General features: G+C 72.0%; 52 protein-coding genes and 1 riboswitch (2 of these 53 only partly in view). Of the genes, 34 read left to right on the top strand and 18 right to left on the bottom strand.

Annotated features, from left to right (window positions below; genetic code table 11):
* Positions 1-117 carry the start of a phosphotransferase gene (locus ACI2K4_RS27035; RefSeq protein ID WP_404515322.1) on the bottom strand. Its footprint begins 870 nt before the window's first position, so 117 of the gene's 987 nt are visible here — the first part of the coding sequence; its start codon is at positions 115-117; its stop codon lies beyond the left edge, outside the window.
* 89 nt (positions 118-206) lie between these two features.
* Between ACI2K4_RS27035 and ACI2K4_RS27030 the strand changes: the two genes are divergently transcribed.
* From ACI2K4_RS27030 to ACI2K4_RS27005, 6 genes are all read left to right on the top strand, one after another.
* Positions 207-740: a DUF4240 domain-containing protein gene (locus ACI2K4_RS27030; RefSeq protein WP_404515320.1), complete on the top strand. Its 534-nt coding sequence runs from the start codon at positions 207-209 to the stop codon at positions 738-740.
* A 16-nt stretch (positions 741-756) separates the two neighbouring features.
* Positions 757-1,371, top strand: a complete 615-nt coding sequence (locus tag ACI2K4_RS27025; protein ID WP_404515318.1) for a DUF4240 domain-containing protein — start codon at positions 757-759, stop codon at positions 1,369-1,371.
* Positions 1,372-1,545: 174 nt separating this feature from the next.
* Complete coding sequence (gene lepA / locus ACI2K4_RS27020; protein WP_404515316.1) at positions 1,546-3,438, top strand: translation elongation factor 4; 1,893 nt, start codon at positions 1,546-1,548, stop codon at positions 3,436-3,438.
* Positions 3,435-3,965 carry an NUDIX domain-containing protein gene (locus ACI2K4_RS27015; protein WP_404515314.1) on the top strand — a complete coding sequence of 177 codons (531 nt, stop codon included), beginning with the start codon at positions 3,435-3,437 and terminating at the stop codon, positions 3,963-3,965. The genes lepA and ACI2K4_RS27015 overlap by 4 nt, the downstream gene beginning before the upstream one ends.
* 81 nt (positions 3,966-4,046) lie before the next feature.
* Positions 4,047-4,328: a GlsB/YeaQ/YmgE family stress response membrane protein gene (locus tag ACI2K4_RS27010; RefSeq protein WP_396816120.1), complete on the top strand. Its 282-nt coding sequence runs from the start codon at positions 4,047-4,049 to the stop codon at positions 4,326-4,328.
* A 186-nt stretch (positions 4,329-4,514) separates the two neighbouring features.
* The gene (locus tag ACI2K4_RS27005; protein ID WP_404515311.1) at positions 4,515-5,159 is read left to right on the top strand and encodes an MOSC domain-containing protein; all 645 of its coding nucleotides are present in this window, start codon (positions 4,515-4,517) and stop codon (positions 5,157-5,159) included.
* A gap of 39 nt (positions 5,160-5,198) precedes the next feature.
* On the opposite strand, the gene ACI2K4_RS27000 is transcribed toward ACI2K4_RS27005, so the two are convergent.
* Together ACI2K4_RS27000 and ACI2K4_RS26995 are read right to left on the bottom strand one after the other, a co-directional pair.
* Positions 5,199-6,062 carry a hypothetical protein gene (locus ACI2K4_RS27000; RefSeq protein WP_404515399.1) on the bottom strand — a complete coding sequence of 288 codons (864 nt, stop codon included), beginning with the start codon at positions 6,060-6,062 and terminating at the stop codon, positions 5,199-5,201.
* A 192-nt stretch (positions 6,063-6,254) separates the two neighbouring features.
* Positions 6,255-7,040 carry an enoyl-CoA hydratase-related protein gene (locus tag ACI2K4_RS26995; RefSeq protein WP_404515309.1) on the bottom strand — a complete coding sequence of 262 codons (786 nt, stop codon included), beginning with the start codon at positions 7,038-7,040 and terminating at the stop codon, positions 6,255-6,257.
* Positions 7,041-7,057: 17 nt separating this feature from the next.
* Between ACI2K4_RS26995 and hemW the strand changes: the two genes are divergently transcribed.
* Positions 7,058-8,281: a radical SAM family heme chaperone HemW gene (gene hemW, locus ACI2K4_RS26990; protein WP_404515307.1), complete on the top strand. Its 1,224-nt coding sequence runs from the start codon at positions 7,058-7,060 to the stop codon at positions 8,279-8,281.
* Between the two features lie 102 nt (positions 8,282-8,383).
* On the opposite strand, the gene ACI2K4_RS26985 is transcribed toward hemW, so the two are convergent.
* Positions 8,384-9,064 carry a DUF4870 domain-containing protein gene (locus tag ACI2K4_RS26985; protein WP_404515305.1) on the bottom strand — a complete coding sequence of 227 codons (681 nt, stop codon included), beginning with the start codon at positions 9,062-9,064 and terminating at the stop codon, positions 8,384-8,386.
* A gap of 254 nt (positions 9,065-9,318) precedes the next feature.
* Between ACI2K4_RS26985 and hrcA the strand changes: the two genes are divergently transcribed.
* Entirely contained in the window at positions 9,319-10,341 is a 1,023-nt protein-coding gene (hrcA, locus tag ACI2K4_RS26980) for a heat-inducible transcriptional repressor HrcA (protein ID WP_404515303.1), read from the top strand.
* Positions 10,342-10,474: 133 nt separating this feature from the next.
* Positions 10,475-11,605: a molecular chaperone DnaJ gene (dnaJ, locus tag ACI2K4_RS26975; protein ID WP_404515398.1), complete on the top strand. Its 1,131-nt coding sequence runs from the start codon at positions 10,475-10,477 to the stop codon at positions 11,603-11,605.
* Between the two features lie 127 nt (positions 11,606-11,732).
* Here dnaJ and ACI2K4_RS26970 read toward each other — a convergent pair whose 3' ends face one another.
* Positions 11,733-14,498 (bottom strand): DUF6493 family protein, encoded by a 2,766-nt coding sequence (locus tag ACI2K4_RS26970; protein WP_404515301.1) that lies wholly within the window; start codon positions 14,496-14,498, stop codon positions 11,733-11,735.
* A gap of 57 nt (positions 14,499-14,555) precedes the next feature.
* On the opposite strand from ACI2K4_RS26970, the gene ACI2K4_RS26965 reads away from it, so the two are divergent.
* Positions 14,556-15,290 (top strand): 16S rRNA (uracil(1498)-N(3))-methyltransferase, encoded by a 735-nt coding sequence (locus ACI2K4_RS26965; RefSeq protein ID WP_404515299.1) that lies wholly within the window; start codon positions 14,556-14,558, stop codon positions 15,288-15,290.
* Positions 15,291-15,351: 61 nt separating this feature from the next.
* Here ACI2K4_RS26965 and ACI2K4_RS26960 read toward each other — a convergent pair whose 3' ends face one another.
* On the bottom strand, positions 15,352-17,802 hold the full coding sequence (locus tag ACI2K4_RS26960) for a beta-glucosidase (RefSeq protein ID WP_404515297.1): 2,451 nt from the start codon (positions 17,800-17,802) through the stop codon (positions 15,352-15,354).
* 162 nt (positions 17,803-17,964) lie between these two features.
* Complete coding sequence (locus ACI2K4_RS26955) at positions 17,965-18,717, bottom strand: SDR family NAD(P)-dependent oxidoreductase (protein WP_404515295.1); 753 nt, start codon at positions 18,715-18,717, stop codon at positions 17,965-17,967.
* 36 nt (positions 18,718-18,753) lie between these two features.
* Here ACI2K4_RS26955 and ACI2K4_RS26950 point away from each other — a divergent pair, with 36 nt between their 5' ends.
* On the top strand, positions 18,754-19,104 hold the full coding sequence (locus ACI2K4_RS26950; protein ID WP_404515293.1) for a histidine triad nucleotide-binding protein: 351 nt from the start codon (positions 18,754-18,756) through the stop codon (positions 19,102-19,104).
* 33 nt (positions 19,105-19,137) lie between these two features.
* Here the strand turns inward: ACI2K4_RS26950 and ACI2K4_RS26945 are convergent, their stop codons facing one another.
* On the bottom strand, positions 19,138-20,004 hold the full coding sequence (locus tag ACI2K4_RS26945) for an alpha/beta fold hydrolase (protein WP_404515291.1): 867 nt from the start codon (positions 20,002-20,004) through the stop codon (positions 19,138-19,140).
* A 70-nt stretch (positions 20,005-20,074) separates the two neighbouring features.
* Complete coding sequence (locus ACI2K4_RS26940) at positions 20,075-21,055, bottom strand: RNA polymerase sigma factor (RefSeq protein ID WP_404515289.1); 981 nt, start codon at positions 21,053-21,055, stop codon at positions 20,075-20,077.
* A 204-nt stretch (positions 21,056-21,259) separates the two neighbouring features.
* Between ACI2K4_RS26940 and ACI2K4_RS26935 the strand changes: the two genes are divergently transcribed.
* The 7 genes from ACI2K4_RS26935 (at position 21,260) to ACI2K4_RS26905 (ending at position 28,381) form a co-directional block, all read left to right on the top strand.
* Positions 21,260-22,651: a serine hydrolase domain-containing protein gene (locus ACI2K4_RS26935; protein WP_404515287.1), complete on the top strand. Its 1,392-nt coding sequence runs from the start codon at positions 21,260-21,262 to the stop codon at positions 22,649-22,651.
* 123 nt (positions 22,652-22,774) lie between these two features.
* Positions 22,775-23,833 (top strand): PhoH family protein, encoded by a 1,059-nt coding sequence (locus ACI2K4_RS26930; protein ID WP_404515285.1) that lies wholly within the window; start codon positions 22,775-22,777, stop codon positions 23,831-23,833.
* Positions 23,834-23,866: 33 nt separating this feature from the next.
* Positions 23,867-24,334, top strand: a complete 468-nt coding sequence (ybeY, locus tag ACI2K4_RS26925; protein WP_404515283.1) for an rRNA maturation RNase YbeY — start codon at positions 23,867-23,869, stop codon at positions 24,332-24,334.
* Positions 24,334-25,797: a hemolysin family protein gene (locus ACI2K4_RS26920; protein WP_404515281.1), complete on the top strand. Its 1,464-nt coding sequence runs from the start codon at positions 24,334-24,336 to the stop codon at positions 25,795-25,797. Before ybeY ends, ACI2K4_RS26920 begins: the two co-directional genes overlap by 1 nt.
* The gene (locus ACI2K4_RS26915; protein ID WP_404515279.1) at positions 25,790-26,182 is read left to right on the top strand and encodes a cytidine deaminase; all 393 of its coding nucleotides are present in this window, start codon (positions 25,790-25,792) and stop codon (positions 26,180-26,182) included. Before ACI2K4_RS26920 ends, ACI2K4_RS26915 begins: the two co-directional genes overlap by 8 nt.
* Complete coding sequence (gene era, locus ACI2K4_RS26910) at positions 26,179-27,111, top strand: GTPase Era (RefSeq protein ID WP_404515277.1); 933 nt, start codon at positions 26,179-26,181, stop codon at positions 27,109-27,111. Before ACI2K4_RS26915 ends, era begins: the two co-directional genes overlap by 4 nt.
* A 166-nt stretch (positions 27,112-27,277) precedes the next feature.
* Positions 27,278-28,381, top strand: coding sequence for an acyltransferase (locus ACI2K4_RS26905; protein ID WP_404515276.1), 1,104 nt, complete (start codon positions 27,278-27,280; stop codon positions 28,379-28,381).
* Here the strand turns inward: ACI2K4_RS26905 and ACI2K4_RS26900 are convergent.
* A complete protein-coding gene (locus ACI2K4_RS26900; RefSeq protein WP_404515274.1) occupies positions 28,353-29,150 on the bottom strand; it encodes a DUF4097 family beta strand repeat-containing protein in 798 nt (265 codons plus the stop codon). The two genes, ACI2K4_RS26905 and ACI2K4_RS26900, sit on opposite strands and share 29 nt — an antisense overlap.
* Before the next feature lie 112 nt (positions 29,151-29,262).
* Between ACI2K4_RS26900 and recO the strand changes: the two genes are divergently transcribed.
* Both recO and ACI2K4_RS26890 read left to right on the top strand, forming a co-directional pair.
* Positions 29,263-30,114: a DNA repair protein RecO gene (recO, locus tag ACI2K4_RS26895; protein WP_404515272.1), complete on the top strand. Its 852-nt coding sequence runs from the start codon at positions 29,263-29,265 to the stop codon at positions 30,112-30,114.
* An 8-nt stretch (positions 30,115-30,122) separates the two neighbouring features.
* Positions 30,123-30,923, top strand: coding sequence for an isoprenyl transferase (locus ACI2K4_RS26890; protein WP_404515397.1), 801 nt, complete (start codon positions 30,123-30,125; stop codon positions 30,921-30,923).
* A 66-nt stretch (positions 30,924-30,989) separates the two neighbouring features.
* On the opposite strand, the gene ACI2K4_RS26885 is transcribed toward ACI2K4_RS26890, so the two are convergent.
* A complete protein-coding gene (locus tag ACI2K4_RS26885) occupies positions 30,990-31,769 on the bottom strand; it encodes an HAD family hydrolase (RefSeq protein WP_404515270.1) in 780 nt (259 codons plus the stop codon).
* Positions 31,766-32,062, bottom strand: a complete 297-nt coding sequence (locus ACI2K4_RS26880; RefSeq protein ID WP_404515268.1) for an MTH1187 family thiamine-binding protein — start codon at positions 32,060-32,062, stop codon at positions 31,766-31,768. Before ACI2K4_RS26880 ends, ACI2K4_RS26885 begins: the two co-directional genes overlap by 4 nt.
* A 371-nt stretch (positions 32,063-32,433) precedes the next feature.
* Between ACI2K4_RS26880 and ACI2K4_RS26875 the strand changes: the two genes are divergently transcribed.
* Complete coding sequence (locus tag ACI2K4_RS26875; protein ID WP_404515266.1) at positions 32,434-32,706, top strand: hypothetical protein; 273 nt, start codon at positions 32,434-32,436, stop codon at positions 32,704-32,706.
* Between the two features lie 78 nt (positions 32,707-32,784).
* Here ACI2K4_RS26875 and ACI2K4_RS26870 read toward each other — a convergent pair whose 3' ends face one another.
* Together ACI2K4_RS26870 and ACI2K4_RS26865 are read right to left on the bottom strand one after the other, a co-directional pair.
* Positions 32,785-33,315, bottom strand: coding sequence for a hypothetical protein (locus ACI2K4_RS26870; RefSeq protein ID WP_404515264.1), 531 nt, complete (start codon positions 33,313-33,315; stop codon positions 32,785-32,787).
* Positions 33,312-35,027 carry a PHP domain-containing protein gene (locus ACI2K4_RS26865; RefSeq protein ID WP_404515262.1) on the bottom strand — a complete coding sequence of 572 codons (1,716 nt, stop codon included), beginning with the start codon at positions 35,025-35,027 and terminating at the stop codon, positions 33,312-33,314. Before ACI2K4_RS26865 ends, ACI2K4_RS26870 begins: the two co-directional genes overlap by 4 nt.
* A 362-nt stretch (positions 35,028-35,389) precedes the next feature.
* On the opposite strand from ACI2K4_RS26865, the gene ACI2K4_RS26860 reads away from it, so the two are divergent.
* Positions 35,390-35,914 carry a hypothetical protein gene (locus ACI2K4_RS26860; RefSeq protein WP_404515260.1) on the top strand — a complete coding sequence of 175 codons (525 nt, stop codon included), beginning with the start codon at positions 35,390-35,392 and terminating at the stop codon, positions 35,912-35,914.
* A 93-nt stretch (positions 35,915-36,007) separates the two neighbouring features.
* Here the strand turns inward: ACI2K4_RS26860 and ACI2K4_RS26855 are convergent, their stop codons facing one another.
* A complete protein-coding gene (locus tag ACI2K4_RS26855; protein ID WP_404515258.1) occupies positions 36,008-36,634 on the bottom strand; it encodes a hypothetical protein in 627 nt (208 codons plus the stop codon).
* 260 nt (positions 36,635-36,894) lie between these two features.
* Here ACI2K4_RS26855 and ACI2K4_RS26850 point away from each other — a divergent pair, with 260 nt between their 5' ends.
* From ACI2K4_RS26850 to ACI2K4_RS26820, 7 genes are all read left to right on the top strand, one after another.
* Complete coding sequence (locus tag ACI2K4_RS26850) at positions 36,895-38,226, top strand: efflux RND transporter periplasmic adaptor subunit (protein ID WP_404515256.1); 1,332 nt, start codon at positions 36,895-36,897, stop codon at positions 38,224-38,226.
* A gap of 108 nt (positions 38,227-38,334) precedes the next feature.
* The gene (locus ACI2K4_RS26845; protein WP_404515254.1) at positions 38,335-39,063 is read left to right on the top strand and encodes a response regulator transcription factor; all 729 of its coding nucleotides are present in this window, start codon (positions 38,335-38,337) and stop codon (positions 39,061-39,063) included.
* Positions 39,064-39,119: 56 nt separating this feature from the next.
* The gene (locus ACI2K4_RS26840; protein WP_404515252.1) at positions 39,120-40,778 is read left to right on the top strand and encodes a sensor histidine kinase; all 1,659 of its coding nucleotides are present in this window, start codon (positions 39,120-39,122) and stop codon (positions 40,776-40,778) included.
* A 41-nt stretch (positions 40,779-40,819) separates the two neighbouring features.
* Positions 40,820-42,136 carry an efflux RND transporter periplasmic adaptor subunit gene (locus ACI2K4_RS26835; protein ID WP_404515249.1) on the top strand — a complete coding sequence of 439 codons (1,317 nt, stop codon included), beginning with the start codon at positions 40,820-40,822 and terminating at the stop codon, positions 42,134-42,136.
* The gene (locus tag ACI2K4_RS26830; RefSeq protein WP_404515247.1) at positions 42,133-42,840 is read left to right on the top strand and encodes an ABC transporter ATP-binding protein; all 708 of its coding nucleotides are present in this window, start codon (positions 42,133-42,135) and stop codon (positions 42,838-42,840) included. The genes ACI2K4_RS26835 and ACI2K4_RS26830 overlap by 4 nt, the downstream gene beginning before the upstream one ends.
* Positions 42,837-44,054, top strand: a complete 1,218-nt coding sequence (locus ACI2K4_RS26825; protein ID WP_404515245.1) for an ABC transporter permease — start codon at positions 42,837-42,839, stop codon at positions 44,052-44,054. Before ACI2K4_RS26830 ends, ACI2K4_RS26825 begins: the two co-directional genes overlap by 4 nt.
* A 16-nt stretch (positions 44,055-44,070) precedes the next feature.
* Positions 44,071-44,754: a hypothetical protein gene (locus ACI2K4_RS26820; RefSeq protein WP_404515243.1), complete on the top strand. Its 684-nt coding sequence runs from the start codon at positions 44,071-44,073 to the stop codon at positions 44,752-44,754.
* 71 nt (positions 44,755-44,825) lie between these two features.
* Here the strand turns inward: ACI2K4_RS26820 and ACI2K4_RS26815 are convergent, their stop codons facing one another.
* Genes ACI2K4_RS26815 through ACI2K4_RS26805 form a run of 3 tightly spaced genes read right to left on the bottom strand, consistent with a single transcriptional unit; the run spans position 44,826 to position 47,726 of the window.
* Positions 44,826-45,626: an energy-coupling factor transporter transmembrane component T family protein gene (locus ACI2K4_RS26815; RefSeq protein ID WP_404515241.1), complete on the bottom strand. Its 801-nt coding sequence runs from the start codon at positions 45,624-45,626 to the stop codon at positions 44,826-44,828.
* The gene (locus ACI2K4_RS26810; RefSeq protein WP_404515239.1) at positions 45,623-47,086 is read right to left on the bottom strand and encodes an ABC transporter ATP-binding protein; all 1,464 of its coding nucleotides are present in this window, start codon (positions 47,084-47,086) and stop codon (positions 45,623-45,625) included. Before ACI2K4_RS26810 ends, ACI2K4_RS26815 begins: the two co-directional genes overlap by 4 nt.
* A gap of 55 nt (positions 47,087-47,141) precedes the next feature.
* Entirely contained in the window at positions 47,142-47,726 is a 585-nt protein-coding gene (locus ACI2K4_RS26805) for an ECF transporter S component (protein ID WP_404515237.1), read from the bottom strand.
* A gap of 76 nt (positions 47,727-47,802) precedes the next feature.
* Positions 47,803-47,909, bottom strand: a riboswitch (TPP riboswitch).
* 337 nt (positions 47,910-48,246) lie between these two features.
* Between ACI2K4_RS26805 and ACI2K4_RS26800 the strand changes: the two genes are divergently transcribed.
* The 5 genes from ACI2K4_RS26800 to ACI2K4_RS26780 form a co-directional block, all read left to right on the top strand.
* Positions 48,247-49,203, top strand: coding sequence for a permease (locus tag ACI2K4_RS26800; protein WP_404515396.1), 957 nt, complete (start codon positions 48,247-48,249; stop codon positions 49,201-49,203).
* A complete protein-coding gene (locus ACI2K4_RS26795) occupies positions 49,203-50,075 on the top strand; it encodes a TIGR03943 family putative permease subunit (protein WP_404515235.1) in 873 nt (290 codons plus the stop codon). The genes ACI2K4_RS26800 and ACI2K4_RS26795 overlap by 1 nt, the downstream gene beginning before the upstream one ends.
* A gap of 58 nt (positions 50,076-50,133) precedes the next feature.
* Positions 50,134-50,883: a sugar isomerase domain-containing protein gene (locus tag ACI2K4_RS26790; protein WP_404515233.1), complete on the top strand. Its 750-nt coding sequence runs from the start codon at positions 50,134-50,136 to the stop codon at positions 50,881-50,883.
* 175 nt (positions 50,884-51,058) lie between these two features.
* The gene (locus ACI2K4_RS26785; protein ID WP_404515231.1) at positions 51,059-51,559 is read left to right on the top strand and encodes a VOC family protein; all 501 of its coding nucleotides are present in this window, start codon (positions 51,059-51,061) and stop codon (positions 51,557-51,559) included.
* 277 nt (positions 51,560-51,836) lie between these two features.
* Positions 51,837-56,852, top strand: partial view of a polymorphic toxin-type HINT domain-containing protein gene (locus tag ACI2K4_RS26780; protein WP_404515229.1) — the 5' portion only. Its footprint extends 1,506 nt past the window's final position; 5,016 of the gene's 6,522 nt are visible here — the first part of the coding sequence; its start codon is at positions 51,837-51,839; its stop codon lies beyond the right edge, outside the window.

The raw sequence follows: 56,852 nt of genomic DNA, 5'->3' as shown, positions 1-56,852 counted from the left end.
CACCCTGGCGCCCAACCGGGCGGCGATCGCCGCCCGCAGTTCCGCCGGCAGGTCGGCCCAGTCCGGTCGGACGGCGGTCGCACCGTACGGCACCAGCGGCAACGGGCTCGCGGACATGCCTCCATCCTGCCTCAGCCGGCCGTCCGGACGCCGTACCGGCGACGGTGCGACCCGGTTGTCACAGTGGTCTGCCAGACTGCCGGGACATGAGGACCGACGAGTTCTGGGCGTTGATCGACGAGGCCCGCACGGGTGCCGACGGCGAGACCGAGGCGATCATCGCGCGGGCGGTGGCCCTGCTGGCGGAGCGGGACGTGGTCGAGATCGTCGGCTTCGACCAGCACCTCTGGCGGGTGTTGGCGGCCTCCTACCGGGCGGACCTCTGGGGCGCGGCCTACCTGATCAACGGTGGCTGCTCCGACGACGGCTTCGAGTACTTCCGCTGCTGGCTCCTCCTCCAGGGGCGGGCGACCTTCGCCCAGGCGGTCAAGGACCCGGACTCACTGGCCGCGCTGCCGGCGGTGCGGCAGGCGGCGGTGACCGGTCAGGAGTTCGAGGCCGAGGAGGTGCTGCACCTCGCCCGGAACGCCCACCTGAAGGCGACCGCCGCCGAGATGCCGGCCCAACCGCACGCGACCTACCCGGAGCTGGGCGAGTTCTGGGACTTCGACGACGAGGACTCGGCCCGCCAACAGTTGCCCCGGCTCGCGGCGCTCTTCGTCGAGCCGCCCGCCGAGTGACCGGCGCCTGCGCCGAATGGACACCGACGGGTTCTGGGAGTTGATCGAGCGCTCGGCGTTGCGGGCCGACACGCCCGACGACCGGCTGCGGTGGCTCACCGACCGGCTCGCCGAGCTGCCGGCCGCCGAGATCATGGACTTCACGCTCCGGCTGGACGAGCTGCGCCGCCGGGCCGACAGCCACCTGCTGTGGGGTGCGGCGTACCGGATTTGTGGTGGTCTCTGCTCCGACGACGGGTTCCACTACTTCCAGGCGTGGCTGGTCGGACTCGGGCGGGACGGGTTCGAACGGGTGGTACGCGACCCGGACGAACTGGCCGAGCTGCCCGCGGTTCAGCGGCTGGCCGGGCGGGCGTTGCGCGACTGGGCCGAAGACGAGTGGCCGAGTTGGGAGGAGCTCGACTACGTGGCGGACGAGGCGTACGAGCGGATCACCGACGGGTCCGAGGAGCTGGACGTGGTGCTGGAGCGGCACGGTCACGACGTGCAACTCACGCCGGAGCCGTCCGACGAGCGCTGGAACCCGCGCGATCCGGCCGAGGTGGTCGCCCGATTCCCCCGACTGGCCCGGATGTTCCCGGTCCCGCCGGTCGAGACCCCGCCGGCCGGCTGGGCGTTCCGCTCGGCGTGACCCGACCGGCTGCTCCGGGGCTTCCGGCGGGCATGGGATCATAGAGAGTGGTCGGCGCCGTGCCGACCGTCGCGTACCGGTCCGGCCCGAGCGGCCGTCGCGTACCGCCGACCAGCCCGACCAGCGCAGCTTGCCAGCCCGACCCGCTTGCCAGCCCGACTAGAACGGACCGCCGTGCCACCGACGCCCGACCCCGGCGCGAACACTCCTGGTGCCACCGACCCCGGCCGGATCAGGAACTTCGGCATCATCGCCCACATCGACCACGGGAAGTCGACCCTGGCCGACCGGATGTTGCAGCTCACCGGCGTGGTCGACCCGCGGCAGATGCGGGCGCAGTACCTGGACCGGATGGACATCGAGCGCGAGCGTGGCATCACCATCAAGAGCCAGGCGGTCCGGATGCCCTGGACCGTGCGCGAGGGTGAGCAGCAGGGCGAGCAGGCCGTGCTCAACATGATCGACACCCCGGGCCACGTGGACTTCACCTACGAGGTGTCCCGGTCGCTGGCCGCCTGTGAGGGCGCGGTGCTGCTGGTCGACGCGGCGCAGGGGATCGAGGCGCAGACGCTGGCGAACCTCTACCTGGCGATGGAGAACAACCTCACCATCATCCCGGTGCTGAACAAGATCGACCTGCCGGCCGCCCAGCCGGAGAAGTACGCCGAGGAACTGGCGCACCTGATCGGATGCGAGCCGAGCGACTGCATCAAGGTCTCCGGCAAGACCGGCGAGGGCGTGCCGTACCTGCTCGACGAGATCGTCCGTCAGTTCAAGCCGCCGGTCGGCAACGCCGACGCGCCGGCCCGCGCGATGATCTTCGACTCGGTCTACGACGTCTACCGGGGCGTGGTCACCTACGTCCGGGTCATCGACGGCCGGATCGAGGCCCGCGAGCGGATCAAGATGATGTCCACCGGCGCGGTGCACGAGCTGCTGGAGATCGGCGTCATCTCACCCGAGATGGAGAAGCACGGCGCGCTCGGCGTCGGCGAGGTGGGCTACCTGATCACGGGTGTGAAGGACGTACGCCAGTCGCGGGTCGGTGACACGGTCACCCTCAACACGCGGCCGGCGAGCGAGCCGCTCGGCGGTTACAAGGACCCGAAGCCGATGGTCTACTCCGGCCTCTACCCGATCGACGGGTCCGACTACCCCAACCTGCGCGACGCGCTGGACAAGCTCAAGCTCAACGACGCCGCGCTCGACTACGAGCCGGAGACCTCGGGTGCGCTCGGTTTCGGCTTCCGCTGCGGCTTCCTCGGCCTGCTGCACCTGGAGATCATCCGGGAGCGGCTGGAGCGGGAGTACAACCTGGACCTGATCTCCACCGCGCCGAACGTGGTCTACCGGGCGAAGCTGGAAGACGGCAACGAGATCACCGTCACTAACCCCAGCGAGTACCCGAGCGGCAAGGTCGCCGAGGTGTACGAGCCGGTGGTGCGGGCGACCGTACTCACCCCGAACGACTACGTCGGCGCGGTGATGGAGCTCTGCCAGGGCCGGCGGGGCACCCTGCTCGGCATGGACTACCTCTCCGCCGACCGGGTGGAGCTGCGCTACACGCTGCCCCTAGCAGAGATCATCTTCGACTTCTTCGACCAGCTCAAGAGCCGTACCAAGGGCTACGCCTCGCTCGACTACGAGCCCTCCGGCGAGCAGCAGTCCGACCTGGTCAAGGTGGACATCCTGCTGCACGGCGAGCCGGTCGACGCGTTCAGCGCGATCGTGCACAAGGACAAGGCGTACAACTACGGCGTCAGCATCGCGTCCAAGCTGCAGAAGCTGATTCCCCGGCAGCAGTTCGAGGTGCCGATCCAGGCCGCGATCGGCAACCGGGTGATCGCCCGCGAGACCATCCGGGCGATCCGCAAGGACGTGCTCGCCAAGTGCTACGGCGGTGACATCACCCGTAAGCGCAAGCTGCTGGAGAAGCAGAAGGAAGGCAAGAAGCGGATGAAGATGGTCGGCCGGGTCGAGGTGCCGCAGGAGGCGTTCATCGCCGCGCTCTCCTCGGACGACTCCGGTGGCGACGGCAAGGGCGGCAAGGCGGCCGGCAAGAAGTGACGCCGCGAACGTACGGGCCGGACGCCGCCTTCTGCCCGCGCTGCGCCGCGCCGCTGCCCTCTGCCCCGCCGACGGCCTGCGGCGCGTGCGGCTACGCGCTCTTTGTCAACGCCCGCCCGACCGCCAGCCTCGTCCTGCTCGACGGTGACCCGGTCGCGCCCCGGTTCCTGGCGCTGCGCCGGGCGTCCGAGCCCAGGTCCGGGCTCTGGGAGACCCCGGGCGGCTTCTGCGACGGGTGGGAACACCCGGAGGCGGCGGCGATCCGCGAGGGGCGGGAGGAACTCGGCGTCGAGGTGATCCTCGGCGACTTCGTCGGCATGTACGTCGGCAGTTACGACTACCAGCGCGAGACCCTTCCGGTGCTCGACATCTTCTACCTGGCGACTCTTCCAGTCGGTGCCGAGATCAGGATCGATCCGACGGAGTCGTCCGAGATGACCTGGTTCCCCCTGGCGGATCCGCCCACTTTGGCCTTCGAGACGATGGATGCGGCCGTTCGGGCGGCGGCGCGACAACTCATGATCTGAGTCGGTTTGGAATCTCCGGCGGTCGGGCACTATGCGGTCACCACACGACAAGGTGTGACCGATCCGAGTAGGAGACGACCGATGACTGTTCTCGGTATCATCACCGCCCTCATTGTTGGCCTCATCGTCGGTGCGCTCGGCCGCCTGGTCGTGCCCGGACGGCAGAACATGCCGATGTGGCTGCACATGCTGATCGGCGTGGGCGCCGCACTGCTCGGTACGGTGATCGCGCGGGCCGCGGGCATCGCCACCGAGACCGCCGGCATCGACTGGCGGGAGCTGCTGGTCCAGGTGGTCGTCGCGGCGATCGCGGTGGCCATCGTGGCCGGTGTCGGCGGTCGCCGTAGCGTCAGCCGCTACTGATCCCCGTACCACCTCCCCGTAACACGTTTGCACGGCCAGGGGCGCCCGACCGATCCGGTCCGGCGCCCCTGCCGTGCGCACCGCGTTCCTGACCGCGGCCCGGGCCGGCGACCTCACCGCGATCCTCGCGGTGCTCGCCCCCGACGTGGTCCGCCGGGGCGCCGGCGGCGGCCGTAGGCTGCATCCATGACGGGCAGACTCACCTCGGTAAATTTGGCCATCGTGACCACGGCCCCGTGGGCCGGTGACCCGAGCGGACGCAGCGGCATCGACAAGCGGCCCAACCCGGGCCGGATCCTGTTGCGCGCCGGAGGCGTGGCCGGTGACTTCGTCGGCGAGACCGCGGTCCACGGCGGGCCGGACAAGGCCGTCTACTCGTACGCCCGGGAGGACGCGGCCTGGTGGTCGCGGGAGTTGGGTCGGGAGATCCCGCCCGGCGGGTTCGGCGAGAACCTCTCCACCGAGGGGATCGACCTGACCGGTGCGGTGATCGGAGAACGGTGGCAGGTCGGTACGGCGCTGCTGGAGGTGAGCCAGCCGCGTACGCCCTGCCGCACCTTCGCCGGCTTCTGGGGCGTACGGGACCTGATCAAGCGGTTCACCGCCCGCGCCACACCCGGGGCGTACCTGCGGGTTCTCCGCGAGGGTGAGGTGGGCGCGGGCGACGAGGTGACGGTGGTGCACCGGCCGGCGCACGGCGTCACCATCGGGGAGACCTTTCGGGCCCTCAACATCACCCCGGAACTGCTGCCGCGTCTGCTCGACGTGCCGGAGCTTCCCGAGCACATCCGGGAACGGGTGATCCGTCGGACCGCCGGGGCGCCGCGATGAACGCCCGGACCGCCGGGGCGCCGCGATGAACGCCCCGGGTCACCCCTCGGCGTAGACCTCGGCGACCACGAGGGCGGAGTTCGCCTCGCCCTTCTTGAGCGCGGTCCAGGTGCCCTCGTCCGCGGTCCATTCGAGATTCTCGAAGGTGACCCGCTTGACGCCGTTGTCGCCCGCGTGCGAGACGAGCCAGTGGGCGTAACGCCAACCGGTCTGGAGGTTCGCCGCCGGCACCGCCAGCCCGGTGAGTTCGGCCGGTACGGTCGTCTGGAGCTTGCCCCAGTCCAGGTTCAGGCCGTCGACCAGGGCGGCTGCCGCGGCGGCACCCCGCACCAGCGGCTCGGCGCCCACGGTACAGGCGACCGCGCCGGTCGCGTTGCCGAGCAGTGCCCGGGTGAGCACGGCAGACTCGTCGGCCCACTTCTCGTACGCCTCCGGGAACGCCGAACGCTGCACCTTCTGGGCGGCGTCGGTGACCCGCATCGTCTCCCAGCCCTTGACCTTCTTCAGCGCGGCGTAGAACTTGTTCGCCGCGTAACGCGGGTCGCGGATCTCCTCCGGTTTGCCCCAACCCTGGCTGGGGCGCTGCTGGAACAGCCCGATCGAGTCGCGGTCGCCGCCGGCCAGGTTCTCCAACCTGGACTCCTGGAACGCCGTCGCGAGGGCGACCACGACCGCCTGTTCGGGCATCTTGCGCTTCACGCCGATCGCGGCGATGGTCGCAGCGTTCGCCATCTGCTCCGGGTTCAGGTTGACCCGACCCTCCGCCTCGACCGTGCAGCCCTGGATCGCGGTCGGCAGCGGCAGCTTCCCGACGATCTCGCGTGAGCCGAGGTAGACCCCGAAGGCGGCAACCGCCGCCAGCGCCACGCCAGCGGCCACCATCGCTCGAGTCCGCACCCGCACCCCCTGCTCGTCCGGTCGGCCTGATCCGTCCATACCGATGTCCGCCCGTTTCGGGGGCGGGGACGGCCGGTGGGACAGCGCCTAGCGTACGTGCCGACGCCGTACCTCCGACCAGCCTTGTATTCCCGGTAAACCTGTGCTCACCGATACTTCATCGGATTCACATCGATGCCTGGCGCGCGTTCACGCCGCTCATGCCCCGGGTACCCAACGAGCCGGCCGTTTCTCGCGGAACGCGGAGATTCCCTCCCGCCCCTCCTCGGAGAGGAAGTAGCCGGTCGACAGCGCGCCCAACTCGGCGAGTTCGGCCCGCAGGTCCGGGCCGACCGGGCGGCGCAGCAGCTCCTTCGTGCCGGCCAGGGCACCCGGCGCCCCCTTCACCAGCGCGGCGCAGTACGCGGCCACGGTCGGGTCCAGCTCCTGCGCCGGCACCGCCCGGTTGACCAGCCCGATCCGTTCGGCCCGGTCCCCGTCGAAGGTCTCACCGGTCAGATAGAGCTCGGCGGCGGCCCGGGGCTGCAACCGGGGCAGAACGGTCGCCGAGATCACCGCCGGGATCACCCCGATCCGTACCTCGGTGAAGGCGAAGGTGGCGTCCCGGGCGCAGACCGCCAGGTCGGCCGCGGCGATCAGACCCAGGCCGCCCGCGCGCGCCGGGCCGGCGACCCGCGCGACGACCGGCTTCGGGCACTCCCGTACGGCGGCGAGCACGTCACCGAGCCGGCCGGCGGGTACGGAGCCGGTCGCGTACGCCTCCGCGGTCTCCTTCAGGTCGGCGCCGGAGCAGAAGACCGGCCCGGTGTGGCTCAGCACCACCGCCCGTACCGTGTCGTCCGTCACAGCCTCGGCGAGCGCGGCGAGGAGCTGGGTCATCAGCGGGGTGGAGAGCGCGTTGCGGTTGTGCGGGCTGTCCAGGGTGAGCGTGGTCACCCCGGACGCCGTCGACACCCGGACGAGCGTGTCAGGGGCGGAGGTCATGCCGGCACACTAGTCGCATGCCCGGCATCCTTCCCGAAGGCGAACCCGTCCCGGCCGACGGTTCGCTGCCCCGTTCCGCCCTGACCGCCGTCGGCGCCCGGGGCTTCGGGGTGTACGCGCACGTGCCGTTCTGCGCCAGTCGGTGCGGTTACTGCGACTTCAACACGTACACCGCGACGGAACTCGGGGGCGGGGGCGCCCGGGACGAGTACGCCGACCAGGTGCTGGCCGAGTTGGCGCTGGCCGGACGGGTGCTCGGCGACGCCCCGCCGGGCCGGGTGGACACCGTCTTTGTCGGCGGTGGCACCCCGACCCTGCTGCCCGCCGACGACCTGGCCCGGATCCTGGACGGGATCGACCGCACCTGGGGGCTGGCCGCCGACGCGGAGATCACCACCGAGGCGAACCCGGAGTCGGTGACGCCGGATTCGCTCAAGGCGCTGCGCGCCGCCGGATACACCCGGATCTCGCTGGGGATGCAGTCCGCCGCGCCCGGGGTGCTCGCCCTGCTCGACCGTCGGCACACCCCCGGACGGGCGGTCCAGGCGGCGCTGGAGGCCCGTGACGCCGGGTTCGACCACGTGAACCTGGACCTGATCTACGGCACGCCGGGGGAGAGCGCCGAGGACTTCGCCGCCTCGCTCGACGCGGTGACGCAGGCGGGCGTCGACCACGTCAGCGCGTACGCCCTGATCGTCGAGGACGGCACCCGGCTGGCCGCGCGGATGCGGCGCGGGGAGCTGCCGTACCCGAGCGACGACGTGGCGGCGGACCGCTACCTGGCCGCCGAGCAGGCCCTCGGCGCGGCCGGTTTCTCCTGGTACGAGGTCTCCAACTGGGCCCGCACGCCGGACGCCGCGTGCCGGCACAACCTGCTGTACTGGACCGGCGGCGACTGGTGGGGCCTCGGGCCGGGGGCGCACAGCCACGTCGGCGGCGTGCGCTGGTGGAACGTCAAACACCCCACCGCGTACGCGGCCCGGCTGGCCGCCGGTGAGTCCCCGGGACACGCCCGGGAGCTGCTCAGCGGCGACGACCAGCACGTGGAGGACGTGATGCTGCGGCTGCGGCTGGCGTCCGGCCTGCCGCTGGCCGGGCTGGACGGGGTGGGTCGGGCCGGCGCCGAGCGGGCGCTCACCGACGGCCTGCTCAGCCGCCCGGAGTACGAGTCCGGCCGGGCGGTGCTGACCCTGCGCGGCCGGCTGCTCGCCGACGCGGTGGTCCGGGACCTGCTGCCGTAGCCGGTGCCGGAGTCCGTGCCGCAGCCGGTTCCGGTGCCGGAGTCCGTGCCGGTGCCGGAACGGGGCCGGGACGTTACCCGGCCCCGTTCCGAAGGCCGACCGCTACTTGATCCAACTCGGCGACATCGGGTACTTGTAGTACTCGCCGTTGACCGCCTTGGCCCCGGCGATGATCCCGAAGATGGTGCCGAGGGCCCACGCGGCGATCACGCCGACGATCCCGATCCCGATGCAGAGCAGGATGTAACCCGCCACACCGATGATCGACCAGAGTAGCTGGAAGTTCAGCGCGGCGGTGGAGTGCGCCCGTACGGTCGGCGAGGTGTTCCCCTTGACCAGGTACGCGACCAGCGGGGCGATCCAGCCCGCCACGCCGCCGCTGACAAAGGCGCCGGCCGCGCCGCCGAAGTGGGCGACCATGGCCCAGGTCTTCTCCTCGCCGTTGGCGAAGCCGCCCGGGGCCCCGCCGCCGTAGTAGGCACCGGGCGGGGGGTAGCCCCCGGGCGGGGGGTAACCACCCGGCGGGGGGTAGCCGCCGGCCGGCGGGTAGCCGCCCTCGGCCGGAGGCGGGTAGGCGCCCGGGGGTGGATAGGCGCCGGGGGGCGGGTAGCCGCCACCGGAGGTGGGCGGGGACGCCTGGTACGGCGGTGGCGGGCCGTAGCCCGGAGGCGGACTCTCGCCGGGGCTCGAGTACGAGCCGGGGGAGGTGAACGGCGTGGTCGGTGGTTCCGGCGGGTTGCCGCCGGGGCCGTTGTCCCCGGGCGGGCGAGGCGGTTCAGTCATGTGGGTCACGGTAGGGGCACCGATCAAGTGACGCCACTTATCACCAGTGACTTTCTCTGGACAATTGACGACTGAAGCTGTTATGCCGACAGCGGGTCGGCTACCGTCCAGCAATTACCCCAAGATCTCCGGCCGGGGCGCACGGTTGATCATCGCGATCGGCCGGGCCCACGTCGTAGACTGGCACTCGTTACAGTCGAGTGCCAGACTGGTGGGCCGGGTGCTCGCTCCGACCCGGTCGCAGGGAGGTGAGAATGGGTCTCGACGACCGCAAGCTCGACGTGTTGCGCGCGATCGTGGAGGACTACGTCTCCACCCAGGAGCCGGTCGGCAGCAAAGCCCTGGTCGAACGGCACCAGCTCGGCGTCTCGCCGGCCACCGTCCGCAACGACATGGCCGTGCTCGAGGAGGAGGGCTACATCCGGCAGCCGCACACCAGTGCGGGCCGGGTGCCCACCGACCGTGGCTACCGTCTCTTCGTCGACCGGCTGTCCCGGGTCAAGCCGCTCACCCCGGCCGAGCGCCGGGCGATCGAGCGCTTCCTGGTCGGTGCCGTCGACCTCGACGACGTGGTGCACCGTACGGTCCGGCTGCTCGCCCAGCTCACCCGGCAGGTCGCGGTGGTGCAGTACCCGAGCCTGGCCCGCTCCTCCGTGCGTCACCTCGAACTGGTGCCGATCTCCACCACCCGGCTCATGTTCGTCATGATCGCCGACACCGGACGGGTCGAACAGCGCCTGGTCGAGATGCCCGCGCCGCTGCTCGCCGACGACGTCACCGACCTGCGCCGGATGGTCAACGAGAAGCTCGTCGGCTGCCGCCTCTCCGACACCCCGCCGCTGGTCCAGGCGCTGGTCGACGAGATCGCGCCCGAACTGCGCCCGGCCATGGCGACGCTCGCGTCGGTGCTGCTGGAGACCCTCGTCGAACGGCACGAGGAGCGGATCGCGCTGGCCGGCACCGCCAACCTGACCAGGGGCGGGCTGCTCGACTTCCAGGGTTCGCTGCGTCCGATCCTGGAGGCGCTGGAGGAGGAGGTCATCCTGCTCAAGCTCTTCGGTGAGGTCGAACCCAGTACGCTGCGGATTCGGATCGGCGACGAGAACGAGATCGACAATCTGCGGGCCGCCTCGGTCGTGAGCACCGGGTACGGCACCGGCAACACCATCCTCGGCGGGCTCGGCGTGCTCGGTCCGACGCGGATGGACTACCCCGGCACCATCGCGACCGTACGCGCCGTGGCCAGGTACGTGGGCGACCTGCTGGCGCAGAACTGATGGCACCGGGGCAGCGGGAGGCACCGGAGCGTTACCGAAGACGCCGGGCTGGCGGGAGCACGGCGCGGACCTGATCGACAAGCTGACCTGACGACCGGCGGACGGTACGACTGACATGGGGACACGGAACACAGTGGCCAAGGACTACTACGGGATTCTCGGCGTCAACCGAGAGGCCTCCGACGACGAGATCAAGCGCGCCTACCGCAAGCTGGCGCGGCAGTTCCACCCGGACGTCAACCCGGACCCGGAGGCGCACGAGAAGTTCAAGGACATCAACGCCGCCTACGAGGTCCTCTCCGACACGCAGAAGCGACAGATCGTCGACCTCGGCGGGGACCCGCTGGCGCCCGGCGGTGGCGGCGGTGCCGGACCCGGTGGCGCCGGCCCGTTCGTCGGCTTCCAGGACATCATGGACGCCTTCTTCGGCGCCGCCGGTGCGAGCCGGGGACCGCGCCCGCGTACCCGGCCGGGCGCCGACGCCATCCTCCGTCTCGAACTCGACCTGAACGAGACCGCCTTCGGGGTGGAGGCGCCGATCACCGTCGACACCGCCGTGCTCTGCACCACCTGCGCCGGGGCGGGCACCGCCGCCGGCACCCACCTCGCCACCTGCGAGGCCTGTGGCGGGCGGGGCGAGGTGCAGTCGGTTCAGCGCACCTTCCTCGGCCAGGTGGTCTCCTCCCGGCCGTGCACGGTCTGCCAGGGGTACGGCACCGTCATCCCGCACCCCTGCCCCACCTGCGCCGGGGACGGCCGGGTTCGTACCCGCCGCTCGCTCACCGTCAAGATCCCGGCCGGGGTCGAGGACGGCATGCGGATCCGCCTGGCCCAGCAGGGCGAGGTCGGCCCGGGCGGTGGCACCGCCGGTGACCTCTACGTCGAGATCTCCGAGCGGACCCACGACGTCTACTCCCGCAAGGGCGACGACCTGCACTGCCGGGTCACCGTCCCGATGACCGCCGCCGCCCTCGGCACCCGGCTCACCATCAAGACTCTCGACAGCGACGAGCCGGTCGACGTCAAGGCCGGCACCCAGCCGGGCAGTACCATCCGGCTGCGCGCCCGGGGCGTACCGCACCTGCGCGGGACCGGCCGGGGCGACCTCTTCGTCCACCTGGACGTACGGACCCCGACCAAGCTCGACGCCGACCAGGAGCGGATGCTGCGCGACTTCGCCAAGACCCGGGGCGAGGAGGTCGCCGAGCTGAGCAAGCAGGGCGGCTTCTTCTCCCGCATGCGCGACGCCTTCAACGGCCACTAGCCCACCCCCCACCCCCTCCTCCCCCCCCGTTTCGTCGATCTAGGGTGGATCGTCGTTGGTGGATCTCCGTGGGCGTGGATATGCCCTAGATCGCGGGGCGGGGGAGCGGGGGGCGGGGAGGGTGGGGTTAGGGGGTTAGCGTGGTGGCGGCTTTGGCGGTTTTGGAGTTGCCCTTTGCGACGGCGGTGAGCCAGGTGCGCAGGGGTGGGTCGGTGACCGGGATGTTGGCCCGCAGGTGTTCGTCGCGGAGCAGCTCGACCAGCCCGTGCAGGCCACGGGTGGACCGGTCCAGTCCGGGCAGCAAGGCCGTGAGCAGGGCCAGGACCTGGTCGCCGTGCCCGGCCGTGGCAAGCTCGGTCAGCGCGGCGGTCCAGCGGTTCACCGGTACGGCCGGCGCGACCTGGAGCATCGCGGCGGCCAGTTCGACCACTCCGACCCGGTGCGGGAGCAGAACGGCGGCGGCGTCGACGGCGGCGGTCCGTTCGGCCACGGAGGCCGAGGCGAATCCGGTGGCGAGCAGGTGGCGGCCGAGCGTGCCGGGGGCGGCGGGGGAAGTGGCGAGCAGTTCCAGCGCCGCCGTCGCGTCCGGTTCGGCGATGTCGTGCACGGCGTTCCAGAGCGCGTCGAGCCCGAGCGCGAGCACCGGGTCGATGTTGCCCGGCCAGACCAGGCTGGCCCAGCCCCACCGGGGGGCGGGCTCCACCGGCGGCCCGTCGTACGTCCAGGGCCTGACGTGCAGTTGGGCCAGCGACACCGTCGGCCGGGTCGGGTCGTCGGCCCGTGCCGGGGCCGGAGCGTCGCTGTTGGGCTTCACTTCGAGGGTCCAGAAGCGGCTGGGTTGGCCGCCGCGCCGGGGTTGGATCACCTCGACCTCCCAACGGGGGACCTGACCGGCACCGCCGACGTCGAGCGGGGGCTCGTCGGCGCCGGTGGGCAGCGCGCGCAGCCACGGGTCGTCGTCGTACGGGGCACGGGCGCGGGCCGCCGCGATCCAGAGCGGGTGGTCGTCGGTGACCGGCTGGGCCGGCGGTGGACCGCCGAGCGCGTACGTCAGCGGACCGCGGAGCCGTTCCGGAAGCGCGATGGTGCCGGTGGTGATCCCGGTCAGCGGTGCGGTCCGGTCGGCGGTCGGTGGACCGAGCCGCAGCAGCGCGGCGACGGTGTCGAGCGGCAGCACCTCGTGGGGCACGACACCCGGCGGTGGCGTCCCGGTGGGTGCCGTGCTCAGCCGGTGGACCAGGACGCTCGGCTCGACCCAGCCGCCGTGGTGGGTCGGCTCGGCCAGGAGTTGGCGGCGCTCGCCGGCCCGCAGCAGGTGGATGACCTCGTCGAACCGGCCGGCGATGACGGAGTCGTGGTGTTTGGGACGCCGGTGGCCGACCGGTCGCTCGCCCGCGCAGGCCAGGACCAGGGTGCTGACACTGAGGGTGTTGCCGTGGAACAGGCCGTTGACGGCGTCGCGGTGGAGCCGGTGGGCCCGTTTGCTCAGCGGGGCGTAGACCGCCGGATCGGCACCGAGGCGGGCCGCCGCACCGAGGCATCGTTCGCCCAGTTCGGCGTCGTCGGGATGGGCCAGCAGGACGGCGAGCGCCTCGGCCAGTTCCGCCGGCTCCGTGATCGGTTCGACGGGCATCGGTTCGATGGAGGCCGGCTCGGCGGGTACGGCTACGGCGGGTGCGGGACGAGGGTGGGCCGGACCCGCCGTGGTGCTGCCCGGCGTGGGGCCGCCGGTCTGGCTCAGCCACTGCCGGGCGGTGGCGGCCGGGCTCGGGGCGAGTTGGTCGAGTCGACGTTCGACCTCGGCGCGGGCGGCCGGATCGCCGTGGCGGCGCAGTTCGGCCAGGGCGGCGGACTGTACGTCGGCGTGCGGGTGCCGCAGGGCGGCGGCGAGCGTACCGAGCCCGGCGGTGGTGTCGCGTCGCATGATCCGGCCGGCGAGCCGTACCGCCCTGGTCGCGGTGGTGCGGGCCGGCACGTGGACGGCGGCGGCCAGCCCGGCGGCGGCGAGCGTGGCGTCGAGCCGGGACGCGTTCTCCAGCGTGGTGAGCGCGCCGAGCGCCAGCGTGACGGTGGGGCCGAGTGGGCTGCGCAGCAGTCCGGCGTACGCGGCCTGCCGGGTGGCGATCTCGTCGACGGTGGGGTGCAGCGCGTCGTGGAGGCGGCTGAACCAGCCGGCCCGGTACTGCGGAAAGCCGGCGGCGAGGGCGGCGAGGGTACGGTCGAGCACCCGTTGCCGGTCGATCGTGCCGTCGGCGGCGAGCTCCAGCACCGCCTCCTGCCAGGACTGGGTCTCGGCTCCCTGGAACCGGTCGACGTTGGTCAGGCTCACCTCCCGGTTCCCCTCGACCTCGAAGATCCGCCAGAACGCCCGGTCGAGCAGCTCCGGATCCGCCCGGAGCAGGTTGGCCTTACTCTGGCGGCCCTGGAACCGCCCGGTGAGTCCGCTGATCATCGCGAGTACGTAGGTGTCGTCGACGGTCAGCGTCACGGTGCCGGCGCGCTGGTGGTCGCGGATCAGCTCGAACTCGGCCACCCCGGCCATGGTCTCCGCCATCCAGCGCAGTTGCGCGCGGGCGAGCGCGTCGAGGAACCGCTGTCCCCGGCTGACCACGATCCGCCATTCGGCGTCGAAGGTGGAGTTTCCCTCCCGGTGTGGCCAGTGCTGGTCGGCGGCGGGTTCGGTGGCCAGCAGGATCAGGCCCAGCCTGGTGGCGGCCGACGGGCTGTAGCGACCTCCGGTGTCCCCGTACATGTGGGCGTCGTTGGCGTTTCGGGCGCGGCGGGCCGACCGCCGCAGTGTCTCCCGTTCCTCGGCGGTGAGGGCGCAGAGCCGGTCGACGAGCGCGGACTGCGGCAGGGAGAGCAGTTCGGCGAGCGGGGTGGGCGGCGGCATCGGGTGACGGTAGCCGACCCGATCCAGCCGGTTCGGCGACCGACTAGCCTGTTGCTCGTGTCCGTGCCGTTGTTCCTGGTCGAAGCCCTGCCCACGGGTGACGTGTTCACCCTCGACGGGCCGGAGGGCCACCACGCCGCCACCGTGCAGCGGCTGCGGGTGGGTGAGGAACTGCTGCTCGCCGACGGGCGGGGCGGCACGGCGACGGCGGTGGTCACCGCCGTTGGCCGGGGCACGCTCGAGTTGCGGATAGCGAGCCTCGAGTACGACGACGCGTCGGATCCGCGCCTGGTCGTGGTCCAGGGGATCGCCAAGGGCGACCGGGGCGAGTTGGCCGTACAGGCGATGACCGAGGTCGGGGTGGACGAGATCGTGCCCTGGTCGGCGGCCCGCTCGGTGGTGCAGTGGCGGGGCGAGCGGGGCGGTCGGGCCCGGGAGAAGTGGGTGGCGACCGCCCGGGAGGCGGCCAAGCAGGCCCGCCGACCGTGGCTGCCGGTGGTGGCCGGGGCGCCGGACGAGTCCACGGCGCGGGTGGCGAAGCGGATCTCCGGGGCGGCGGCCGGGTTCGTGCTGCACGAGGAGGCGACCGTCGGGCTCTCCACCGTGGAGCTTCCGCTGGACGGTGAGATCGTGCTGGTGGTGGGGCCGGAGGGCGGCATCACCCCGGACGAGGTGACGACGTTCGAGGCCGCCGGGGCGCGGGCGGTACGGCTCGGCCCGGCGGTGCTGCGTACGTCGACCGCCGGGGTGGCGGCGCTGGCAGTCCTCTCCGCCCGCCTCCACCGCTGGTAGCAGCAGGGTAAGGAAGGGCCCCTTGTTATCGCTTTTGGTGGTACTAGGGGCCCTTCCTAACCTACGCCTCGGTGGGCACGTCGAACGAGGCGGTCAGGCGTACGTCGGCGACGCCCCGGGCCGCCTCGACCGTGTAGCGACCGGGCACGGTACGCCACCGACCGGCCCAGATCCGGGTCGCCGAGGCGGCCAGCGGGACCCGTACGGTGACCGTCTCGCCGGGGGCGGCGGTGACCGTGCCGAAGCCGGCGAGCTGGCGGGTCGGCCGGTCCGGGTCGGGATCGGTCGGTCCGACGTAGAGCTGCACCACCTCGCGGCCCGGACGGCTGCCGCTGTTGCGTACGGTCACCACCGCCACCGGGGCGCCGGCCGCCTCCGCCGGCTCGACCCGCAGCGACTCGTACTCCCAGGTGGTGTAGCCGAGGCCGTGCCCGAACGGGAAGAGCGGAGCCTCGCGCCAGCCCCGGTAGCCGATGAACACCCCCTCGTCGTAGCGGAGCGTGCCGTCGGTCGGGGTGGTGTCGAGCACGGGCGCGTCCTGCGCGCGGCGGGGCCAGGTGGTGGGCAGCCGTCCGCCGGGCTCGGCCAGACCGAGCAGGACGTCGGCCAGCGCGGTGCCGGCCTCCTGACCGGGGAACCAGGTGAGCAGGATCGCCGACACCCGGTCGGCCCAGGGCATCAGCACCGGCGAGCCGGAGTTGACCACGACGACCGTACGCGGATTGGCCGCCACGACCCGGGCCACCAGTTCGTCCTGCCGGCCGGGTAGGGCCAGGGTGGTTCGGTCGAAGCCCTCGGACTCGACCTCCTCGGTGGTCCCGACGACCACGACCGCCACGTCCGCGTCGGCGGCGGCGCGGGCCGCCGCGTCGAGCAGCGCGTCCGGTCCGGCGGTCGGTTCGGCGTGGCCGAGGCCGAAGCCGACGTAACCCGCCATTCCGTCGGGGACCCGCTGGGTGAGCACCACCTCGACCGGCTCGCCCGCGCGCAGCGTCATCGGAAAGCGTCGCTCGGTCGGGGAGAGGAACGCGACCGTGAAATCCTGGTCCTCGTCGAAGACCGGGCCCTCGAAGATCTCGGTGCCGTCGACGGTCAGGCTGAACATGCCGAAGCCGTTGATCGCGAGCTGGTGCTCGCCGCCGAGGCGCGGGGTGCAACGGGCGGTCAGCTCGACCGTGGCGAGCACGGCCGGGTCGATGCCGGCGGGCAGGTCGCCCATCCAGCGGACCGTGGCGGCGCCGAGTTCGGCCCGGTAGAGCGCCTCCCCGTCGGCGTCGCGCAGAACCGCAGTGATCGGGGACCACTCTCCGCCGGTGGCCGCCGCGAGCTTGGGCCGGGGGTCGGCGCCGATCACGTACGTGACCTCGGTGTCGGGCAGCGCGGCGGTCAGCCCGTCGAGCGGGGAGACCACCCGGGCCGGGTTCACCTGGGCGCTGCCGCCACCCTGGATCCGGGCGTCGGCGGCGAGCGCGCCGCAGACCACCACCCGGCGCAGTGCGGACCGGTCCAGCGGCAGCAGGTCGTCGGCGTTGCGGGCGAGCACGAACGAGCGGGCCGCGACCTCGCGCGCCACCTCCGGTCCGTGCAGCGGCGCCGGCCGGTCGGCGGGCAGGACCGCCGGGGGTACGCCGTCCAGCAGTCCCACCCGGGCGGCGAGTCGCAGCACCCGGCGTACCTTGTCGTCGACCAGCTCCTCGGCGACCCGGCCGGCGCGTACGGCGGCGACCAGCTCGGGTCCCCACGGGTCACCGTGGGCGGGCATGACCACGTCGAGCCCGCCGTTGGCGGTGCCGACCACGGACCGGGCGGCGGTCCAGTCCGAGACGATCATCCCGTCGAAGCCCCAGCCCCGCTTGAGCAGGCCGTGTTGCAGCTCGACGTGTTCGGTCATGGTGGAGCCGTTGACCCCGTTGTACGCGGCCATCACGCCCCAGGCACCGGCGGCGACGATCCGCTCGAACGGGGCCAGGTACAACTCGTGCAGGCTCCGCTCGTCGACCCGTACGTCGACCGTGAAACGGTCGGTCTCGGAGTCGTTCGCGACGAAGTGCTTGACCGTGGTGCCGACGCCCTGCTCCTGCACCCCGGTCACGTAACCCGCGCCGATCTCGCCGGTGAGCAGCGGATCCTCCGAGTAGCACTCGAAGTGCCGGCCGCCGAGCGGGCTGCGGTGCAGGTTGACCGTGGGCGCCAGCAGCACGTGTACGCCCTTGCGCCGCGCCTCCTGTCCGAGCAGCCGACCGGCGGTCCGGGCCAGTTCCGGGTCCCAGGTGGCGGCGAGCGCGGTCGGGCTCGGCAGGGCCACCGACGGGTCGTCCGGCCGCCAGCCGATGCCGCGTACGCCGATCGGCCCGTCGGACATCACCAGCGAGGCCAGCCCGATCTGCGGCAGCGCCGGCAGGGTCCACCAGTTCTGGCCGGACAGGAGGCGCACCTTGCTCTCCAGGTCGAGCGCGGCCAACGCCCGCTCGACCGCCGCCTCGGTCGCTGATGTTGTCGCCGCCACCGTCATCGCGCCGCCCCTCAGGTCGATCCCGCTCGATCAGGTCGATCCCGCTCGATCCTGCGGCGGCGCTCGTGGCGAGTCAATGACTCGTCGAGGTCGTACATGGAAAAACATGTACTCACATGCTTTTCCATGTACGACCTCATCAAGTTACGGCCCCCGGACGGGTCAGCTTCGCAGGTATGAGGCGCCGTTGAGGTCGACGATGGTGCCGGAGGCCCACTCCGCCTCGGGCGAGGCGAGCCAGTGCACGGCGGCGGCGATCTCCTCCGGTCGGGCCACCCGGTGGAACGGGCTCTGCGCCCGCATCGCCTCGTCCCGGGGCATCTTGATGTGCTCGTTGGTCAGGTCCGGTTCGACAAAGCCGGGCGCGACGGTGGCGACCGCGATGCCGTACGGGGCGAGTGCCACCGCCAGCGACTGGCCCAGCGAGTTCAGCCCCGCCTTGCTGGCGCCGTACGCGGGTTGGGTCGGCTCGCCCCGGAACGCGCCCCGGGAGGAGACGTTGACGATCCGCCCGCCCGGCCGGGCACGCAGGTGCCGTACGGCGCACCAGGTGACGTTGGCGGGGCCGACCAGGTTCACGTCGACGGTCTGGCGCCAGACCCGCTGCCACTGCTCGTAGCCGGTCTCGGTGATCGAGTGCGGGGTGGCCCGGCCCGCGTTGTTGACCAGCACGTCGAGCCCACCGAGCCGTTCGGCCGCCTCGTCCACCATCCGGCGTACGGCCTCGGGGTCGCCGAGGTCGGCCTGGACCACCACGTGGCCGTCGCCGGGCAGCCCGGCGACGAGCTGTTCGGCCAGCTCGGCGGACTCCCGGTGGTGCACCGCCACCCGGTCCCCGCCCGCCGCGAACGCGGTCGCCACCGCCCGGCCGACCCCTCGGGATGCCCCGGTCACCAACACCGCTCGTCCTGTCACGCGCATCATCATCCACCCGGGGCATAGCATTCCGGGGTGGAGACTGACTGCTTGTTCTGCCGGATCGTGGCCGGCGAGATCCCGGCGACGGTGGTCCGGGAGACCGAGACGACGCTCGCCTTCCGCGACATCTCACCGAAGGCGCCGACGCACATCCTGGTGATCCCGAAGGAGCACTTCGCGGACGTGGCCACGCTCGCGCAGGCCGACCCGGCGACGGCGGGCGCGCTGCTGGAGACGGCCGCGACGGTGGCCGAGCACGAGGGGCTGACCGTGGACGGCTTCCGGCTGATCTTCAACACCGGACCGTGGGGTGGGCAGGAGGTCTTCCACGCGCACGCGCACCTGCTCGGCGGCGCCCCGCTCGGCCCGATGCTCGCCCGCTGACCTGACCACTGACCCGTCCGCCGGGACGCGGCGTCAGGAGACGAACTCGACGACCGCGCGGTAGAACTCCTCGGGCTGCTCGACGTGACCGAAGTGCCCGCTCCGCTCCAGCGTGACGAGGCGGACGCCGGGGATGCCCGCGTGCAGCACGGCGGCCCAGCGGGTGCCGCAGATGAAGTCGTGTGCGCCGACGACGACCAGCGCCGGTACGCTCAGCGACCCGAGCCGGTCGCGCAGGTCGAACGGGGTCGGCTCCTCACCGAGTTGCGGTGCCAGGAAGCCACGTACGGCGGCGCGCAGCGGTCCGAACTCGTCCTCGCGACCCCAGTAGTCGGCGAAGTAGATCGGCAGGATGCGCCGGAGCTTCCCGGTGACCCAGTTGTCGTCCGGCTCGGCCGGCGTCTCCTGGAACGCGGTGGCCACGTCGGCCGCCTCCGGGCGGTCGGGGTGCCGCCGGACGAAACCCTCCACGTTTGCCATCGCGTCGGCCCAGAACTCGGGTCCGGTGACCGGCGTGGTGTCGTACAGGACCAGGCCGGCGACCCGGTCCGGGTGGTCGAGCGCGTAGCGCTGGATCACGAAGCCGCCGTGCGAGTGCCCGACCAGGAACACCTTCGCCTGCGCGAGGTGTTCGACCACCGCGTGCAGGAACCGTACCCAGGTGTCCAGCCGGTAGTCGCGCGGATCGGCGAGCCGGCCGGAGGCCCCGGTCCCGATCGGCTCCAGGTAGACCATGGTCAGGTGTTTCTCGAGGGCCGGCATGCGCAGGTAGGACCACTCGACCCCGGGGCCGCCGGAGTGCGCGACGCAGACCGGTCCGGTGCCGTGGACGTGGAAGACCTGCCGTACGCCGTCGAGCTCGATGGTGTGGGTGCCGGTGGTGAGGGTGGCGGAACTCATCGGGTTGTCTCTCCTGGAACCGTGGCCTGACGAGGCGAGCCTGAGCTGACGCCTACGAGATGCCGTGCGGTCAGGAAAATTCGGTCGTCGCTCCGGGCGGCGGTGAGAGTGGCGTCACATTGAGCCCCGGCTCGGGGTGGAACAGCCGCATCCGGGCGGTCCGTCCGTCGCGCAGGGTGTGCAGCCAGACCGCGGACGGCGGGCAGTGCTCCGGGTCGTCCGGCGGGCTGATCAGGTCGGTCTCCCAGATCAGCACGTTTCCGCTGGCGGTGACGTTGGTGAGGCGTTGCCGTACGCCGGCCGTCAGGTCCCGGTTCATGCCCCAGACCGCGAGGCCCGGACCTCCGCCGAGCTGCCCGTCGGGGAGGATGAACTGGGCGTCGGGAAGCCAGGTCTCGCGGACGAAGTCGGACCACTCGCCCCGCTGGGCCGTCGCCAGCCCCTGCTCCGCCTCCGCCCGGCGGGCGGCGGAGAGCGCGGCGGCGTCGTCGTGCGCCAGCTCCGCCGTCTCCCGCAGCGCCTCGGTCAGCTTGCTCCTGGCCTGGCTCAGCCGGCTCCGTACGGTGCCGACCGGGATGCCGCAGAGGGCGGCGATCTGCTCGTACGAGGTCACGCCGCTGAAATAGCGGAGCAGGGTGACCAACCGCACCGGCTCGGACAACTCGCCCAGGGCGTGCCACACCCAGTCCCGCATCGACCGGCGGTCGAGCAGTTCGTCCGGGGTCGGGTCGGCCGAGGGCAGGGAGAGAGCCTCCAGGTCGGCCATCGGCACCGTACGGGAGGCGCGCAGGCGCATCCGGGCGTTGTTGCGTACGATCGCGCGCAGCCACGGGCCGGCGGCGTCCGGGTCGCGCAGGTCGTCGATCCGGCTCAGCGCGGTCAGCACCGCGTCCTGGACCACGTCCTCGGTGTCGGGGCCGTGGCCGAGCAGGCTCAGCGCCACCGCCCGCATCCCGGCCTCGTGCCGGGAGACCAGCACGCCCAGGGCGGTCGGGTCGCCGGACCGGGCGGCCAACACCAGCTCGGAATCGGGCACCATGGTCGAAACCACACCTCGCTCCTCTAGTCGGACAGCATTTCCCCGGGCGGGATGCGGGAGCGGTACGGGAAGTTCGACGATGCGGGAAAATTCACCGTGAGTGATTGTGCGCGGCTCCAAGGCTACTCCTGGTAGCGCAAAATCCGTGATCGCGGGCCGGGTCCAGCGCCGGTACGATCCAGGTGATCTTGACGGGACGGGTGGAGGGCGGTGCTCATGACCGAGGCAGGTAGCCGGCTGGCGCGGATGACCCGACAGGTGCAGGCGGAGGCGCGGGTGCCCGCGCTCTCGGTGGCGCTGCACCGCGCCGACCGCCCGCTCTGGTCACTCGCCGTCGGCGGCACCGGGAACGACAACCCGCTCGGACCGCGGACCCGGTTCCGGATCGGCTCGGTCACCAAGACCTTCACCGCCGTACTCGTGTTGCAGGCCCGCGACGAGGGCCTGCTCGACCTGGACGACCCGATCGGCGCGCACCTCGACCTGCCGGCGCACGGCGAGTTGCCCGTACGCCGGCTTCTCTCGCACACCTCCGGGCTGCAACGCGAGCCGTACGGCGACGTCTGGGACACCCTGCGCCCGCCCGGCGTCGACGACCTCCTGACCGAACTGGGCCGGGCCGAGCGGGTGCTGCCGCCGGCCCGCCGTTACCACTACTCCAACCTCGGCTTCGCCCTGCTCGGCCAGGCGGTCGCCCGGCTGCGCGGCGGCACCTGGGCCGAGGTGCTCGCCGACCGGGTGCTGGGACCGCTCGGGCTGACCGCGACCGGCTCCGTCCCGGGGCCGGAGGCCGCGACCGGTTTCCTGGTCGACGCCTACTCCGACCACGCCCGTCCGGAGCCAGCCACCGACTTCGCGGCGGTCGGGCCGGCCGCGCAGCTCTGGAGCAGCGCGCCGGACATGGCCCGCTGGGCCGCCTTCCTGGCCGACCCGGCGACGGTCGACCCGGCCGGCGCGGTCCTGCGGCCGGGGACCCTGGACGAGATGCGGTGGCCGCTCACGGTCACCGACGAGACCCTCTGGGGCGTCGGCTTCGGACTCGGACTGATCCTGGTGCCGCAGCCCGACCCGCTGACCGGCGACGCCCGTCGGGTGGTGCACGTGGGGCACGACGGTGCCATGCCCGGGTTCCTCGCCGCCGTCTACGGCCGCCGGGGCGGCCCGGGTACGCCGGGCGCCTTCGGCGCGGCCGTGCTCGCCTCCTCCGGCAGCGCCAGCGCGATCCTCGACCTGCCGCACCGGCTGCTCGAAGCCTCGGTCGCCGACGACCCGGCCGACATCGTCGCCTGGTCGCCCGCCGGACCGGCGCCGGAGCGCTACCGGGGCCTGCTCGGCCGCTGGTGGGGCGAGGGCTACGAGTACGTCTTCGGCTGGCACGACGGCGCGCTCCGGGCCCGGGGGGCGGACGCCCCGGCGGGTCGGCCGCCGGCGGTCTTCGAGCCGCTGCCCGACCAGCCGGACGTGTTCCGTACGGTCTCCGGTCGGGAGGTCGGCGAGCTGCTCCGGCTGACCCGGGACGAGCGGGGCGTGGTGGTCCGGATGCACTGGGCGACGTACCGGTTCACCCGCACCCAGGAGACCTTCGACGGCTTCGACTTCCGGGGGTAAGGAAATGGACGGCGCCCTCGCGGCGTTGAGCGGATACGATGGGAAAGTCGTCCGTACGCTGCGCCACCAGGGCGTGGCCATGAGATCGAGAGCAGGTGGCGTGGGGCCCGCCGGGCCCGACCTATGACCGCTACCCCACCTCCCGGGCAGGCCCGGGTGCAGACCAGGATCACCGTCCCCGACTCGCAGATCATGGTTAACCTGCTCGGGCCGGGAGACGAGGTTCTCCGCCTGGTCGAGCGCTCGATCAACAGCGACGTACACGTCCGGGGCAACGAGATCACGATCACCGGCGCCCCGGCCGACAACGCGCTCGCCGAGCGGCTCTTCACCGAGCTGCTGGAGCTGATCGACAAGGGTGAGACGCTGACCGTCGACGCCGTCCGGCGTACGGTGGGCATGCTCGAACAGGGCAGCACCGAGCGCCCCGCAGAGGTCCTGACGCTCAACATCCTCTCCCGGCGCGGACGCACGATCCGCCCGAAGACCCTCGGCCAGAAGCGGTACGTCGACTCGATCGACGGGCACACCATCGTCTTCGGCATCGGCCCGGCCGGCACCGGCAAGACCTACCTGGCGATGGCAAAGGCCGTCCAGGCGCTCCAGGCCAAACAGGTCAACCGGATCATCCTGACCCGGCCGGCGGTCGAGGCGGGGGAGCGGCTCGGCTTCCTGCCCGGGACCCTCTACGAGAAGATCGACCCCTATCTGCGCCCGCTCTACGACGCGCTGCACGACATGCTCGACCCGGAGTCGATCCCGAAGCTGATGCAGGCCGGGACGATCGAGGTCGCGCCGCTGGCGTACATGCGGGGGCGTACCCTCAACGACGCCTTCATCATCCTGGACGAGGCGCAGAACACCACGCCTGAGCAGATGAAGATGTTCCTCACCCGGCTCGGCTTCGGCTCACGGATCGTGGTGACCGGTGACATCACCCAGGTGGACCTGCCCGGCGGGACCACCAGCGGCCTGCGGGTGGTCCGCGACATCCTGGAGGGCGTGGAGGACGTGCACTTCGCCCAGCTCGCCAGCTCGGACGTGGTCCGCCACCGCCTGGTCAGCGAGATCGTCGACGCCTACGCCAGGTGGGACGCCGAGCGGGAGGCGCAGCAGGGCCAGGGCGTGCACGCCGTACCCGGCCGTACCGCGCACGGTGGCCGCGCCAGCCGGCGCCGCTAGAGCACCAGTAAAAGAGAGCAGCAGGGGAAACAGTTGTCCATCGAGATCGCCAACGAGTCGGGCGCCGAGGTCGATACCGACGCGGTGCTCGCCGTCGCCCGTTACGCCCTGGACGAGATGGGGGTCAACCCCCTCGCCGAGCTGTCGGTGCTGCTCGTCGACATCGAGTACATGGCCGAGCTGAACCACCGTTGGATGGGTGGGGACGGCCCGACCGACGTACTCGCATTCCCGATGGACGAGGGCAGTGTCGACCACGGCCCGGGTGAGGTCAGCGGCGGTGAGCCGGCGCTGCTCGGCGACATCGTGCTCTGCCCCGAGGTGGCGGCCAAGCAGGCGGCCACCGCCGGACACTCCGCCGCGGACGAGCTGCACCTGCTCACCGTGCACGGGGTGCTGCACCTGCTCGGTTACGACCACGCGGAGCCGGAGGAGGAGCGGGAGATGTTCGCGCTACAGGCCAAGCTCCTCGCCGGTTGGCGAGCAGCGCGGGCCCAGTGATGCCCGGCCACTTAGCCGCCGCCGGTGTCACCGCCGCCGGCCTTCCCGACCTGCAACTGCTCTTCTTCGGTGCCGCCCTGGTGGTGCTCGCCGGGCTGTTCGCGATGACCGAGGCGGCGCTCGCCGCCGTCTCGCCGGCCCGTGCCGGCGAACTGGCCCGCGACGGTGCCCGGGGCGCCCGTACGCTCCAGATCGTCGCCTCCGACGCGGTCCGGCACCTCAACCTCCTGCTGTTGCTGCGGCTGCTCTGCGAGCTGACCGCGACCACCCTGGTCGCCCTGGTCGCGGTGGACACCTTCGGCGCCGGCTGGCGGGCGGCGCTGGTCACCGCCGGCGCGATGACCGTGGTCAGCTTCGTGGTGGTCGGCGTCGCGCCGCGTACGCTCGGCCGGCAGCACGCCTACGCGGTGGGTCGGGCGAGCGCGCCGCTGGTCCGCTGGCTGGGCCGGGCGCTGAACCCGCTCGCCTCGCTGCTGATCCTGATCGGCAACGCGGTCACCCCCGGTCGCGGTTTCCGGGAGGGGCCGTTCGCCACCCAGGTCGAGCTGCGTGAGCTGGTCGACCTGGCCGAGCAGCGGGGCGTGGTCGAGCACGGCGAGCGTCAGATGATCCACTCGGTCTTCGCGCTCGGCGACACGATCGCCCGCGAGGTGATGGTGCCGCGGACCGAGATGGTGTGGATCGAGGCGCACAAGAAGCCGTCCCAGGCGCTGCTGCTCTTCCTCCGCTCCGGCTTCTCCCGGATCCCGGTGATCGGGGAGAGCGTGGACGACGTGCTCGGCGTGCTCTACCTCAAGGACCTGATCCGGCGGACCCAGGGTGGCGACCCGGCCACCGACGAGCTGGCGGTCTCCGAGCTGATGCGCGAGGCGACCTTCGTACCGGAGTCGAAGCCGGTGGACGACCTGCTCTCGGAGATGCAGGCGGCCCGCAGCCACCTGGTGATCGTGGTCGACGAGTACGGTGGCACCGGTGGACTGGTCACCATCGAGGACATCCTCGAGGAGATCGTCGGTGAGATAACCGACGAGTACGACGTCGAGCGCCCGCCGGTGGAACGCCTCGACGACGGCGACGTACGGGTGACCGCCCGGCTGCCGGTCGAGGATCTCGGCGAGATCTTCGACGTGGAGCTTCCCGCCGACGAGGTGGAGACGGTCGGCGGCCTGCTCGCCCAGGCACTGGGTCGGGTGCCGATCCCGGGCGCCGCCGCCGAGCTGGGCGGTCTCCGGCTGATCGCCGAGGGCACCACCGGGCGCCGCAACCGGATCGACTCGGTGCTGGTCAGCCGGGTCGCCATCGGCACCAAGGGCGACGGGGCGGGCCGGTCCGCGAGCGGCGAGCCGGTCCCGGAGACCGACGACCGCAAGAAGACCGACGACCGCAAGAAGTCCGACCCGCGCCGCAAGTCCGACAGCCAGAAGCAAGAGCGATCCGAGGAGAGGCAACCCGCTGATGCCTGAGTCGTCCGCCGTATCCGCCCCCGCAGTGGCCGGGCCGATCGGCTCGGCCGCCGAGTTGAGCGCCGAGGACACCAAACTGGTCGTCCTGGCCCGGGGCGCCCGCGCCCGGATCGGCGCGGTGGAGGGGGCGGCGGTCCGGGACCAGGACGGCCGGACGTACGCGGCGGCCACCGTCGCCCTGCCCTCGCTGACCGTCACCGCGTTGCAACTCGCGGTCGCCTCGGCGGCGGCTGCCGGCGCCAGTCGGCTGGAGGCGGCAGCGGTGGTCACCGAGGCGTCCACCCTGGACGGGGCCGGGCACGCCGCCGTACGCGACCTCTCCGCCGAGGCGCCGATCCACCTGGCCGCCCCGGACGGCTCGCTGCTCGGCACGGTGGTCGAATGAGCAACCGGACCTCGTCCCCACGGGGCCTGCGGGCGGGCGCTCCGGAGACGGACCCGTACCGGGCCGGGTTCGCCTGCTTCGTCGGGCGGCCCAACGCGGGCAAGTCGACCCTGACCAACGCGATCGTCGGGCAGAAGATCGCCATCACCTCCAGCAAGCCGCAGACCACCCGGCACGTGATCCGGGCCGTACTGCACCGGCCGGAGGCCCAACTCGTGCTGGTCGACACCCCCGGGCTGCACCGTCCCCGTACGCTGCTCGGCGAGCGCCTGAACGACCTGGTCCGCTCCACCTGGAGCGAGGTCGACGTGATCGGCCTCTGCGTGCCGGCGAACGAGCCGGTCGGCCGGGGGGACAGGTTCATCACCGGTGAGCTGGCCGAGCTGAAGGCCAAGGTGGTCGCCGTGGTGACCAAGACCGACCTGGTCGACAAGAAGCGGTTGGCCGAGCAGTTGCTCGCGGTCAACGAGCTGGGCGAGTTCGCCGCCGTGGTGCCGGTCAGCGCGGTTTCCGGGCACCAGGTCGACACGCTGGTCGACGTGATGACCGGCTACCTGCCGCCGTCGCCGCAGCTCTATCCCGACGACATGCTCACCGACGAGCCCGAGCAGGTGCTGGTCGCCGAGCTGATCCGGGAGGCGGCGCTGGAGGGGGTGCGGGACGAGCTGCCGCACTCGATCGCGGTGGTGGTCGAGGAGATGATCCCGGAGGACCAGCTCATCCGGATCTACGCCGACGTGTACGTGGAGCGGCCCAGCCAGAAGGCGATCGTGATCGGCCACCAGGCCAGCCGGCTGAAGGACGTCGGCACCCGGGCCCGGCAGCAGATCGAGGAACTGCTCGGCAGCCGGGTCTACCTCGACCTGCACGTACGGGTCGCGAAGGACTGGCAACGGGACCCGAGGCAGTTGCGCAAGCTCGGCTTCTGAGTCGGGTGGGAGCGGAGCACTCCACTACCTCATCGTTGTTTCGTTCGGGGATAGCCCGAACCTATGGGATTGTTCACCTATAGGTCACCCACTGCATCGTTCGTTCGGTGGACCGGCAGGGTAGGTATACGTACGACCCCTGTTGCCCCGGTTTAGATGCAGGCTGATGCGAAACAGATACGTGGATCTGCTCCGTTTCCTGGCAATCATCCGAGTTGTCGTCTACCACACCACCGGCTGGGCGTTCCTGACCATCGCGTTCCCGGCGATGTCGGTGATGTTCGCGCTCGCCGGATCGCTGATGGCCGCCTCCCTGGACCGTTCCGGCACCGGAGCGGTCGGACGGCGGCTGCGTCGCCTGCTCCCGTCACTCTGGCTGCTCGCCGTCTTCTTCGTGCCGGCGATGCTGCTCACCGGGCTGCCCGTGAGTTGGCGGCTGCTGTTCTGGATCGCGCCGGTGGCCGACCCGCCGAGCAACGGTTGGGGCGCGCTGGCGTTGAGCGCGATCTGGTACCTGCGCGACTACCTCTGGTTCGTACTCGCCTCGCCGATCGCGCTCTGGCTGTTCCGGCGTTACCCGCTACCCACCCTGGCCGCGCCGTACGTGCTGCTGGTCGTGGTGGAGTTCGGCTTCCCGACCGCCCCCATCGTGGTACGCGACTTCGGGCTCTACTTCGGAGCGTGGCTGATCGGCTTCGCCCACCACGACGGAATGCTCCGGCGCGCGTCCCGACGCGTACTCGTCCCGGTCGCCGGCACGCTCGCGGCGCTCGGCGCGGCCTGGGTCCTCACCCATCCCGGGCCGCGCGGCTTCGACCTGAACGACATCCGGCTCGGCAACGCCCTCTGGTCGGCCGGTTTCACCCTGCTGCTGCTCGGACTCGCCCCGGCCGGTGCCGCCTGGGTCGACCGGAACGAGATCTTCGGCCGGATCGTGACGGTGCTCAACCGGCGGGCGCTGACCATCTACCTCTGGCACATGCCGATCGTGATCGGCCTGACCGCGTTGATGGTCCGGGCCGGTTGGCGTACCGGCGATCTTGCCGGCACGACGCTGCGGCTCCTGGTGGTCGCCGCCCTGGTCGCGCTCGCCACCGGCCTCTTCGGCTGGATGGAGGACCTCGCCGCGCGCCGCCCGACGGCCCTGCTCCCCGGCGGTCCGGTCGAGCCGCGTTCGCCGGCCCGCCCGCACATCCCGACCCAACGCGCCCGGCCCCCGGCGGGCCGGGCGCCGGACGAGGTCAGCGCGGGACGACCGGGCGCGAGCTGATCCGGATGTCACCGCTACCGGTCTCCAGGTCGAGCCGGTGTACGGCGGCCGGGTCGGTCCGCACGCCCGACTCCGCCCGCCCGGAGGAGGATTGCATCCGTAGCTGGTACGACCCCTCGGGCACGGTCAGTTCGATCGTGCCGCTCGACGCGCGCGCGTTCACCGAACCGGGCGCCACCAGCAGCAGGGTGATGTCACCGGAGCCGGTGGTGGCGTCGACCCGACCCCCGAGGCCGTCCCCGTGAACCGAGCCCGAGCCGGTACGCAGGGTGCTGGTCGACTCGACCCGGTTCAGCTCGATGTCGCCGGACCCGGTCTGCGCCCGTACCGTGCCGGTGGCGCCGGTCAGCGTGATGTCGCCGGAACCCACCTTCACGTCGACGTCGGCCAGGTTCGACAGGGTGAAGTCGCCGGAGCCGTTCTCCCCGCTGATCGAGACCCCGGTGGGGGCGACGATCTCGTACGAGACGTTGCACATCGACCCGCAGTCGGTGTCGATGCGCAGCTCGGTCCCGTCGAGCTGGTACGTGTCACCGGGCTGGCCGCCCCGGTAACGCACCACCCGCTTGATCCGTACGGTGTCGACCGTCGCCGTCGACACCGTGACGTCACCGGCCCCGGGTGACACCACGATCTTGGTGATCCTGGTCTGCTCGGTCCGGTCGAAGTCGAGTCGCCGCTGCCCGAGACTGACGCCGTCGCAGCCGGCCAGGAGGCCCAGCGTGAGCGTGCCCGCCGTGACGGCGGTGACGATCCGGAACGTGGTCATGCCCATCACGTTAGAAGCGGACCGCTCGGTGGACATCAGGGACGGGGCACGCATCCGTCCCGGAGAAGAACCCTGAGACCGCCTCAGGGTCGGGTACGGGGAGAATGGGCGGATGGCCGGCTACCGCAGACAGCTCTACCGCGACGACGCGGTGGTGCTGCGCGTACAGAAGCTCGGCGAGTCCGACCGGATCATCACCCTGCTGACCCGGCGGCACGGCCGGCTGCGGGCGGTGGCCCGGGGCGTACGCCGGACCACGTCCCGGTTCGGCGCCCGGCTGGAGCCCTTCGGCCACGTCGACCTCCAGCTCGCCGGCGACCCGGAGGGCAACCTCGGCAGCTCCCTGCACACGGTCAGTCAGGTCGAGGGGATAGACCTGTACGGCCGCCGCTTCCTCGAGGACTACCCCCGCTACACCACCGCCAGCGCGATCGCCGAAACCGCCGAACGGCTCACCCCGGTGGAGCGCGAGCCGTCGCTGCGGCTGTTCCAGCTCACCCTGGGCGCGCTCCGCGCGCTCGCCGAGGGGAGTCACGCCAGCAGCCTGGTGCTCGACGCGTACCTGCTGCGGGGGATGGCGCTGGCCGGCTGGGCGCCGGCCCTGGTCGCCTGCGCGGTCTGCGGCACACCCGGACAACACCGGGCGTTCTCCGTACCGGCGGGGGGTTGTGTCTGCCCGGACTGCCGGCCACCCGGCGCGGCCCATCCGGCGCCGGCCACCATCGACCTGATGTCCGCGCTCAGCTCCGGGGACTGGCGGGTGGCGGACGCGGCCGAGATCGGCCACCGACGGGAGTGCAGCGGCCTGGTCGCGGCTCACCTGCAGTGGCATCTGGAACGCGCGCTACGCTCGCTGCCGTTGGTTGATCGAGACGATCGACCCGACCGTGGCGAGCCGACCCACCAGACCGACCCGGTCAGGACATCGGGGTACGGGTCGGAACAAGGGGGAAGAGCACAGTGATCCGTTCCATGTCCCGCGCGGCCCGTCGGCCCGCCGTCGAGCCGACGCCGCACCCGTCCGGGGCCCGCCCACCGGCCCTGCCCGCGGACGCCCTGCCCAAGCACGTCGCGGTGGTCATGGACGGTAACGGACGATGGGCCAAGGAGCGCGGCCTGCCCCGCACGAAGGGGCACGAGGCCGGCGAGTTCTCGCTCTTCGACACCATCGAGGGCGCGATCGAGATGGGCATTCCCTACCTCTCCGCGTACGCCTTCTCCACCGAGAACTGGCGGCGCTCGCCGGACGAGGTGCGCTTCCTGATGGGCTTCAACCGGGACGTGATCCGGCGCCGCCGGGAGCAGTTGGTCGACCTCGGTGTCCGGGTGGTCTGGTCGGGCCGGGCCGGACGGCTCTGGAAGAGCGTGATCTCCGAGTTGCAGACCGCCGAGGAGATGTCCCGGGGCAACACCAAGCTCACCCTCCAGTTCTGCGTCAACTACGGTGGCCAGGCCGAGATCGCCGACGCGGCCGCCGCCATCGCCCGGGACGTGGCCGCCGGCAAGGTCGACCCGGCGAAGGTCAACGAGAAGATGGTGGCGCGCTACCTCTACCACCCCGAGGTGCCCGAGGTCGACCTCTTCCTGCGTCCCTCCGGCGAGCAGCGGACCTCGAACTTCCTGCTCTGGCAGAGCGCGTACGCCGAGCTGATCTACCTTGACGTGCTCTGGCCCGACTTCGACCGCCGGCACCTCTGGTACGCCTGCGAGCTGTACGCGCAGCGGGACCGCCGGTTCGGCGGCGCCCTGCCGAACCCGGTCGCGCCCGTCTGACCCGAACCGGTCGCGCCCGTCCGACCCGGCCCCGTGCCGCCCGGACGGCGAGCGGACCCGGTCGGATCAGCGGGTGGGGGCGTTGGCGAGGATCTGGACCACCGGGGCGACGTCGGCGAGGTTGGTGAGGACGATGTGCGCCCCGGCGGCGGCGAGGTCGGCGGCGGAGGTGCCCCCGGTGGCGACGCCGACGGCAGTCACGCCGTTGGCGAGCGCTCCGGCCACGTCGTGCACGGTGTCGCCGATGACCAGGATGTCGGCGGGCGCGAAGGCGTGGCCGTACTTGGCTTCGGCGCGCTCGCGGCACCGGCGGACGAGGGCGGCGCGTACGGTGTCGTGCCGCCCGTAGCCGCCGATCTCCAGGTCCAGACCGGCACCGAGCCCCAGGGCGGCCAGCTTGTCCGTCGCGACCGTGGCGATGTTGCCGGTGACCAGGGTCTGGACGACGTGTGCGTGGCCCACCAGCCCGGCCAGCACCCCGGCGACGCCGGGTAGGACCAGCCCCTGCTCGGTGATCAGGTGCCGGCGGGCGGTGAGCGCGGCGGCGTACCGGACGAAGAACTCTTCCAGGTACGGCTCGTAGTCGGCGACCCCGTGCGTGGTGAACGCCTCGGCGGCCAGATCCAGGTCGGTCCGCCCCGCCGAGTGCGGCATCCGTTGCCAGGCCACCCCGGTCAGGCCGGTGAACGCCTCGGCGTATGCGAGTTTGGCCACCCCGCCGGTATGTACCAGGGTTCCGTCGATGTCCCACATCAACAGCCGGGGAGCCGGTGTCGGCGCCGCGCCGGTCCGCCCGGTGCCGGCCGGGTCGGGCGTGTCCCGGTCGGCGGCGGGAAGGGCGCTCACCCCTCGCCCAGCCGGGCCTCGATGTGCGCGACCTTCGCCGTCATCGCGTCGGTGACCCCGGCCCGGATGTCCGCCTTCAGCACCAGGCTCACCCGGGGTGCCTGCTCGGCGAGCACGTCGACGGCGCGTTTCACCACCGCCATCACCTCGTCCCACTCGCCCTCGACCAGGGTGAACATGGCGTTGGTCTGGTTGGGCAGGCCGGACTCCCGGACCACCCGTACGGCCTCGGCCACGGCGTCACCCACGGACTCCCCGCCACCGAGCGGACTCACCGAAAACGCGATCAGCATGCCGTCGATCGTCGCACCGCCGGCCGAGCGGAACCAGGGCGACCGAGCCGGGCGAGATAAATCAGATGCGTACGACGCGGCGTGGGTCTAACGTGTGGTCCATGCGCTACTGACGCCTTCGTGCACCGTGCCGGCCCACCGCCTTCCGCCGTGGGCCCCGTGCCCGGGCGACCGCGCTTCCCGCGCCGGCCCCGCCACCCGTTCCGCCGGACGACCGGCGTGAGCCCCGGTGGTGACCGTGCGGCAACAGGTCAGCTCCAGCCGTTCGGCAGGTCGACCGCCTGGTCGACCCGGCCGTGGCGGAACTCCGGGCACTCTTCTCACCGTCCGACCGCCCCCGCGCGGGGCGAGATCTCCCAGAGGAGGCCCAAGTGCCTGGTAAGCGGAACAAGCGACCCGATCAGCGACCGAAGGTCGACAGCACGTTCGCCGTACCGGCGCGTCCGCCGAAGGTGGACCTGACCCGGCTCTCCGACGCGGTCGAGGTGCCGACGCCGGCCGGTCCGGTCCCACCGGTGACGGTCAGCCCGGTCGCGGTGACGGCGCCGAAGGCCGGTCCGCCGGTCCGGGGCAGCCGTACCGGTGGCGTCGGCCGGGGCCAGGGCAACCGCTCGGCCCGCCAGTACGCCTTCCGTCGCAGTTAGGTCCGACGACAAAGCGGCGCGCCCAGCCGGGCCGGTGCACCGGCGTACGGCTGGGCGCGCCTCGATCCGCTGCTCCGCTCAGTGGTCCGCGCAGCAGGGGGTCGGGTCGGGCATCTCGAACGGGACCAGCACGCCGCCCCGGGCGGGCTGGGTGGTGAGCACGAGTTCACCGTGCTGCCACTGCGGACGCACGAAGTCCCGGGTCTGGATCCGGGTCTCCTGCTCGGCCGGCGACCCACCGAGCACGGCCACCCGGTCGATCGCGCTCCAGGCCAGCAACTCGCCCACCGTGACGGTGCCGACCAGCCGCTCGACCCCGGTGAAGTAGACCGCCCGCCCGGATCGCCGGGTGGCGTGTTCGGCCGCCGCCGCGGTGGCGGCGTCCCGCAGTTCCACCGGCACCTCCGGCAGGATCGCCGACTCCAGCCCAAGACCGCTGAAGCTCAACGCCACGTGCGGGTACGGCTCCCGCACGAGGTGCGTACACGCGGTCAGGTCGGGCAGACTGAGCGGCAGCACGACGTCGCGCAGCCACCGCTCCGCCTCGTGGTCGTCGCGGTGACCGAGGCTGAACCCCCGGTGACCGAGGCTGACGCCCAGGTAGGTCACTTCGGCAGCACCCAGATCGGGTTGGCGTAGAACCAGAGGTCGGCCCACGGGTCGGCGTCGCCGACCACGTCCATCGCCGGACCGAACGGGTCCACCGACGCACCCATCAGACCGGGCGCGGTCCGGTTGCCGTCGGTGCCCCGGATCCGCAGGTAGAACGGCTCGTTCACCTTGCCGAAGTGGTAGCTGAACGACACCCGGCCGTTGTTCTTCGCGCTGACCTCGAACGACTTCGCCACCCGGGTACGCGGGGCGGTGAAGGTGTCGCCGTCGCGTACCGGTCCGGTGACGGCGCCGGTGATGACGTCCACCCGGGCCAGCTTCGGCACGAACTGCGACCAGTTCGGACCGGTCGCCAGGTTGATGTCGATGGTCACCTCGACCTGCTCGCCCCGGCGGACCCGCAGCACGCCGCCGAGCGGGGTGCCGGAGTCGCGGTGCCGGTCGCCGGCCACCCGGGCCCGTACGTCCAGACCCCGGATCAGGCCGCCGTGGTCGACCCAGACCCGGCCGGCGCGCAGGCCGTCCATGACCGCGCGGTAGCTGTCGGTGCTGGCGCCGACGTGGGTCCGGCTGTAGAAGCCCGGCCAGTAGTCGCCAGCGGCGGTGAGCAGCGGACCGCGTACCGGGTCGGCGTGCTTGCCGTCGACGTCGAAGTTGCTGTTCGGGCCGCGCTGCGAGGTGTCCAGGTAGTTCACGTGCGAGTCCGAGTTCGCGCTGATCCACCAGGGCTTGCCCTCGGCGAGCAGGCTGTCCCAGAGGCCGCCGACGGTGGAGGTCATCCAGTCGAAGCCGCCCCAGGTGCGGTAGCTCTCCAGCGGGTAGCCGGGGAACGACTCGGCACCCGGGCTGCTCTCGTAGTAGCCACGGCCACGGCCGGTGCCACCCGGGATGCCGGCGGCCTGGTGGCCGGGGGCACCCTCCATGCCGATCGCCACCGTCGGGTCGGCGTCCCGCCAGGCCCGGATCTCGTGCGGCGAGTCGACGCCCCGGCGGGCCGGGTGGTTGGCGAGGAAGAGGGCGGCGTCGACCCGACGCCGACGTACGGCCTCGGCGAGCCACTTCACGCCCGCGACGGCGAGCGCCTCGTTTGCCGCACCCGGGCCGGAGGTGCCGGTCACCGAGCCGTCGAAGGCGTTCTCGAACTCCTTGAGGACCGCGACCTCGTTGCGTCCGGGGTGGACGAAGACGGTGCCGTGCTCGGCCGCCGGGATGTTCCACTCCATGCCCTGGAAGACCAGCAGGTCCTTGAGCTGCTCGCGGGCCGCGACGATCTCCGGGTTGACCTTGTCAACGCCGATCTTGGCGTGGGCCACGCTGCCGTGGTCGGTGATGACCATCCAGTCCAGGCCGTACGCCTGCGCGTGCCGTGCCTGGTCGATGACCCGGTACTGGGCGTCCGAGCTGTACTGGGTGTGGATGTGGTGGTCTCCGGCGAGCCACTGGAAGCCGCCCGTGCGCTCCCGGTCGTCCTTCGGCTCCGACCCGTGCGCGTGCGCCAGCTCGGGCGTGACCAGCACGGACGCGGCAGCCGCGCCGGCACCGAGCAGGCCCGCGTTACGCAGGAAACCGCGCCGGGACAGGTCCGAAGGGGACAGTTCGGCATCCGGTACGGCCAGGTCGAGCGCGGGCGACAGCTCCGCGCTGTCACCGTGGCTGTGATCGTGACTGTGACCGTGCTCGTGACCGTGGTGCGAGTGGTCGTGACCCATGGGTGACTCCGTTTCGGGCAGGTATGTGGCGTCAATCTGGCGAAGCCCGGGAAACGACGGGTGTCGCGGTCGCGGCAGGGATACGAACATGCGACTGCGACAATGTGTGGATGGGCTGGTCGGTGACCTGGTGTTCCGGCGGGTGACCGTGGGTATAGCCGGGCACGCGACGCGCTGCGGTGCGACACGGTGCGGTGCGACGTGGTGCGGTGTGGTCAGTCGGCGCGGCCTGCGGACCCGACCGGCGCGTCGGCGTGCGAAACCGGCATTCCGGGCCGAGTGGAGGTGGACCCGGCGTACCGTGCCGGGGAGACGCGGAGGTCCGGGTCGTCGCCGGGCGCGGAGCAACCGGAGGTGGGCGGGTGGTCGCCCGAGAGGTTCGACAGACCGACTATCAGGCACGACGTCTGACCATCCCGGTGGACGCGCCCTTCGACGAATTCCGTCGGCGGTACGAGGCCGCCGTACCGGTGCTGGACATCGAGGGGATCGCCGCCATGGTCCAGCGGCGGGCAAGCTGGTCGGAGGTGATCGAGTCGGCGAGCCGGCAGGGGCCGTACGACTTCTTCCGCTTCTGGTCGCTCGACGCACAGCCGCTGATGAGCCTCGCCGGCCCTGACGCCTCCTGCGTCGAGTACCTGATGGGCAACCACACCATCGCCGAGCGGATGTTCCGGCACGACCCGACCGTGCTGGCGTACGTTCCGCTGCACCTCGCGATCGCCGACGACGGTGACGGCACCGTTTTTTCGATCGACCAGCCGAGCCGTACCCTCGGCTCCTACCGGCGACCCGGGATCACCTCGGTCGGGATCGACCTCGACCACAAGCTCGGCCGGCTGTTACAGGCCCTCGACGTGCCGGTGCCACCGGTGCTGACATCCTGACCGCCGCCGGACCAGCAGTCGCTGGTCACGCGATCAGCCCACGGCGGGAGAGGGGCTACGGGATCGGCTCGTGGCGGGAGAGGGGCTACGGGATCAGCTCGCGGTGGGCGCCGGGCTCGGGCTGAGCACCTTGCAGGCTTCCAACGCCGCGCCGGCCTTCGGATCGGAGCCGTCCAGCCCCGGTCCCGGCGTGACGCCGTGGTCGCCGAGGCAGTTGGCGTACGCCGTACCGGGCCCCGCCGCGTTGCCGGGCCGACCGGGGTAGCCCCGACCCGGTCCGCCGCTGGGCAGCGTGGCGGCGCACGACTGCCGGGCCTTCTGCCAGGTTGCCTCGTCCACGCCGGACGGGCGCGGGCCGGCGAAGCCGGAGCCCCGACCACCGCCCGGCCAGCCGGACGCACCCGGCGACGGCTGGCCGGACGGCCTCCCGGAGGGGAACCGGGACGGCCGTCCGGACGGCCAGCCCGACGGTCGACCGGATCCGTCGGGCCGGGGCCGAGCCGACGGCCGCACCGTGGGCAGGTCGTCAGGAACGTCGATGCCCTGTTGACGCAGGCAGTCGGCGTACGCGGCGAAGGCGTCGGCTCGACCGCCCGGCGCCGGGTTCGCCGCGTCCTGATCACTGGCGTCGCCGCCGCCGCAGCCGGACATGAGGATCAGGGCCGCCGATCCGAGTGCCACGGCCAACATCCAGCGTGTCCGCCAGCTCGACACCGCCACCGGAACCTCCCTCGGGGTTGGCGTCCCGGTGTGGAGGGGTGAGAGGGTCCCGGGACGCGCACCCAGACAACCGGCGCCACCTCCGGACCAGATCGGACCGGCCTCGACGCCGGCTGGGAATCGACACCGGCCGGGGATCGACACCGGCCGGGGATCGGTGCCGGCCGGGGATCGGCGTTCGCGCCGGGCGCCGGCACTTTCAGGCAACTCCGAGGTACGGCCGAGTCAACTGGGAGCCGGGTCGACGACACTCGCCGGTCATGGGGATCGGCCTGGGTGCGTCGGGGCGTGCTGCACGCGGCCGGCGGATGTGGTGGTTGTCCGGTGGCGTCGCCGTCGTGCTCGTGCTCTCCGGCTCGGTGACGGCGTACGCGTTGACCGGCGACCGGGCCGAACCGCCCAGCCCGGCGGCGACCGCTCGGGTGGACCGGGGCGACGTGACCCTGGAGATCGCCACCACCGGCAACCTGCGCCCGGCACAGACCCGCAGCCTCGGCTTCGCCGGTGGCGGCACGGTCAGCGAGGTCAGGGTCCGGGCCGGCGACCAGGTGAGTGCCGGTCAGCTCCTGGCCCGGATCGACCCGGCCGACGCCCAGCGGCGGGTCGACTCGGCGCGGGACGCGCTCACCGAGGCCCGGACCGCGCTCGACGCCGCGCGGCAGCGCCAGTCCAGACCGCCGACCACCGGATGTGACGGCGGGGTCGGCACCGGCGGCACCGCTGGCGGGAGCGGCGGTAGCACGGGTGGCACCGTCCAGCCGGGGCGTTCAGGTTCCCCCTCCGCCTCGGCTTCCGGCTCACCGACTGCCTCGGCTTCCGGCTCACCGACCGCCTCGGCGGGGCGGCCCGGTGCCGGCACGCCGGACGGGAGTGCTCAGAGCACCGGGGGCGGCCGTACCTGCTCCGGCGCGGGGGCGTCCGGCGCGGCCGGCGGTACGGATCCCGTACTCCGGGCGCAGCAGCGGGTGACCGGTGCCGAGCTGGACCTGGCCGAGGCGACCGACGTGCTCACCGGGGCCAGCATCACCGCGCCGATCGCCGGCAGGGTGCTCTCCGTGTCCGGCGGGGTGGGGACGAAGGTGGGCGGCGGTGCCACCTTTGTCACCCTCGGCGACGTCGCCGGGATGGAGGTCGCGGCGAGCTGGCCCGAGGCGGACGCCGGTCGGCTGGCGGTCGGGTTGGCCGCGACAATCACCCTCGCCAGTCGGCCGGGGGAGGAGTTCACCGCCAGGGTGACCCAGGTCGACCCGGTCGGCACCGCCGACGGCGCGCTCGTCCGTTACGGTGCGCTGCTCGGCTTCGACCGCGTACCCGCCGACGCGCTGGTCGGACAGAGCGCGAACGCCCGCGTCACGGTGCGGTCGGTGGCCGGTGTGCTGCGGGTCCCGGTGACGGCGGTGCACCTGCCGGCCGCCTCGACCAGCGGGCAAGGTGCCGAAGGCGCCACCGGGCCGTCCGACGGTCAGGTGCGGGTCCGTACCCCGGGCGGCGGCACCGAGCCCCGCCAGGTGACCTTCGGCGTACGGGGTGACCGGTACGTCGAGATCGTTGGCGGCCTCGACGAGGGCGAGGAAGTGCTGCTCGACCGGTGACCCCGCCCGGAGCGGCCGGCACCCAGCCGAACCTGATCCGATTCCCAGCTCTCTCCCAGCGGGCTCGGCTAGAGATGAGCCGACGTGTCAGGGGGAGGAGGGCCGGCGGTGCGCCCATCGGCAGGAGAACAGGCCCGGCGATCGACCAGGGTGCTGGTGGTGGACGACGAGCCGAACATCTGTGCGCTGCTCTCGGCGACCCTACGGTTGATCGACTTCGAGGTGCGGATCGCGTACGGGGGACACGAGGCGCTCGCCGTCGCCGCCGAGTTCGAGCCGGATCTTGTGGTGCTCGACGTGATGATGCCGGACCTGGACGGTTTCCAGGTGGCCCGGAAGTTGCGCACGACCGGCGACGGCCGGGGCGTACCGGTGCTCTTCCTCACCGCCCGCGACGCGGTGGAGGACCGGATCTCCGGGCTCACCGTCGGTGCGGACGACTACGTCAGCAAGCCGTTCAGCCTGGAGGAGGTGGTGCTCCGGATCCGGGCCATCCTCCGCCGCAGCCGGGTCGAGCCGGAAACCGGTGTGCTCAGCTACGCCGACCTGGAGTTGAACGAGGACGCGCACGAGGTGCGTCGCGCCGGACGGCTGGTGGACCTCTCGCCGACCGAGTTCAACCTGTTGCGCTACCTGATGGTGAACGCCGGTCGGGTGGTGAGCAAGGCTCAGATCCTGGACCGGGTCTGGAGCTACGACTTCGGTGGCGACGGCCGGATCGTCGAGTCGTACGTCTACTACCTGCGCAAGAAGATCGATCGTTGGGATCCTCCGCTGATCCACACCGTCCGGGGCGTCGGGTACGCGCTCCGGACGCCCAGAGCGGCCGGCGAATGAGTACGCCTCCCGCTGGCGTCGGTCCGCCCCACCCGTCCGTTCCGCCGGGTGGGTGGGTGCCGCCCTCGGTCGCCGACGTGTCCGGTCGGCCGCCCCTGCCACCGCCCGCCTGGTCGGCGGCACCCCCGGTTGGGCGGTGGCGGCGGCGACTGGCCCGGGTACGCCGCTGGAGTCACTGGACGCTGCGGGCACGGCTGGTGGTGGTGATCGCCGTACTGACCGGGATCGCGCTGATCGTGGCGAACGCGGCCGGACTGGTGCTGTTGCGCTCGTACCTCACCGATCGGGTCGACGAGCAGCTCGCCCGGGCGATTCGCCCGTACGTGGCGGGGTTGCTGCCGGAACACGGCCCGCCGCCGGGCCGGGCCGGGCGCCCGCTGCCACCCGGCCCGGGGCAGGCGGTGGTCATCTACCAGGCGGACCAGAACGTGCTGACCGCGGTCCTCTCCCACGAGGATCTGTCGCCACCTCGGCTGGCCAGCTACGCCGAGCTGGCCCGGCGGGCCGCCAGCGGCGAGCCGTTCACCGTCGACGCGCTCGACTCCGGCAGCGGCTGGCGGGTGCTGGTCGCCCCGACGGCGACCGGCGGGTTGGCCGTGGTGGCGTTCTCGCTGCGCGACGTCGACGCCACCGCCGACGGACTGCTGCTGATCGACGGGGCGGTGACGCTGCTCGTCCTGCTCGTGCTCGGGCTGGTCGCGGCCCTGGTGGTACGGATCGGGCTGCGTCCGTTGACCCGGATGGAACGGATCTCGGCCGAGATCACGGCGGGCGACCTGGCCCGTCGGGTGGAGGACGCCGACCCGCACACCGAGCCGGGCCGCCTGGGTATCGCGCTGAACGTGATGCTCGACCGGATCGGCGCCGAGATGTCCGCCCGTACCGCCTCGGAGCAACGGTTGCGGCAGTTTGTCGCGGACGCCTCGCACGAACTGCGCACCCCGCTCACCTCGATCCGCGGGTTCGCCGAACTCTACCGACGCGGCGGCGCGCCGCCAGGACCGGCGTTGGACGAGACGATGGGTCGGATCGAGGGCGAGGCGGCCCGGATGGGCCTGCTCGTCGAGGAACTGTTGCAACTGGCCCGGCTCGACCAGCACCGGCCGATGCGCCGGGACCCGGTCGACCTGCTGGCGATCGCCGCCGACACGGTCCGGGACGCCCACGCCCGTCGGCCCGACCGTCCGGTGCTGCTGGTGCCGTACGGCCCCGAGGGGACCGGGCTGGAAGCGGTCACCGTGCTCGGCGACGAACACCAGCTCCGGCAGGTGGCGACAAACCTGGTCACGAACGCGTTGCAACACACGCCGCCCGGCGCCGAGATCGTGATCCGGCTCGGCCGGTCGTGCGCGCCCACGGCGACCGACCCGGCGATGGGCGGCCAGCCGATGGGTGGCCAAGCGATGGGTGGCCAAGCGATGGGCGGCCCGGCGCAGGAGTGGGCGCTGTTCGAGGTTGCCGACACCGGCCCGGGGGTCGCGCCGGAGCACGCCGGTCGGATCTTCGAACGGCTCTACCGGGTCGACCCGAGCCGTACCCGCAGCCCGGGGGTCGGCTCGGGGTTGGGGCTGGCGATCGTCGCCGCGATCGTGCAGGGCCACGGTGGTCGGGTCGACCTGTTCACCGAGGTCGGCCGGGGAGCCGCCTTCCGGGTCCTGCTGCCGCTCGTCCCGGACGGTTCGGACGACGCGTCCTCCCAGGCTCCTCCGAGCTGACGCCGGGGCCGTTCCGAGTTGGACGGTCCAGGCTGGCGCGCATGCCGGTGCGACGTCTGGTCACCCTGCGCCGACCGTCGATGCTCGTCAACGCCGTACTCGGGTTGGCGGTTGTCGGCGGTGGGCTCTGGGTCTACACCTCCTTTGTCCGGCCCGATCCGAGTTCGGCGGCGACCGGCGACACGACCCGGACCGTCCCGGTCGGGCAGGGGACCGTCACCGCCACCGTCTCGGCCGCCGGGACCCTGCGCAGTGCCGCCACGGCGAGCGCCAACTTCGGCACCGCCGGTACGGTCAGCGAGATCCGGGTCAGGGTCGGCGACCTGGTGACCAAGGACGCCGTGCTGGCCAAGGTCGACCCGACCGCCGCGAACCGGCAACTCGCCGCGGCGCGGGCCAACCTGGCGGCGGCCGAGGCGGCCCGGGACCGCGCCGAGACGGCCGGTGTCGACCCCACCGACGCCGAGTCCCAGGTCACGACGGCTCAACTCGCGGTGGACGCGGCCCAGGACGCGGTGGACGGCACGGTGCTCAAGGCGCCGATGGCCGGGACGGTGGTGGCCGTCAACGGCAACATCGGCGGTTCGACCGGCGGTACGTCGGGCGCGAGCGGTGCGTCCGGCTCCAACGGCTCCAGCGGTGGATCGGCCAACGGATCGTCGGGTGGTGCGCCCGGCACCTCCGGCGGCAACCAGCAAGGCAGTGCGGGAAGCGGCGGTACGGGAAGCGGCGGTACGGGAAGCGGCGGTACGGGAAGCGGCGGCTCGTCCGGCGGCTCGTCGAACGGCTTTGTCCAACTCGCGGACCTGAGCCGGCTGGAGGTCTCGGCGTCGGTGGCCGAGGCGGACGCGACCAGGCTGAAAATCGGGCAGCCGGTGACCATCGCCTGGAACGCGCTGACCGGCGCGACCGCCACCGGCAAGCTGGCGTCGATCGACCCGAACGCCACCACCAGCAGCAACGTCGTGACGTACGGGGTGGTGTTCACCGTGGACAAGCTGCCGCCGGGGGCACGTCCCGGGCAGACCGTCGAGGCGTCGGTGACGGTCGGACAGGTGGCGGACGCGATCTACGTCAACCCGGCGGCGCTGACCACGGTCGGCAACCGGCACACGGTGACCGTGCTGGTGGACGGGCGGCAGGTGACCAGGTCGGTCGAGGTCGGTCTCACCGGTGACCTGAGCGTGCAGATCACCTCCGGCCTGCAGGTCGGTGAGCTGGTGGTACTGCGCGCCACCGGAACGGGCGGTGGTGGCACCAGCGGCTTCCCGGGCGGGTCCACCGGCGGCGGACGACCGGGTGGCGGCGGGTTCACCGGCGGCGGGGGATTCCCGAGGGGCGCCGGGGGTGGCCGGTGACCGGGTCGGACCGGCCGGTGCTCGACGTACGCCGGCTGACCAAACGGTACGGTCAGGGCGAGGCGACCGTACACGCGTTGCGTGGGGTGTCGCTCGCCGTCGCCGCCGGTGACTACCTGGCGATCATGGGATCGTCCGGCTCGGGCAAGTCGACGCTGATGAACATCCTCGGCTGTCTGGACGTACCGAGCGGCGGGCAGTACCTGCTGGACGGGGTGGATGTCAGCCGGCTCGACGACCGGCAACTCGCCCTGGTCCGCAACCGCCGGATCGGCTTTGTCTTCCAGGCGTTCAACCTGATCGCCCGCACCAGCGCGGTGGCCAACGTGGAGCTGCCGCTGGCGTACGCCGGGGTCAGGCCCGCGCAGCGGCGGCGCCGGGCACTGGAGGCGCTGGACCTGGTCGGCCTCGCCGACCGGGCCGGGCACGAGCCGAACCAGCTCTCCGGCGGCCAGCAGCAGCGGGTGGCGGTCGCCCGGGCACTGGTCACCGAACCGGCGCTGATCCTGGCCGACGAGCCGACCGGCAACCTGGACAGCCGGTCGACCGAGGAGGTGCTGGCCATTTTCGAGCGGTTGAACCGTACCGGCCGCACCATCGTCATGATCACTCACGAGCCGGAGGTGGGGGACCGGGCGAAGCGACTGGTCCGGCTCCTCGACGGCGAGATCGTCAGCGACCAGCGGTCGGAGCCGGTCCGGTGAGCCTCTTCGAGATCCTGCGCTCCGCCGTACGCGCGATCACCGTCAACAAGCTCCGCTCGGCGCTGACCATGCTCGGCGTACTGATCGGGGTTGGTGCGGTGATCCTGCTGGTCGCGGTCGGCAACGGCTCGGCGAAGCAGATCAGCGACCGGATCGCCGCGCTGGGCAGCAACACGCTCACCGTGCAGAGCACCGCGCGTGGCGGCGGCGGTGACGCGCTCACCGTACCGATCGCCCTGGCGCTGCGGGATCCCGTCCTGGCGCCGGACGTCCGTACGGTCGCACCGGTGGTGACCGCCCCGGCCGCGATCACCTATCAGGGTGCCGACCACCAGGTGCCGCAGTTCGTCGGCACCTACCCGGGTTATCTCGGCGCGTCGAACACCCGGGTCGCGAGCGGATCCGCGTTCAGCGACTCGGACCTGGCGGAGGGTCGGCGGGTGGTGCTGATCGGCCAGACCGTCGCGACCGAACTCTTCCCCGGCGTGGACCCGGTCGGCGCGCAGGTGACCGTCGCCGGTGCCCTCTACACGGTGGTCGGGGTGCTCGCCGAGAAGAGCTCGGCGACCGGCTTCCAGGATGCCAACGACGTGGCGTTGGCCCCGCTGACCGCGGTGCAGCAGACGCTGACCGGGTACGGCCCGGTGGGCTCGGTGGTCGTCGAGGCGAGCGGGGCGGACCGGGTGGACGAGGCCGAGGCGCAGATCGCCACGATCCTCGACCAGCGACTCGGGGTCACCGCGGCGGCCGGTGCACGGGCGGCGAACAGGAGTGCGCCGTACCGGATCCAGAACGCCGCCCAACTGTTGCGGACCCAGACCGAGACGGCGGACACCTTCACCGTGCTGCTCGGCGCGGTCGCCGGGATCAGCCTGCTCGTCGGCGGGATCGGCATCACCAACATCATGCTGGTCACGGTGACCGAGCGGACCCGGGAGATCGGCATCCGCAAGGCGCTCGGCGCACCCCGTCGGGTGATCCTCACCCAGTTCCTGGCCGAGGCGACCATGCTCAGCGTGGTCGGTGGCGGGCTCGGGGTGGCCGCCGCCCTGGTCGGCAGCCGCTTCACCATCGTCGGTGTCACCCCGGTCGTGGTACCCAGCTCGATCGCGCTGGCGCTCGGTGTCTCGGTCGCGATCGGACTCTTCTTCGGCTGCGTGCCGGCCAGCCGGGCGGCCGGTCTCCGCCCGATCGACGCCCTCCGCTACGAGTGACCTCGGGGATGCAGTCATGACAAGAGCGCAGCGCTGGGGCCGCCGGTCGCCGGGTGCCCACGGCGTGGTCCGGGACACCACGACGAACCTCCCACCGCCGTCGGATGTCCCACTGTCTCCGGATGCCCCGCCGGCTCCAAACGGGTCGGTTGGTGGCGCGTCCGGGGGTGGCGATCTGGCGGACGAGTTGGCCGTGGTGGCGGGGCGGCGGTGGTGGAACCGGGCCACCGTCTACCTCGCCGCGCTGGTGCTGCTGGTCGGCGGCTTTGTCGGCGGGGTCCAGGCGCAGAAGTCGTACGGCGACCCGTCCGGTGTCGGTCCGGGCGCGACCGGCCGGGGTGGCGAGCGCGGTGCGGGTGGATTCGCCGGCTACTCGGGTGGCCGGCTCGCGAACCGGCCCGGTGACGCCGGTACGGCAGACGGCGCTCCCACTCCCGGTTCCGCCACGGGCGAGGGTGCTGCCGGCTCCGGCGCGGCACAGACCACCACCGGCACGGTGAAGCTGGTGGACGGCGGCACCGTCTACCTGGAGACCCCGGACGGCACCGTGGTCACGGTACGGACCGGCGCCGACACCGCCGTGACGATCGCCCGTGCCGGTTCGCTCGCCACCCTGAAGGCCGGGGACAGCGTCACCGCCACCGGCCCCAACACCGGCGGTACGGTCACCGCCAGCAAGGTCACCGCCGAACCGGGGTGACCGGTCCCGGTGCCCGGTCCGGGTGCCGGACGTGCAGGTGGCCGTCGTTGGGAAAGGGCGGCCGGGCGGGCTCAACCGATCAGGGGTCGGAACGTACCGAGCAGGACGCTGACGCCCAACGCCACCCCGGCCAGTACGGCGGCACCCGCGACCAGTGCGGCGTCGGCGGCGGTGAACCGTTGCCGCCGGGCGGACGTACGTGGCGAACCGCTGTCGAAGCCCCGGGCGTCCATCGCGGTGGCGAGTCGGGTGCCGCGCCGGATCGCCCCGACGAGCAGGGCGAACGCGGTGGCGGCGAAGAGTCGCAGCCGGGCGACCGGGTTGCGTCCGGCGTCCACACCCCGGGCCCGTCGGGCCATGCCGAGCAGTTGCCACTCGGTGGCGAGCAGCGGCAGCATCCGGAACGCGGCGAGCGCGCCGAGCGCGAACCTCGGCGGCGCCTTGGCGTTCTGGACCAGCGCGTCGGCCAGGTCGGTGGGATCGGTGGTGGCGAAGACCAGCAGTCCGGGCAGCGCCACCGCGACCAGTCGCAGCGCCAGCCCGAGCGCGGTGTGCAGCACACCGGTGGTGACGGTGAGCGGCCCGGCGTCGAGCAGCACCGCACCGTCCCGGTCGGCGGCGAACAGGACCATGGTGAGGACCACACCGAACGCGCTGAGCAGCAGCGGCCAGATCCGCCGGAGCAGGGTGGCGTAGCCGATGCCGAACAGCGGCAGCACGGCGAGTTCGATCGCGATGGCGACCGCCGGTGCGACCGGGTCGATCGTGGCGACCAGGGCGAACGAGAAGACCAGGGCGGCGGCGAGTTTGGCGACCGGGTTGCGCCGGGCCAGCGGTGCGGTCGACGTACCGACCGGTCCGGTGACGATCACGAGGCGACTCCGGGCGCGGTGCGGACGCCCGTACCCTCGTGGTCGCCGCCGGCCAGGGTGACCGTCCGGTCGGCGAGCGCGTCGACGAAGTCCGGGTCGTGGGTGACCGTGACGATGCCGTGTCCGGCGTCGCGCAGGTCGGCGAGGAGGTCGACCATCTCGATCCAGGTACGCCGGTCCTGGCCGAAGGTCGGTTCGTCGAGTACGAGCAGCCGGGGTGCGGTGGCCAGGGCCGTGGCCACGCTCAGCCGCCGTGCCTCGCCGCCGGAGAGGGTGTACGGGTTCGCGCCCGCCAGCCGGTCCAGCCGCAGCCGGGCGAGCAGTCGCTCCACCGTGGCCCGTACGGCACCCTCCGGTTGCCCGGTCCGACGCGGGCCGAGGGCGAGTTCGTCGAAGACCGTACGGCTGAGGAACTGGTGTTCCGGGTCCTGGAAGACCGAGCCGATCCGGCGGGTGAGCGCGGCGGCCCGCCACCGGTGCGGAGGTGTCCCGGCATCCGCTCCGGCCAGGGCGGGACTGGCGGTCAGCCGACCGGTGCCGGGCTTGCGCAGCCCGCCGAGGTGCAGCGCCATGGTGGTCTTGCCAGCCCCGTTGCGCCCGAGCACGGCGACCGCCTCACCGGCCCGTACGGTCAGGTCCGTCGGGGCCAGCCGGGGTGGCTGGCCGAGCCGGTCGGCGGTGAGGAGCAGGTCACCGGCGGCGGTGGCGGACGGGCGGGCGGGCACCGGGCGGCCGGGCACCCACACCCCGGCGTCGGCGAGCGCGTCGCCGTGTGCGGCGAAGACCGCCGAGGGGGTGCCGTCGGCGCGGACGCCGCCGCCCGGTTCGAGCACGACCACCCGGTCGACCAGCGGCAGCGCCTCGGCCACCCGGTGTTCGACCAGGATCAGGGTGGTGCCCGGGTCGACCGCCGCGCCGATGGCCGCCCGGACCAGGGCGGCGCCGGCCGGGTCGAGGTTGGCGGTGGGCTCGTCGAGCAGGAGCAGGCCGGGCCGGAGGGCGAGTACGCCGGCCAACGCCAGCCGCTGCTGCTCGCCGCCGGAGAGCGAGGCGGTGGAGCGGTCCCGCCCGTACGGGAAGCCGACCCGGTGCAGGGCCTGGTCGACCCGGGACCAGATCTCGCCGGCCGGTACGCCCCGGTTCTCCAGTCCGAAGGCGACGTCGTCACCGGCCCGGACCATCACGAGCTGGCTCTCCGGGTCCTGGAACAGGATGCCGACCCGGTCCCGCGCCGTACGTGGGTCGTCCCCGTCGACCTCGATCGTCCCCTGCTGCTCACCGGAGTCCTCGGCGAGCAGGCCGGCGAGCGCGGCGAGCAGGGTGCTCTTGCCCGCCCCCGACGCACCGAGCAACAGCACCCGCTCTCCGCGTTCGATCCGCAGGTCGAGGTCGCGTACGGCCCACCGCTTCCGCCCGGCGTGCCGCCAGCCGAACCCCCGCAACACCACCCCGGTCCCCACACCCACCACCTCTTCCGCTCTCCCCCGTAGCAGGCCCTCCGCACAGGCCGCCGGGCTAGACGGTGGCGCGTTCGCGGCCGGCGGGGAAGCGGTCCAGCACGCCGGTCTGGGCCAGCGAGCGGGTCAGGGCGACACTGCCGAGTCCGGCCACCACCAGCGAACTGGCGGCGGTGATCAGCACGTAGGGGAGGCGGAAGCTGCCCCAGGCGGTGTCCGGGTACCAGACGAAGACGTCGTAGATCGCCGCCGCCAGCCCGGCCAGGATCGCGGCGAGCAGGGAGACGGGCAGGCGGTACACCCGGTAGGCGAACGCCGCGAAGGCCAGCTCCGCCGCCAGTGCCTCGACCGGACCCTGGACCACCAGGGTCCAGCCCCAACTGGTGCCGAGCGCCACCGAGACCAGTGCGGCCAGGGTCAGGGTGTAGAAGGCGGCCCCCGGCTTGCGGATCACCAACGCGCCCAGGACCGCCGGCACCAGCCAGACGCCGTAGAGGAACGCGCGGCCCGGCAGCGGGATCGCGTCGGCCGGGCCGTTCCAGAGCAGGCCCCAGGCCCAGAAGATGACGCCGAACGCGACGCTGAGGGTGGACGCGACGACGATGTCGAGTGTGCGCCAGCGGTTGCCGGTGGAGCCTTTCATGTGGTGCCTCCCAGTCCTCGGAACGAACCAGGAGAAGTCGCACGCCTCGGCCGGCGCGATGCCGGACTCCGGCGTGGCCGGAGCATGACCGAACTCCCTGCGCTGGCATTACCCAGATCAGGTTCGAGGGTCTGCGGATGTCATCCCGCACTCTCAGCGCTGTGCGCTCCCCTGTCGGATGTGAAGTTGTTTCGGCGACGCTAGCACCGACCGGCCGCCCGGGACAGCGCCGTATCGATCGAGTGTGGTGGCGGACACCGGTGCTCGGGTTAGGGTGAGCTGCCACATCCCGGCCGAGCGAGGAGAGCAGACCACCGTGACCGCCCCCGACCGCGCGACCGATCGTCGCGCCGAGACGGGTGACGGGATCGACTGGACGATCCCGTCCGCCGGCGACAGCACCGAGGGTCGTCCGGCGAGCCCGGACCGCGCCGGCCCGACCGCCGGTCCCGGCCGTGGACCCACCCCACCCCCACCCCCGGGTACGCCCGAAGCCGACCTCGACCGACCCCGGCCCCGCCTGTTCGGCGACCGGATCGGCTCGGTCGAAGTGCTCGCGGGGCTCTTGATCCTGCTGGTCGTCTTCCGTAACCCGGTGGCCGAGGCGATCTCCAGCCCACGGTTGCAGACCTGGACCACGGTCTTTGTCTCGGTCATGGTGCAGGCGGTGCCGTTCCTCGTCTTCGGGGTGGTGCTCAGCGCGGTGATCGCGGTCTTCGTGCCCCGCTCCTTCTGGGCGAAGGCGTTGCCGAAACATCCCGCGCTGGCGGTGCCGGTGGCGAGCTGCGCCGGGGTGGTCCTGCCCGGCTGCGAATGCGGCGCGGTGCCGATCGCCGGGTCGCTGATCCGCCGGGGCGTCACCCCCGCCGCCGCGCTCGCGTTCCTGCTCGCCGCCCCGGCGATCAACCCGATCGTGCTCACCGCCACCGCCGTCGCCTTCCCGAACAACCCGGAGATGGTGGTGGGTCGCGGCGTCGCCAGCCTGATCGTCGCGATGGTGATGGGTTGGCTCTGGCTGCGGCTCGGCCGGGCGGACTGGATCCGGCTGCCGCACCGCCCCGACCTCGAAGGAGTCTCCAGGAGCCGGGCGTTCTGGTCCGCCGTACGGCACGACGTGGTGCACGCCGGTGGCTTCCTGGTGCTCGGTGCGATGGCCGCGGCCTGCATCAACGTACTGGTGCCGGAGCGGTGGTTGCAGACCCTGGCGGACAACCCGATCCTGTCGGTGCTGGCCCTGGCGGTGCTCGCCGTACTGCTGTCGATCTGTTCGGAGGCGGACGCGTTCGTGGCCGCGTCGCTGTCCCAGTTCTCGCTCACCTCCCGACTGGCGTTTCTGGTCGTCGGGCCGATGGTCGACCTGAAACTGATCTCGATGCAGGCCGGTGTCTTCGGGCGCCGGTTCGCGTTCCGGTTCGCCCCGGCGACGTTCGCGATCGCCATCCTGGTGGCGGTGGGAGTGGGAGCGGTGGTGTTCTGATGAACCGACAGGCACAGGGCGTGGTGTTGCTGCTGCTCGGTGGGGCGGTGCTCAAGGCCAGCTTCACCGACATGTACCTGCGCTACGTCAAGGAGGGGCTGCGGCCGTTCCTGATCGCCTCCGCCGTCCTGCTGATCGTCGCCGCGGTGATGACGCTCCTGCACGACCTCCGCCCGGCCGCCCGCCGCTCCGGCGCCCGCGAGCCGCACGCCGACCACGGCGCGACAGGGCACGCCGACCACGGCGCGACAGGGCACGCCGACCACGGCGCGACAGGGCACGCCGACCACGGCGCGGCGGAGTACGCCGACCACGGGCATGACCACGGCGCGGCGGAGGACGACCACGGACATGACCACGGCGGCAAGGGCCACCACGAGCCCCGGGTCGGCTGGCTGCTCATCCTGCCCGTGCTCGGCCTGCTGCTGGTCGCCCCGCCGGCCCTCGGCTCGTACGCGGCGGACCAGGCCGGCACCGCGCTCGGCAGTCAACCGCTGTCGGACTACCCGCCGTTGCCGGACGGCGACCCGGTGAAGCTTCCGGTGCTCGACTACGCCTCCCGGGCCATCTTCGACAAGGGCGAGTCACTCGGTGACCGTCGGGTGCAGCTCACCGGCTTTGTCGCCACCGGATCGGACGGCGCGCCGATCCTGGCCCGGATGATTCTCTCCTGCTGCGCGGCCGACGGTCGCCCGATCAAACTCGGCCTGACCGGCGAGGCGCCGACCGGGCTGGCCCCGGACACCTGGGTCGAGGTAGTGGGCCGCTACTCCGACCGGATCGGCACCGACCCGGTCAACGACGAGGAGATCCCGTACCTCGACGTGGAGTCGTGGCGCCAGGTCCAGGCACCGAAGCAACCGTACGAGTGAGCCCGTCGGCACCGACCCCGTCCGTCCGGGGCGACGACGGGGGAGAGGGACGACGACGATGACCCTGAGCGCGGAGAACTACCTGGCCCTGGTGACCGAGACCATGGCCCGGGTGGCGGAGGGTGAGCGCGACAACGTACGTCGGTCGGCCGACCTGATCGCCGCCGCGCTGGTCGACGACGGGGTGGTGCACGCCTTCGGCACCGGGCACTCGGAGGCCCTGGCCATGGAGATAGCCGGCCGGGCCGGCGGCCTGGTGCCGACGAACCGGATCTCGCTGCGGGACGTGGTGCTGCGCGGCGGTGAGCCGGCCAGCGTGCTCGGCCCGATGCTGGAGCGGGACCCGGAGGTGGCGCACCGCCTCTACGAACTGGTCCCGGTGCACCCCGCCGACATCTTCGTGCTCGCCTCCAACTCCGGGGTGAACGGCGCCATGGTGGAGTTCGCCACGCTGGTGAAGGAGCGCGGGCACCCGCTGATCGCGATCACCTCACGAGAGCACTCGGACCGGGTCGACTCCCGCCACCCCTCCGGGCGCAAGCTCGCCGACCTCGCCGACGTGGTGCTCGACAACGGTGCCCCGTACGGCGACGCCGCCCTGCCGTTGCCGGACGGGGGAGCGGTGGGGGCGGTCTCCTCGATCACGGCGGCACTGCTCGCCCAGCAGATCGTGGTCGAGGTGGTCCGCCGGCTGCTCGACGCCGGCCGTACCCCACCGGTCTACCTGTCGGCGAACATCCCGGCCGGCGACGAGCACAACCACGCCCTGGAGGCCCACTACGCCGGCCGCATCCGCCGAGGAGCGTAAGGAAGGGCCCCTAGTTATCGGATTTCGTTGTACAGGGGGCCCTTCCTAACCGGAACACGGTTAGGTTCTCCGTCAGCGGGCACTGCGGTGGCATCGGCGCAGCGAGTGTGGCCGGTCGGCGTGCCGAGAGGCGCGGCGGGCGTACGGGAGCCGGCAACCGTTGGAGGACGGAACGATGACAACCACCCCAGACTCGACGTTCGGCCTGGATACCGCCGCACACGTCGGAATCTCCGTTTCCGATCTCGATCGTTCGGTGGCGTTCTACCGCGCGCTGACCGGGCTGGAGCCGGTGGTCGACAACGAGAGCATCCACGGCCGGGGGTTCGCCTACTCGCAGGGGCTGCCCCGGACGAAGCTCCGCTATGCCACCTTCCAGCTCCGCAACCTCGGCATCGACCTGATCGAGTTCGAGGATCCGGTGGGGGACCCGGGGCAGTCCGCCGCGAACCGCCCCGGATCCATCCATCTCTGCTTCCAGGTGGACGATCTCCACTCGGTCCATCAGCGGATGCGCGAGGCCGGGTACGAGTTCCTGGGTGAGCCGTACACCTTCGCCGCCGACGAGGTGACCCCGCCGGACGCGGTCGGCACCGAGGTCGCGTACTTCAACGACCCGGACGGGGCGAACCTGGAACTGATCGCGCCGAAGGGCGGCTTCGCCGGCCAGAAGTGAGTCAACCACGCCAGCAGTGACTGTTTGATCCACGCGCCGCCAGCCGTGGTCACGACACCCGTGACCACGGCTGGCGGCGCATCGATCATGAATTCGATAGTCAGGAATTCGGCGGGGACGATACCAATAGCAAAAGATCGATATCTACGGTCTTGTCGACTGAGTTTGCTGTCACCTAGGCGACCCCACCTAAATATCGATCAGCACCTATTATCGGTCGGGTAAATGCCCGGTGATCTGAACCATCGGGCATGGCTTTCACGGGGAGGCTCCGATCGTGTTCAGTCGTACCCTGCTGTGGATTCCGCGTGCCCGTTGGTTGGCACTCCTCTGTGTCCTGACCCTGGTCGTCACGCTCGCGCCGCCGGCCAAGGTGGCCCGGGCCGAGGCGGCACCCGTCCCGTCGGCCACCCCCGGACCCGGTCCGGTCGACCGGCCGCTGCCCGACTCGGTCCGCCCGGACAAGGAGTTCCCGCCGGACAAGCGCCCGCCGGTGGTGCCGCCGGGCGTACGGGCAGAGGGCGGACCGGTAACACTTTCCGCCGCCGAGTGGGACCGGGTGCCCAAGCCCGGGACCGCCCGCCCGGCCGCCGAGGACGAGATCTTCGGCAACCTGCTGCTCCGGTCCGGCTTCGCGATCGGCGAGACCTCGGTCGTCGCCTACTTCGACGTACGCGGCGAGGAAGAGTCCTGGACCTCCTGGAAGGCGACGCTCTACGACGCCGCCACCCGTACCGAGCAGGCGTCGACCACGCTCGGCAGGGACGAACTGGAGCGGGCGCGGTGCACCGGCCAGCGCCAGTACTGCCGGTCGTTCGGGGATCGGGAAGGCTGGGTGCTCGACCCGACCAAGGACTACTTCGTCACCGCCAGCGCGATCTTCGACGACGGCCGGGAGATCGTCTCCGGCCCCTCGGACAACGCGAGGCCGCGTACCGTCATCGAGCCGCCGGCCATCCCGGCCGGTCAGGCCGCCGGCTGCGGCTGCGGCAACGCGCTCGGCCTGACCGCTGCCGGCCAGGCGGTACGCGGCATCGGCGTGAACACCGCCACCGGCGCCTTCGTCCGGGTCGAGCAGGACCTGGCCATGACCTCGTTCGGCGTACCGTTCGCCTCTTCCCGCACCTATTCCTCGGCGAGCCCGGCCGGCGGTCCGTTCGGGCCGGGCTGGGCCTGGTCCTACGGGATGACTGTCACCGAGTCGGTCGACGGTGTGGTGGTCCGGGCCGAGGACGGCGCCGAGGCGCTCTACCGGCTCGACGGCGAGAGCTACCGGCGCCCGCCGGGTGTCCGGTCGAATCTGCGCCGGGTCGCCGACGGCTGGGAACTGGTCACGCCCTCGCAGATCACCCACCGTTTCGACGCGCAGGGTCGGCTGGTTTCGATCGCGAACGCGCGCGGCATGGGGACGCGGCTCGCGTACACCGCGACCGGGGTGACCGTCACGGACGCCTCCGGGCGCGAGGTGAGGGTCAAGGTGGACGCCGGCCTGATCCGGGAGATCAAGCTGCCGGACGGCCGCCACACGCACTACTACTACACCGGTACGGTGCTGACCTCGGCCAAGGACGCCCGCGGCTTCCACTGGAAGTACACCTACGGGGCCAACGGTCTGCTGACCGAGGTGACCAACCCGCAGCGGATCGTCGAGCTGCGCAACGAGTACGGCGCCGACAACCGGATGGCGCGCCAGACCGACGCGCTCGGCAAGGCGACCACCTTCGAGTGGAAGGCGGCCGAGCAGGAGTCGCTGACCGTCGACCCGGACGGGGTGAGGGTCTACGACGGTTACCGGGGCAACGTGCTGGTCCACACCCAGCGCGGCAACGGTGACACCGAGAACCACCGCTACGACGGCTCGCTCAACCGGCCGCTCGTGGTCAACGGCAAGCACAGTCAGCACGAGGCGACCTACGACGACGCCGGCAACCGGATCTCGCAGACCGCGCCGAGATCGCTCAACTTCGGCACGAAGACGAAGTACGACGCCCGGAACAACCCGACCGAGCACACCGACGCCAACGGCAACGTCTGGACCGACACCTACAACGAGTTCGACGAGCTGGTCGAGAGCGTCGACGCCGAGAAGAACAAGATCACCTACGCGTACGACGAGCGGGGTCTGCTGGTCAGCAAGACCGACCAGCGCGGCAAGGTGACCCGGTACGAGAACCTGCCGGTCGGTGACCACAACTCTGGTCTGCTCAAGGCGATCGTCTCGCCGGAGGGACGCCGCTCCGAGGTCGGCTACGACCGGACCGGCCGGGGCACGTCGTTTGTCGACCCGCGTGGCACGGTACGGCACGTCGACCGGGACGACTACACCACCCGGTACGAGTTCGACGCCCAGGACCGTCCCACCGCCGTGCACCAGCCGGGCAAGCGCGGCGCGACGCGGACCAGTTACGACGAGGTGGGCCGGACCAAGGCGCAGACGACCCAGCTCGACGCGCGCGTGGAATACCGCTACTTCGACAACGGACTGCTCCGTTCGGTCAGCGACTCTCGGCGTACCACCTCGTACACCTACACCGACGCGGGGCGACGCGCTTCGGCCCGGGTGGAGATGAAGCATGAGCCGGACCTGGTCACCACGTACGCGTACAACGCGAAGGGGCTGCTGAACAAGGTCACCTCGCCGCGCGGCAACGTACCCGGGGCGAACCCGGCGGATTTCACCATGACCTACCACTACGACGCCAACGACAACCCGCTTCGGATCGAGCGTCCGTACCCTGGGGGCCGTACGGTCAGTCGGGACATCAGCGTCGATGAGTTGGACCGGACCAGGTCCAAAACCGACGAGCACAACAAGACCTCGCACTTCGACCGGGACAACACCGGCAACGTCACCGCCGTCAGCGACAACCTGGGCCGGACCGCCCGGATGGCGTACGACCGGAACGGGCGCCAGACCTCGATCCAGGACGCCGCCACGAACACCTCCCGGTTCGAGTACGACGAGGCCGGCAACAAGGTCAAGCAGATCGCCGCCACGGGCGGAATCAGCACCTGGGAGTACGACGGCGACGGTCTGCTCGTCGCCGCCACCGAACCGCGCGGCAACGTGGAGGGTGCGGACAAGGAGCGGTTCACCAGCCACCACGAGTACGACCTGGCCGGTAACCGGATCAAGAGCATCGACCCGCTGGACCACGTCACGTCCTACCGCTACGACGCGATCAACCGGCTGGTCTCGGTCACCGACGCGAAGGACCGCACCACGCACTACACGTACCGGGAGGACGACCTTCCCCGTACGGTGCACACCCCGGACAGCCCGTACGACCCGCGCGAGCCCGCCGACCGCTCCACCGTCTACGACTACTACGAGGACGGCCTCCCCTCGTCCGTGCGGGACCCGAACGGCAACCGGACCACCGTGGAGTACGACGAGGCCGGACGGGCGACCCGCAGCACGGACCCGCTCGGCCGGGTCACCGAGGTCAGTTACGACGCCGAGGGCAACCCGGTCTCCACCATCACCCTCGGCGAGCGTGAGCGCCTGTCTCCGCCGGAGCGGGCCCGTCGGACCTCGGTGGACACCTACGACATCGTCGGCCGCCGGGAGGCGCGGACGCTCGGCAGCGAAGGCCCCAGGTACACCTGGGGTTACGACGCCAAGGACCGGATCACCTCGTACGGCGACCCGACCGGCGTACGCACCGTCGTCTACGACGACGAGGACCAGATCGACAAGGTGACCCGTAACGAACCCGCCACCAACCTGGTGGAGGAGTTCGACTACGACTACGACGCGCGGGGCAACATCACCCTGCGCGCCTACCCGGACGGCACCCGGATCACCGCCGACTACGACGGGGACAGCCGGATCACCGCGTTGACCGCCTCCGGTGGCTCGGCCGGCGCGGTCGACTCCACCTGGCGGTTCGGCTACGACGTCGCCGGCCGCCGGACCAGCACCACACTGCCGACGCCGACCGGGCTGATCGAGCAACGCGGGTACGACGACGCCGGCCGCCTGACCAGTATCGGCACCACCCGCGCCCCGGCCCCCGAGCAGTTCACGCTGCCCGTCGCCGAATCGACCGGTGCCGTCGCCGGTGTCGACCGGCCGAAGCCACCGACCGACGTCACCGCGCAGCCGGGCGCCGGACTGGCGGTGGTCTCGTGGAAACCGTCGAAGGAGCACGGGCACGACGACGTGGCCGGCTACACGGTCACCGCCCAACCCGGTGGGAAGTCGGTCACGGTGGGCCCGACCGCCAGCACCGCGATCGTCAACGGGCTGGACGCGGGTGTCGCGTACACCTTCACCGTCACGGCCCACGACCGGTACGGCGCCGGTGCGCCGTCCGTCGCCTCGGCCCCGGTGGTGCCGGTGGCGCTGCCCCAGGACCCGATCTCGGCCTACCAACTCGACCTGGACCAGGTGGGCAACCCGACGAAGGTGGTGACCACCCGGGGCGGGGTCTCGGAGACCGTCGCCTACGCCTACGACAAGGTCGACCGGCTCACCTCGGCCTGCTACGCGGTGGAGTCCTGCGGCGGCAAGACCAAGCCGGTCGGGCGGATCGACTACGAGTACGACCTGGTCGGCAACCGGACCAGCCAGAAGCGGACCGGCAACGCCGGCGACGACACCACCACCTACCAGTACGACGACGCGGACCAGCTCACCAAGCGGGTGATCCGGGAGCCGAAGCACGTCACCACCACCGAGTACGACTACGACCTGAACGGCAACCAGATCCGTTCCGGCACCGACAAGTTCGAGTACAACCTCGACAACTCGTTGGCCAAGGCGACGGTCAGCGGTCGGGTGGCGACATTCGCGTACGACGCGACCGGGTTGAGGCTGACCGCCAGCACCGACCCCGGCGAGCAGGCACAGACGCAGCGCTGGTCGTGGGACGTCAACGGCACGCTGCCGCAGATCGCCGTTGACACGGTGACCAATGCAACCGGGCAGACGGTGGAAAAGCGTGGTTTCACGTACGGCCCGGATGACGAACCGCTGGCACTGCTGGACGGGGCGACCGGGGCGCATTCCTACACCCACGACTGGCTCGGTGGTGTGGCGAACATGCTCTCGCCGACCGGAACGTCGCTGGTCGGCTACGACTACGACCCGTTCGGCAACCCGCGCGCCGGCCCGACCCTGGCCGGACAGGGCGGTCAGGAGCACTCGCCCAGCGGCTGGGGTGGGCAGGGGCCGGGAACCAGGGCGAGCGCCCCGGAGAACCCGATGCAGTTCGCCGGGGGCTACCAGGACTCCAGTTCCGGAAACGGCAACTACTACCTGCGGGCCAGGAACTACAACCCGGAGACC

The sequence above is a fragment of the Micromonospora sp. NPDC050397 genome (genome assembly GCF_044901685.1).
GTDB lineage: Bacteria > Actinomycetota > Actinomycetes > Mycobacteriales > Micromonosporaceae > Micromonospora_G.
Note: the sequence above shows the minus strand (reverse complement) of the source record. Positions and strands in the feature narration are given on the sequence as shown.

Excerpts from the sequence above, each read along its gene's own strand:
- ACI2K4_RS27030 (WP_404515320.1), top strand. The coding sequence starts at position 207 with ATGAGGACCGACGAGTTCTGGGCGTTGATCGACGAGGCCCGCACGGGT.
- ACI2K4_RS27025 (WP_404515318.1), top strand. The coding sequence starts at position 757 with ATGGACACCGACGGGTTCTGGGAGTTGATCGAGCGCTCGGCGTTGCGG.
- ACI2K4_RS27010 (WP_396816120.1), top strand. The coding sequence starts at position 4,047 with ATGACTGTTCTCGGTATCATCACCGCCCTCATTGTTGGCCTCATCGTC.
- ACI2K4_RS27005 (WP_404515311.1), top strand. The coding sequence starts at position 4,515 with ATGACGGGCAGACTCACCTCGGTAAATTTGGCCATCGTGACCACGGCC.
- ACI2K4_RS26995 (WP_404515309.1), bottom strand. The coding sequence starts at position 7,040 with ATGACCTCCGCCCCTGACACGCTCGTCCGGGTGTCGACGGCGTCCGGG.
- hemW (WP_404515307.1), top strand. The coding sequence starts at position 7,058 with ATGCCCGGCATCCTTCCCGAAGGCGAACCCGTCCCGGCCGACGGTTCG.
- ACI2K4_RS26985 (WP_404515305.1), bottom strand. The coding sequence starts at position 9,064 with ATGACTGAACCGCCTCGCCCGCCCGGGGACAACGGCCCCGGCGGCAAC.
- hrcA (WP_404515303.1), top strand. The coding sequence starts at position 9,319 with ATGGGTCTCGACGACCGCAAGCTCGACGTGTTGCGCGCGATCGTGGAG.
- ACI2K4_RS26970 (WP_404515301.1), bottom strand. The coding sequence starts at position 14,498 with ATGCCGCCGCCCACCCCGCTCGCCGAACTGCTCTCCCTGCCGCAGTCC.
- ACI2K4_RS26960 (WP_404515297.1), bottom strand. The coding sequence starts at position 17,802 with ATGACGGTGGCGGCGACAACATCAGCGACCGAGGCGGCGGTCGAGCGG.
- ACI2K4_RS26945 (WP_404515291.1), bottom strand. The coding sequence starts at position 20,004 with ATGAGTTCCGCCACCCTCACCACCGGCACCCACACCATCGAGCTCGAC.
- ACI2K4_RS26935 (WP_404515287.1), top strand. The coding sequence starts at position 21,260 with ATGACCGAGGCAGGTAGCCGGCTGGCGCGGATGACCCGACAGGTGCAG.
- ACI2K4_RS26930 (WP_404515285.1), top strand. The coding sequence starts at position 22,775 with ATGACCGCTACCCCACCTCCCGGGCAGGCCCGGGTGCAGACCAGGATC.
- ACI2K4_RS26920 (WP_404515281.1), top strand. The coding sequence starts at position 24,334 with ATGCCCGGCCACTTAGCCGCCGCCGGTGTCACCGCCGCCGGCCTTCCC.
- ACI2K4_RS26915 (WP_404515279.1), top strand. The coding sequence starts at position 25,790 with ATGCCTGAGTCGTCCGCCGTATCCGCCCCCGCAGTGGCCGGGCCGATC.
- era (WP_404515277.1), top strand. The coding sequence starts at position 26,179 with ATGAGCAACCGGACCTCGTCCCCACGGGGCCTGCGGGCGGGCGCTCCG.
- ACI2K4_RS26905 (WP_404515276.1), top strand. The coding sequence starts at position 27,278 with ATGCGAAACAGATACGTGGATCTGCTCCGTTTCCTGGCAATCATCCGA.
- ACI2K4_RS26900 (WP_404515274.1), bottom strand. The coding sequence starts at position 29,150 with ATGACCACGTTCCGGATCGTCACCGCCGTCACGGCGGGCACGCTCACG.
- recO (WP_404515272.1), top strand. The coding sequence starts at position 29,263 with ATGGCCGGCTACCGCAGACAGCTCTACCGCGACGACGCGGTGGTGCTG.
- ACI2K4_RS26890 (WP_404515397.1), top strand. The coding sequence starts at position 30,123 with ATGTCCCGCGCGGCCCGTCGGCCCGCCGTCGAGCCGACGCCGCACCCG.
- ACI2K4_RS26880 (WP_404515268.1), bottom strand. The coding sequence starts at position 32,062 with ATGCTGATCGCGTTTTCGGTGAGTCCGCTCGGTGGCGGGGAGTCCGTG.
- ACI2K4_RS26865 (WP_404515262.1), bottom strand. The coding sequence starts at position 35,027 with ATGGGTCACGACCACTCGCACCACGGTCACGAGCACGGTCACAGTCAC.
- ACI2K4_RS26850 (WP_404515256.1), top strand. The coding sequence starts at position 36,895 with ATGGGGATCGGCCTGGGTGCGTCGGGGCGTGCTGCACGCGGCCGGCGG.
- ACI2K4_RS26835 (WP_404515249.1), top strand. The coding sequence starts at position 40,820 with ATGCCGGTGCGACGTCTGGTCACCCTGCGCCGACCGTCGATGCTCGTC.
- ACI2K4_RS26820 (WP_404515243.1), top strand. The coding sequence starts at position 44,071 with ATGACAAGAGCGCAGCGCTGGGGCCGCCGGTCGCCGGGTGCCCACGGC.
- ACI2K4_RS26805 (WP_404515237.1), bottom strand. The coding sequence starts at position 47,726 with ATGAAAGGCTCCACCGGCAACCGCTGGCGCACACTCGACATCGTCGTC.
- ACI2K4_RS26795 (WP_404515235.1), top strand. The coding sequence starts at position 49,203 with ATGAACCGACAGGCACAGGGCGTGGTGTTGCTGCTGCTCGGTGGGGCG.
- ACI2K4_RS26790 (WP_404515233.1), top strand. The coding sequence starts at position 50,134 with ATGACCCTGAGCGCGGAGAACTACCTGGCCCTGGTGACCGAGACCATG.
- ACI2K4_RS26785 (WP_404515231.1), top strand. The coding sequence starts at position 51,059 with ATGACAACCACCCCAGACTCGACGTTCGGCCTGGATACCGCCGCACAC.